The 57671-nt window shown below is 38.0% G+C and carries 58 protein-coding genes and 2 riboswitches (2 of these 60 only partly in view); of the genes, 11 read left to right on the top strand and 47 right to left on the bottom strand.

The window, feature by feature from the left end:
* From LG296_RS07695 to prsW, 3 genes are all read right to left on the bottom strand, one after another.
* Positions 1-544 carry the 5' portion of a PepSY1/2 domain-containing protein gene (locus LG296_RS07695; RefSeq protein ID WP_251400438.1) on the bottom strand. It extends 746 nt beyond the left edge of the window, so the window shows 544 of its 1290 coding nt (coding positions 1-544); its start codon is at positions 542-544; its stop codon lies off the left edge, out of view.
* A 12-nt stretch (positions 545-556) separates the two neighbouring features.
* Entirely contained in the window at positions 557-1324 is a 768-nt protein-coding gene (gene sleB, locus LG296_RS07690) for a spore cortex-lytic enzyme (RefSeq protein ID WP_404427978.1), read from the bottom strand.
* Between the two features lie 208 nt (positions 1325-1532).
* A complete protein-coding gene (gene prsW, locus LG296_RS07685; RefSeq protein WP_404427866.1) occupies positions 1533-2207 on the bottom strand; it encodes a glutamic-type intramembrane protease PrsW in 675 nt (224 codons plus the stop codon).
* An 84-nt stretch (positions 2208-2291) separates the two neighbouring features.
* On the opposite strand from prsW, the gene LG296_RS07680 reads away from it, so the two are divergent.
* Both LG296_RS07680 and LG296_RS07675 read left to right on the top strand, forming a co-directional pair.
* On the top strand, positions 2292-3260 hold the full coding sequence (locus LG296_RS07680) for an asparaginase (protein ID WP_404427865.1): 969 nt from the start codon (positions 2292-2294) through the stop codon (positions 3258-3260).
* Between the two features lie 760 nt (positions 3261-4020).
* On the top strand, positions 4021-4242 hold the full coding sequence (locus LG296_RS07675; protein ID WP_404427864.1) for a hypothetical protein: 222 nt from the start codon (positions 4021-4023) through the stop codon (positions 4240-4242).
* Between the two features lie 144 nt (positions 4243-4386).
* Here LG296_RS07675 and LG296_RS07670 read toward each other — a convergent pair whose 3' ends face one another.
* From LG296_RS07670 to LG296_RS07625, 10 genes are all read right to left on the bottom strand, one after another.
* Positions 4387-4494: a hypothetical protein gene (locus LG296_RS07670; protein ID WP_404427977.1), complete on the bottom strand. Its 108-nt coding sequence runs from the start codon at positions 4492-4494 to the stop codon at positions 4387-4389.
* Positions 4495-4759: 265 nt separating this feature from the next.
* The gene (locus LG296_RS07665) at positions 4760-6598 is read right to left on the bottom strand and encodes a XylR N-terminal domain-containing protein (RefSeq protein WP_404427862.1); all 1839 of its coding nucleotides are present in this window, start codon (positions 6596-6598) and stop codon (positions 4760-4762) included.
* A gap of 372 nt (positions 6599-6970) precedes the next feature.
* Positions 6971-8968, bottom strand: a complete 1998-nt coding sequence (locus LG296_RS07660; protein ID WP_404427976.1) for a TRAP transporter permease — start codon at positions 8966-8968, stop codon at positions 6971-6973.
* Positions 8969-8976: 8 nt separating this feature from the next.
* A complete protein-coding gene (locus LG296_RS07655) occupies positions 8977-9447 on the bottom strand; it encodes a DUF1850 domain-containing protein (RefSeq protein ID WP_107935351.1) in 471 nt (156 codons plus the stop codon).
* Positions 9434-10405, bottom strand: coding sequence for a TAXI family TRAP transporter solute-binding subunit (locus LG296_RS07650; protein WP_107935350.1), 972 nt, complete (start codon positions 10403-10405; stop codon positions 9434-9436). Before LG296_RS07650 ends, LG296_RS07655 begins: the two co-directional genes overlap by 14 nt.
* A gap of 216 nt (positions 10406-10621) precedes the next feature.
* Positions 10622-11587, bottom strand: coding sequence for a YpdA family putative bacillithiol disulfide reductase (locus tag LG296_RS07645; RefSeq protein WP_107935349.1), 966 nt, complete (start codon positions 11585-11587; stop codon positions 10622-10624).
* A gap of 113 nt (positions 11588-11700) precedes the next feature.
* Positions 11701-12480 (bottom strand): metallophosphoesterase, encoded by a 780-nt coding sequence (locus LG296_RS07640; RefSeq protein WP_404427861.1) that lies wholly within the window; start codon positions 12478-12480, stop codon positions 11701-11703.
* A gap of 231 nt (positions 12481-12711) precedes the next feature.
* Positions 12712-13350 (bottom strand): LysM peptidoglycan-binding domain-containing protein, encoded by a 639-nt coding sequence (locus LG296_RS07635; protein WP_404427859.1) that lies wholly within the window; start codon positions 13348-13350, stop codon positions 12712-12714.
* A gap of 158 nt (positions 13351-13508) precedes the next feature.
* The gene (locus LG296_RS07630; RefSeq protein WP_404427858.1) at positions 13509-14957 is read right to left on the bottom strand and encodes a RecQ family ATP-dependent DNA helicase; all 1449 of its coding nucleotides are present in this window, start codon (positions 14955-14957) and stop codon (positions 13509-13511) included.
* Complete coding sequence (locus LG296_RS07625; RefSeq protein WP_404427857.1) at positions 14944-15987, bottom strand: helix-turn-helix domain-containing protein; 1044 nt, start codon at positions 15985-15987, stop codon at positions 14944-14946. Before LG296_RS07625 ends, LG296_RS07630 begins: the two co-directional genes overlap by 14 nt.
* Before the next feature lie 105 nt (positions 15988-16092).
* Here LG296_RS07625 and LG296_RS07620 point away from each other — a divergent pair, with 105 nt between their 5' ends.
* The gene (locus tag LG296_RS07620; protein WP_107935345.1) at positions 16093-16341 is read left to right on the top strand and encodes a ferredoxin; all 249 of its coding nucleotides are present in this window, start codon (positions 16093-16095) and stop codon (positions 16339-16341) included.
* Between the two features lie 85 nt (positions 16342-16426).
* Here the strand turns inward: LG296_RS07620 and LG296_RS07615 are convergent, their stop codons facing one another.
* Positions 16427-17098, bottom strand: a complete 672-nt coding sequence (locus tag LG296_RS07615) for a DUF1129 family protein (protein ID WP_404427856.1) — start codon at positions 17096-17098, stop codon at positions 16427-16429.
* Positions 17070-17423, bottom strand: coding sequence for a PadR family transcriptional regulator (locus LG296_RS07610; protein ID WP_251400499.1), 354 nt, complete (start codon positions 17421-17423; stop codon positions 17070-17072). Before LG296_RS07610 ends, LG296_RS07615 begins: the two co-directional genes overlap by 29 nt.
* A 234-nt stretch (positions 17424-17657) precedes the next feature.
* On the opposite strand from LG296_RS07610, the gene LG296_RS07605 reads away from it, so the two are divergent.
* The gene (locus tag LG296_RS07605) at positions 17658-18434 is read left to right on the top strand and encodes an enoyl-ACP reductase (RefSeq protein ID WP_251400501.1); all 777 of its coding nucleotides are present in this window, start codon (positions 17658-17660) and stop codon (positions 18432-18434) included.
* Positions 18435-18690: 256 nt separating this feature from the next.
* Here the strand turns inward: LG296_RS07605 and LG296_RS07600 are convergent, their stop codons facing one another.
* The 16 genes from LG296_RS07600 to LG296_RS07525 form a co-directional block, all read right to left on the bottom strand.
* A complete protein-coding gene (locus LG296_RS07600) occupies positions 18691-19386 on the bottom strand; it encodes a redoxin domain-containing protein (RefSeq protein WP_404427854.1) in 696 nt (231 codons plus the stop codon).
* Between the two features lie 209 nt (positions 19387-19595).
* Entirely contained in the window at positions 19596-20930 is a 1335-nt protein-coding gene (glnA, locus tag LG296_RS07595) for a type I glutamate--ammonia ligase (protein ID WP_107935340.1), read from the bottom strand.
* A gap of 50 nt (positions 20931-20980) precedes the next feature.
* Positions 20981-21379: a MerR family transcriptional regulator gene (locus LG296_RS07590; protein ID WP_107935339.1), complete on the bottom strand. Its 399-nt coding sequence runs from the start codon at positions 21377-21379 to the stop codon at positions 20981-20983.
* A 656-nt stretch (positions 21380-22035) separates the two neighbouring features.
* Positions 22036-22239, bottom strand: a complete 204-nt coding sequence (locus LG296_RS07585) for a hypothetical protein (protein WP_404427853.1) — start codon at positions 22237-22239, stop codon at positions 22036-22038.
* Between the two features lie 407 nt (positions 22240-22646).
* On the bottom strand, positions 22647-23231 hold the full coding sequence (locus LG296_RS07580; protein ID WP_107935338.1) for an ECF transporter S component: 585 nt from the start codon (positions 23229-23231) through the stop codon (positions 22647-22649).
* Between the two features lie 273 nt (positions 23232-23504).
* Positions 23505-23678: riboswitch (FMN riboswitch) on the bottom strand.
* Between the two features lie 109 nt (positions 23679-23787).
* Positions 23788-25023, bottom strand: coding sequence for a hypothetical protein (locus LG296_RS07575; protein ID WP_404427852.1), 1236 nt, complete (start codon positions 25021-25023; stop codon positions 23788-23790).
* Positions 25020-25553, bottom strand: a complete 534-nt coding sequence (locus LG296_RS07570) for an RNA polymerase sigma factor SigX (protein ID WP_404427851.1) — start codon at positions 25551-25553, stop codon at positions 25020-25022. Before LG296_RS07570 ends, LG296_RS07575 begins: the two co-directional genes overlap by 4 nt.
* A gap of 224 nt (positions 25554-25777) precedes the next feature.
* On the bottom strand, positions 25778-27553 hold the full coding sequence (locus tag LG296_RS07565; protein ID WP_404427850.1) for an ATP-binding protein: 1776 nt from the start codon (positions 27551-27553) through the stop codon (positions 25778-25780).
* A complete protein-coding gene (locus LG296_RS07560; protein ID WP_107935334.1) occupies positions 27546-28262 on the bottom strand; it encodes a response regulator transcription factor in 717 nt (238 codons plus the stop codon). The genes LG296_RS07565 and LG296_RS07560 overlap by 8 nt, the downstream gene beginning before the upstream one ends.
* A 206-nt stretch (positions 28263-28468) precedes the next feature.
* Entirely contained in the window at positions 28469-29659 is a 1191-nt protein-coding gene (gene ccsB, locus LG296_RS07555; RefSeq protein WP_404427849.1) for a c-type cytochrome biogenesis protein CcsB, read from the bottom strand.
* Positions 29656-31314: a cytochrome c biogenesis protein ResB gene (locus tag LG296_RS07550; RefSeq protein WP_404427848.1), complete on the bottom strand. Its 1659-nt coding sequence runs from the start codon at positions 31312-31314 to the stop codon at positions 29656-29658. Before LG296_RS07550 ends, ccsB begins: the two co-directional genes overlap by 4 nt.
* Before the next feature lie 5 nt (positions 31315-31319).
* Entirely contained in the window at positions 31320-31865 is a 546-nt protein-coding gene (gene resA, locus LG296_RS07545) for a thiol-disulfide oxidoreductase ResA (RefSeq protein WP_107935331.1), read from the bottom strand.
* A 117-nt stretch (positions 31866-31982) separates the two neighbouring features.
* Positions 31983-32717: a pseudouridine synthase gene (locus LG296_RS07540; RefSeq protein ID WP_404427847.1), complete on the bottom strand. Its 735-nt coding sequence runs from the start codon at positions 32715-32717 to the stop codon at positions 31983-31985.
* A 256-nt stretch (positions 32718-32973) separates the two neighbouring features.
* Positions 32974-33927, bottom strand: a complete 954-nt coding sequence (locus tag LG296_RS07535; protein WP_107935383.1) for a D-alanyl-D-alanine carboxypeptidase family protein — start codon at positions 33925-33927, stop codon at positions 32974-32976.
* 118 nt (positions 33928-34045) lie between these two features.
* A complete protein-coding gene (gene scpB, locus LG296_RS07530) occupies positions 34046-34636 on the bottom strand; it encodes an SMC-Scp complex subunit ScpB (protein ID WP_235867649.1) in 591 nt (196 codons plus the stop codon).
* On the bottom strand, positions 34611-35384 hold the full coding sequence (locus tag LG296_RS07525; protein WP_404427846.1) for a segregation/condensation protein A: 774 nt from the start codon (positions 35382-35384) through the stop codon (positions 34611-34613). The genes scpB and LG296_RS07525 overlap by 26 nt, the downstream gene beginning before the upstream one ends.
* 101 nt (positions 35385-35485) lie before the next feature.
* Between LG296_RS07525 and LG296_RS07520 the strand changes: the two genes are divergently transcribed.
* On the top strand, positions 35486-36007 hold the full coding sequence (locus tag LG296_RS07520; RefSeq protein ID WP_404427844.1) for a DUF309 domain-containing protein: 522 nt from the start codon (positions 35486-35488) through the stop codon (positions 36005-36007).
* A gap of 23 nt (positions 36008-36030) precedes the next feature.
* Here LG296_RS07520 and LG296_RS07515 read toward each other — a convergent pair whose 3' ends face one another.
* The 13 genes from LG296_RS07515 to LG296_RS07455 form a co-directional block, all read right to left on the bottom strand.
* Positions 36031-36402, bottom strand: a complete 372-nt coding sequence (locus tag LG296_RS07515) for a GNAT family N-acetyltransferase (protein ID WP_404427975.1) — start codon at positions 36400-36402, stop codon at positions 36031-36033.
* Positions 36403-36631: 229 nt separating this feature from the next.
* Positions 36632-37948 (bottom strand): diaminopimelate decarboxylase, encoded by a 1317-nt coding sequence (gene lysA / locus LG296_RS07510; protein WP_404427842.1) that lies wholly within the window; start codon positions 37946-37948, stop codon positions 36632-36634.
* A 106-nt stretch (positions 37949-38054) separates the two neighbouring features.
* Positions 38055-39518: a spore germination protein gene (locus LG296_RS07505; RefSeq protein WP_404427841.1), complete on the bottom strand. Its 1464-nt coding sequence runs from the start codon at positions 39516-39518 to the stop codon at positions 38055-38057.
* Positions 39515-40306, bottom strand: coding sequence for a SigF/SigG family RNA polymerase sporulation sigma factor (locus LG296_RS07500; protein ID WP_251400523.1), 792 nt, complete (start codon positions 40304-40306; stop codon positions 39515-39517). Before LG296_RS07500 ends, LG296_RS07505 begins: the two co-directional genes overlap by 4 nt.
* A gap of 132 nt (positions 40307-40438) precedes the next feature.
* Complete coding sequence (gene spoIIAB, locus LG296_RS07495) at positions 40439-40882, bottom strand: anti-sigma F factor (protein WP_107935323.1); 444 nt, start codon at positions 40880-40882, stop codon at positions 40439-40441.
* Complete coding sequence (gene spoIIAA / locus LG296_RS07490; RefSeq protein WP_404427840.1) at positions 40875-41228, bottom strand: anti-sigma F factor antagonist; 354 nt, start codon at positions 41226-41228, stop codon at positions 40875-40877. Before spoIIAA ends, spoIIAB begins: the two co-directional genes overlap by 8 nt.
* A 1506-nt stretch (positions 41229-42734) precedes the next feature.
* On the bottom strand, positions 42735-44468 hold the full coding sequence (locus LG296_RS07485; protein WP_404427839.1) for a SulP family inorganic anion transporter: 1734 nt from the start codon (positions 44466-44468) through the stop codon (positions 42735-42737).
* Positions 44469-44634: 166 nt separating this feature from the next.
* On the bottom strand, positions 44635-45939 hold the full coding sequence (locus tag LG296_RS07480; protein WP_251400527.1) for a pyrimidine-nucleoside phosphorylase: 1305 nt from the start codon (positions 45937-45939) through the stop codon (positions 44635-44637).
* A gap of 13 nt (positions 45940-45952) precedes the next feature.
* Positions 45953-47131: a phosphopentomutase gene (gene deoB, locus LG296_RS07475; protein WP_404427838.1), complete on the bottom strand. Its 1179-nt coding sequence runs from the start codon at positions 47129-47131 to the stop codon at positions 45953-45955.
* A gap of 268 nt (positions 47132-47399) precedes the next feature.
* On the bottom strand, positions 47400-48302 hold the full coding sequence (gene xerD, locus LG296_RS07470; protein WP_404427974.1) for a site-specific tyrosine recombinase XerD: 903 nt from the start codon (positions 48300-48302) through the stop codon (positions 47400-47402).
* 337 nt (positions 48303-48639) lie between these two features.
* On the bottom strand, positions 48640-49092 hold the full coding sequence (locus LG296_RS07465) for a Fur family transcriptional regulator (RefSeq protein WP_107935317.1): 453 nt from the start codon (positions 49090-49092) through the stop codon (positions 48640-48642).
* Positions 49093-49248: 156 nt separating this feature from the next.
* Positions 49249-49767 (bottom strand): hypothetical protein, encoded by a 519-nt coding sequence (locus LG296_RS07460; protein WP_404427837.1) that lies wholly within the window; start codon positions 49765-49767, stop codon positions 49249-49251.
* Between the two features lie 149 nt (positions 49768-49916).
* Positions 49917-50456, bottom strand: coding sequence for an NUDIX hydrolase (locus LG296_RS07455; RefSeq protein ID WP_404427836.1), 540 nt, complete (start codon positions 50454-50456; stop codon positions 49917-49919).
* An 82-nt stretch (positions 50457-50538) separates the two neighbouring features.
* Between LG296_RS07455 and LG296_RS07450 the strand changes: the two genes are divergently transcribed.
* The 3 genes from LG296_RS07450 to LG296_RS07440 all read left to right on the top strand — a co-directional run bounded on the left by LG296_RS07450 (position 50539) and on the right by LG296_RS07440 (position 53907).
* Entirely contained in the window at positions 50539-51438 is a 900-nt protein-coding gene (locus LG296_RS07450; protein ID WP_404427835.1) for an aldo/keto reductase, read from the top strand.
* Complete coding sequence (locus LG296_RS07445; protein ID WP_404427834.1) at positions 51435-51941, top strand: VanZ family protein; 507 nt, start codon at positions 51435-51437, stop codon at positions 51939-51941. The genes LG296_RS07450 and LG296_RS07445 overlap by 4 nt, the downstream gene beginning before the upstream one ends.
* A 222-nt stretch (positions 51942-52163) precedes the next feature.
* A riboswitch (glycine riboswitch) is annotated at positions 52164-52243 on the top strand.
* Between the two features lie 323 nt (positions 52244-52566).
* Positions 52567-53907 (top strand): amino acid permease, encoded by a 1341-nt coding sequence (locus LG296_RS07440; protein WP_404427833.1) that lies wholly within the window; start codon positions 52567-52569, stop codon positions 53905-53907.
* Between the two features lie 50 nt (positions 53908-53957).
* Here LG296_RS07440 and LG296_RS07435 read toward each other — a convergent pair whose 3' ends face one another.
* The gene (locus tag LG296_RS07435; protein ID WP_404427832.1) at positions 53958-54233 is read right to left on the bottom strand and encodes a YqkE family protein; all 276 of its coding nucleotides are present in this window, start codon (positions 54231-54233) and stop codon (positions 53958-53960) included.
* A 321-nt stretch (positions 54234-54554) separates the two neighbouring features.
* Here LG296_RS07435 and LG296_RS07430 point away from each other — a divergent pair, with 321 nt between their 5' ends.
* The gene (locus LG296_RS07430) at positions 54555-55601 is read left to right on the top strand and encodes an alpha/beta hydrolase (RefSeq protein ID WP_404427831.1); all 1047 of its coding nucleotides are present in this window, start codon (positions 54555-54557) and stop codon (positions 55599-55601) included.
* A gap of 96 nt (positions 55602-55697) precedes the next feature.
* Here LG296_RS07430 and LG296_RS07425 read toward each other — a convergent pair whose 3' ends face one another.
* Both LG296_RS07425 and sirA read right to left on the bottom strand, forming a co-directional pair.
* Positions 55698-55919: a YneF family protein gene (locus tag LG296_RS07425; protein WP_107933120.1), complete on the bottom strand. Its 222-nt coding sequence runs from the start codon at positions 55917-55919 to the stop codon at positions 55698-55700.
* Positions 55920-56112: 193 nt separating this feature from the next.
* A complete protein-coding gene (sirA, locus tag LG296_RS07420) occupies positions 56113-56541 on the bottom strand; it encodes a sporulation inhibitor of replication protein SirA (protein ID WP_107933118.1) in 429 nt (142 codons plus the stop codon).
* Positions 56542-56847: 306 nt separating this feature from the next.
* On the opposite strand from sirA, the gene LG296_RS07415 reads away from it, so the two are divergent.
* Together LG296_RS07415 and LG296_RS07410 are read left to right on the top strand one after the other, a co-directional pair.
* Positions 56848-57204: an ABC transporter permease gene (locus LG296_RS07415; protein WP_107933116.1), complete on the top strand. Its 357-nt coding sequence runs from the start codon at positions 56848-56850 to the stop codon at positions 57202-57204.
* A 19-nt stretch (positions 57205-57223) separates the two neighbouring features.
* Positions 57224-57671 carry the 5' portion of a PspA/IM30 family protein gene (locus LG296_RS07410; RefSeq protein WP_251397678.1) on the top strand. The gene runs 194 nt beyond the window's last position, so the window shows 448 of its 642 coding nt (coding positions 1-448); it begins with the start codon at positions 57224-57226; its stop codon lies beyond the right edge, outside the window.

Here is a 57671-nt window from a genome sequence, read left to right as displayed (position 1 = left end):
TTTCACCATAGGATTTTAAATTTGCCGTAACATTTTTAAATTGAGACTCACTTGTTTCTTTTTCAGCAACAGAAGCCCATTCAGAAATGCTGGCATCATTCTGATAAAAATTCGCTGTTGCTACAGTCCATTCATCAGCTAAGGCTCGTAAATTCTGATTTACAACAGGCATGCGTTTTTGCCAAGATTCGTAGTCACCATTGTCTGCTGCATATTTTGCTTCTTCACCTATGTTCCCAACATATCGAAGCCATTCATTTGAAACTTCTCTACTTAGTGGAAGGCTACTAATAGTTGAACGAAATTCGTTACTAATACGCCAAATATTATCCAGTTCATTATTTAGTGCATTTTCATCTTGGAATAGTAAAGATTGTGAAACGGATTCCTGCAAGGTCGATAGTTTATCTGAAGCGTTTGTTAAGGAATTAGTATATTGTGCCTGAACGGTTTGTTGTAAATTCGTATTTTCTTTTCTCACTTCATAAGAATATAACCCTAGCGCTAACACGGCAATGGAAAGTAAATAGATAGCACTCTTCATATTGTCCCTCCTTTAGTAGCAGAATATATGTTCACCAATTTGCTTAATTTGCGGTCTTGACCAAATCCACTTACTCGTAGCAGTCTTTGGGTTGAAATAGTAAAGTGCATTTTCAGTTGGATCCCATCCATTCATGGCATCCAATACAGCCTCTTTTGCTCTCGCGTTAGGCGTTAACCAAATTTGCCCATCTGCTACGGCTGTAAATGCTCCAGGTTGGAAAATGATATCTGAAATCGTATTTGGGAATTCTGCCGATTCTAATCGATTTAAAATAACCGCAGCTACAGCCACTTGTCCCTCATAAGGTTCACCACGCGCTTCTCCATAAACAGCATTAGCCATTAATTGCAGATCTCGCTCAGAATATTTCACCGGAAGCTGAACATCACTACTTTCAGCTGTTCCAGCACCAGCACTTGTTTGTTGTGCCAATGGTTTCCCGCCATAATGAGTAAATCGATTTCCTTTTTCTATTTGTTCATAAACCCAATCTCTATGGTACTCACTTGCCTTTACTAGCTTATCCTTAGACTGACCTCCTGCAATACCGTCTACCCCAAGTCCATATTGTTCTTGGAAATTGCGCAGAGCCCAGTATGTTCCGTATCCAAAAACCCCATCAATTTTACCTTTATAAAACCCAACATACTGTAACCGAGCCTGTAACTCGATAACATCATCTCCAAATGCTCCGCGTTCAATTGTTTGACCCGAAAATGCTAATGGTTCATTTGGCTTTATAATTGTAAGTGTGCCAAATATTAAAATGATAGTCATAAAAATACTTCTTACCATTTATTTCACTCCTTTCTCATAGCATGTAAAAAAGATTCACTTTTATACGTTTTTACTCAGAAAAAACATATAAAGCTAAAAATGACAAAAACAAATTTTACTCAGCCAAGGCTCTATTGATTTACATAAACCCTATTTTTCCACACTAAAAAAGCCTCCATTTTCATAATAGGAATGAAAATAGAAGCTTTTAAATTTTATTTTGTTCAAACAAATGCTGTACGAGGTGTTGATGGGCTAATTTGACCTTTTTCAAAGCAAACCACCATAAGAACAACATAAACGGTGCTATTAAATAAACCCAATACCCTTGGAATGTTAAGATGGAATTGTAAGTGATATGTAATGACAAGGGTGCGAAGAAAGAAAGAACTAAGTATTCGATTTGCTTATCATTTTGCGCAAATTTACTTTTCCCATAATAATATCCCATAACAACGCCAAATAAGGCATGACTAGAAACCGGTAAAATTGCTCTGACAAATGCTGTATCAATCCCAAATGTAAGTAAATAAAGTACATTTTCGATTGTAGCAAAGCCGAGTGAAACACTGGCACCGTACAAAATCCCGTCATAAGGATCATCAAATTCAATATGCCTGAAAATAAGCGTAAAGATGACAAGCCATTTAAAAAATTCTTCTAACCCACTGGAAAATAATACATCTGCAAAAAATGGATTTGTAATGGCTTCCTCCTCTTTTACAACATACTGAATAAACATAATAGGAAAAGTGATTAATGTCCCAAAGAAGAAGGCCTGTAATAACGTTTTTCTCGGCTCTGTTGCCATTTGATTTCGTAAATAAAAATAGCTTAACAAAGCCAATCCGGGAGCTACGGCTGCGGATAACAATATTAACATGAGCTACACTCCTTCCATAAAACTTCATTAATGTTATTATAACATTAGTAGCAATAGAAAAGATGGTTAAGTGAGGTTTTTCCCATGAAGAAAAATATTTTATTAATTCATACTGGTGGTACAATTTCCATGAAAATGAATGAAACTGGAGCGGTACTTCCAAACGAAAAAAATCCCCTTTTAGGTGTGAGTGAACAACTAGACAAATATGCTAGCATTGTTGAAATGGAAGCATTTAATTATCCGTCTCCTCATATCACAACTAAGGAAATGCTCTATTTACGTAATGTATTAGTGCAATATGAAAAGGATCATTCTGTTGATGGTGTAGTTATTACTCATGGAACAGATACATTAGAAGAAACAGCCTATTTCTTAGATTTAACAACACAATTTGATTTTCCAATTGTGTTAACCGGTGCAATGAGATCCTCTAATGAGCTTGGGGCAGACGGTGTTTATAACTTAGTTGAAGCAGTTCGAGTGGCATGTAGTGATGAGGCAAGAGACAAAGGCGTTCTTGTGGTCATGAACGATGAAATCCATCAGGCATTCAACATTACCAAAACATCGACTTCGAGTGTCAATACATTCCAAAGTCCACAATACGGACCCATTGGATTAGTAACAAAGAAAATGGTCCATATTCACCAAGCGCCAGTGAATCGCCGCTATGTGGAGGTCAACTCCATCGAAAAACGCGTAGCACTTTTAAAAGTATATGCGGGAATGGAAAGAGACTTGCTGGAAGCCATATTAACTTTAGGCTATGACGGTGTTGTGCTAGAGGGCTTAGGTCAAGGAAACGTACCACCTGATGTTGCCGGGGGAATCCAAAAATTATTGGATGCTAATATCCCAGTTATTTTAGTATCCCGCTGCTTTAACGGAATTGCAGAAGGTATTTACGGCTATGAAGGCGGAGGAAAAAGCCTTGAAAGCATGGGCGTAATCTTTGCAAACGGCATCAACGGCCAAAAAGCCCGCTTAAAGCTATTAATCGGCCTAAACCAAGAAAACACGCCGATTGACTTAAAGGAATATTTTAATTAAATAGCTTTAGTGAATAAAGGTTCTTCGTCTTTTGATGGAGAACTTTTTTTGCTGGGCTGGTGGGGTGCATGAGATCGCTTGTCAGTTACCGGTTTTGGGGATTCAGTTGCTTTTGGGGTAATGAGTTGTCTTGTCTCTTCCCGTTCTTGAGGATTCAGTTGCTTTTGGGGAACTGAGACGTAATGTCTCTTCCTGTTTTGGATGATTCTGCTGCTTTTGGGGAACTGAGACAACTTGTCTCTTCCTGTTTTGGATGATTCTGCTGCTTTTGGGGAACTGAGACCACTTGTCTCTTCCCGCACTTAAGTATCCCGCTTCTTTTGGGGCACTGACACCGATTCTCGCTTCCCGCACTTAAGTATCCCGCTTCTTTTGGGGCGCTGACACCGATTCTCGCTTCCCGCACTTAAGTATTCCGCTTCTTTTGGGGCACTGACACCGATTCTCGCTTCCCGCACTTAAGTATCCCGCTGCTTTTGGGGCGCTGACACCGATTGTCTCTTCCCGTTCTTGAGGATTTCGCTGCTTTTGGGGAACTGACACTGCTTCTCTCTTCCCGTTCTTAATGATTCCGCTGCTTTTGGGGCACTGACACTGCTTGTCTCTCCCGCACTTGATGATTCCGCTTCTTTTGGGGCGCTGACACCGATTCTCGCTCCCACTTTCAGTAATGCTCCATCTTTTGCAGCAAAGAGATTTATCATATCTTTGGTTTTATTTTACAAATCATTTTGTTACCCTTAAATAAGGGGGGATTGGCATGAAATTAACTAGAATATTACTTCCAATATTAGTTGTAGCTCTATCGCTATACAGTATAATTACAATGAACTATAGATTTAGTTCCGTTGGGCAGTTATTACTGGGCATATTTTTCTTTATTACGGGCTACGACGATATCAAAAATAAGAAAACTGGCTGGGGCGGTTATTTTATCGGAGGAGGACTATTGATCATCATTATGAGCATAATTTCCTTATAAAGCTGAAAAGCAGCTACCCCACATTGTGAGTAGCTACTTCAAATACTGTTATGATTTTAATGTTGACTCCGGCTGAGTTAAAGCGTGTTTTGCTGCGTTTTCTCCGGCAATTTTGCCGAAAACCGAGCCCGCCATCAAGCCAGCTCACCCGGGGTAATTTTTGTAGAATAAACCTCCCACTACTTCACCTGCAGCGTAAAGACCTTGAAATCCTTCGTATAATATACTTTGCACTTGTGCGTTTTCGTTGATTTTGACCCCACCTTAAGTAAAGGTAATTCCACATGTGACCGCTTAATACAAATTTATAGATTTTTGTTAGGAAATGTAAGGTGAAAAACCCTTCAAGAATGAAGTCGTTTTTCGATAAATTTTATTGGTTTTTAAATTTACCGTGAAAGCGTTTCACCTAAAGTGCAGTAATAAAAAAGGGCATTTTATCTGGCAAAAGCTCACCCGATAAAATACCCTTATTTTCAATAATTTTTTACACATTCTTATAACTAACGCACTTTCGCTACGATACATCAATATCTCCTAAAATCTTAAGTGCATCTAGCATTAATAATAATTCATAAGCAGCAATAGGATTTCGCAATTCCTTATTTAATAGCTTTTCAATCTTTGAGATTCGGTACATCAAACCACTCATTGATAAAGAAAGATCGCTAATGGATTGCTGTAAATTCCCGCCATTCATCAAAAACACATACATCGTTTTTAATAATTCGTCTCTCTTCACTTCTTTTAACTGTAATATTGGCTGTAATTCCTTTTGTGCTTTACGACGAATTGTAGACATATTTTTAGAATTAATAAGTGTCCCAATAATATTTGCATTTTCAAAGAATACAATCTGATCCTGATTGTTAATGCGTAGCACAATTTGCGATTCTTCTAAGCTCTCTGTAATATTGTCGATAGAATCACTTTCATTACTTATCCCAATACGGAAATTGACTAGTCTAAACTGATTATTTAAGTGACTCAGGATATTTTCTAGCTTAAAATTCAGCTCATTTACTTTCGGTAACAGCATGACAATTTGGCTTTCAAATTGAGTTATTAAAATTTGATAGCTTTGCATATCAAGATACCTTGTAATCGACTGAATTACCTGGTCATGAAATTCGATATTACTTGTATCACGATGGTCAGAAGAAAATTGTAAAGAAGCAATATAGTATTGTTCTTTTAAATCTATCCCCATATAATATCCACGATAAATAATATTCGACTTTGAAGAATATTGCTTTAGCAGTAATTGTTCTAAAAAGTAGCCCTTGATATTTTCTACACCTTTAATGCTTGCCTTTTCAGTTAAAAAATAAATTGCAGCTGAACTGGCAGCTCGTTGTAAAAACATTAGGTCCTTTTCAAGCTTGATAGATTTATCGGTATAAATAAAGGTCATATAGCCAATCGTTTGATTTTGCACAACAATTGGTGTAACTAAACGATTATGCAATTTCCCGCGGATGATAAAGGTTTTATCGTAGGCTGCGGATTGGATTTTCCCACTTCTTGTCCTCGAAATATAGCTTAAAAAATCTGCGTTTAAAGTGTCATAGGTTTCCTGCTCAATCCCTACATAAAGCCTTGCCTGAAAATTCAAATCCTCAATTGTAACCGGAATATCCAGTGTTTGTGATACTGTATTGATAACCTCTTCAATAGAATGACCCTCTGATAATTTTGTTGTCAAAGTATCATGGAAGGTAGAAACCTTTTCTATATAATTCTTTTGGTCAAGTAATTGTTCATAGGTATAATTCAATTCATCGATGAAGCTGCTTTCCTTATATAACTGTATTTCTTCAAGCATCTCGGGATCATCGTGCCACTCTTCCTCTAATCTCATTTCGTAGCAGCACTCATCATGCCCCATCGCACGACATTTAACTTCTTTTAGAAAAACTTTTCTCTTTGTAATCATTGAGGTAAAGCCGCTACCAAGTCCTGCTAGCGTATGGCAAACCGGATAATTAGAGAGCCCATGGTTTTTGAGATGCTCTTTTACTTCAAAGGAGTCAATCCATTTTCCAGTTGCAAAAATATAAACAACTTCTCCGTTTTCATCTGTCTCTAGGGTTCTTTCGGAAACCATCTTAGAAATTTGTCCTGTTTGTAGGTGTAGTAGACCGCCCTTACTTAGCATTTCCTCTAGTCCTGCTGGATTGCGTAAAACTTCTTTAGCATTAGCAACACCTAGATTCCAGCCATATCTTAATAGAAACGCTTTGGCTCTCTTCATCCCTAAATTACTTATTAGCTCTTTTCTCAATAATCCAAAGGTTGCGGAGGTCGTTGATATTATTTTGTCTTCATATTGATTAAATGTCTCTGAATGTACCATAGAATCCCCCTAATCTATACAAACCTTATGAAATATATATATTAACCTTAACGACATAATATGATAATTTACGAGAAAAAACCAGTTGTTTTAGAGAAATAATTACATTTTACAAAATATCTTCCTTGAAAATGACGAGACAACCTTCGAATAGGTTGCCTCTACGATTAAATCTCTTATCCAATCTCCATGCTCCCCCAGCAAGCTCTTTAAAATTTCCAAAACAATCTGTCTACTGAAGCTACATTTAATTATCGAGGAAAATATTCAACTTTACAGAAAAATCTCTATCCTCTATCAGCCATGTTTCTTTCCAAACAAAAAACCGTAAATAAAATCGAAACGAATCGACTTTACTTACAGCTTAAGAAACTATAAAGCTACTCTTTTTTTATTTTGAAAATAGTTCAGAGCAAAGATAGCTAAAACAAGAACTGTCCCTGCAATATCTGTAATTGGCTCTGGTATTAGCATCATTAATGAGCCAATTGCCAACACAATCCGAGTAATCATATTCATATGAGTTGAAAAATATCCTTCAATTGCTGCACCAATTCCGATAACACCAACAATGGATGTAAACGCAACTACAGCAATATCAAGTGGTGCTGCCATTGGTATATCAACTGCATTTAAAGGTAGACCTGTTGGATCGATTAATAATAATGCTGGTTCATAAACAAACAGATACGGTACGATAAACCCAGCAAGAGCTAATCTAAGTGATATAAAGCCAGTTTTCATCGGACTTCCACCAGAAAGACCTGCTCCAGCGAAGGATGCAAGTGCTACTGGCGGTGTAATGTTCGCAAAAATACCAAAGTAGAATACAAACATATGAGCAATTAAAATTGGAATACCAAATTCAGCTAAAGCTGGTGCTGCCATCGTAGCAGTAATAATATAAGCCGGAATCGATGGAAGACCCATTCCTAAAATGATAGATGCAATCATCGTTAAGAACAATGTTAAGAAAAGACTTCCTGCTCCAATTTCCATAATGGCAGAGGTTAAAGTTGAACCAAAGCTTGTTAGGTTAACAACACCAATTACAATTCCTACTACACCACAGGCAATAATTGTGGATAAAGATTGTCTCGCTCCATCCTCTAAAGCAAATATAATATCTTTTAGAGACATACGAGTTGATTTTCTTAAAGCTGCAACTATAACTGTTAATATAATTGTATAAAACGCAGAATAAGCAACTGGTACTCCTGAGCCAAGTAGCACTACTAGACCAATCAGCGGTAAGATTAAATGCCCGCCCTCTTTCATTACTTCCTTGACACGTGGAAGATCTGGCTTTGGAATTCCACTTAAATTACTTCGGCCAGCACGGAAATGGACCTGCATAATAACACCCATGAAATATAATAGCGCAGGTAAAATCGCCGCAAGAGCAATCGTTCCATAAGAAATCCCCGTCGTTTCTGCCATTATGAAGGCACTCGCACCCATAACTGGCGGTAAAATTTGTCCACCAATTGAAGCACTTGCTTCTACAGCACCGGCAAAGTTCTTCTCATAGCCAATTTTTTTCATAAGAGGAATTGTGAAAGCCCCTGTACCAACAACGTTAGCAACAGCTGAACCATTAATACTTCCCATAAATGCACTTGAAATAACAGCTACTTTTGCAGGACCACCTTGTTTATGTCCTGCCAATGCTAAAGCTAAATCATTGAAAAATTGCCCCATTCCAGATTTCGATAGAAAGGCACCAAATAAAATAAATAAGAATATAAATTGAACAGAAGCCCCTATTGCAGTAGAGAATAATCCTTCTGTTTTTAAGAATAATTGACCGAAGATGTCTCCAAGGTCAAATTGACGCGTCATCAGCATTCTTGGTAGCCACTCAGCATGACTGAAGAATGGATAAGATAAAAAAATTAGAGCTAAAATCGGTAATATAATTCCTGTAACCCGACGTGCAGTTTCTAATACTAAAAGTACCGTTAGAATAGCCATTACGATATCGGTTGTATTGGCAATACCACCACGTGTTGTCATAATGTCATTATATTCAACAAACAGATAACCACAGGAAACGATACTTAACGCAAACAAAATCCAATCATAAAATGGAATTTTCGAGCGATCCTGCTTTTTAAATGTGGGATAGATTAAATAAACTAATGCCATCCCAAATAATAAGTGAACTGCACGCTGCTGCAATGTAGGTAGTGGATGGAATGTTGTATACAAATGAAAAGCTGAAAATAAAATTGCTAGAATCGAAATAATCCACACAAGTGACTTGTTCTTTGGTTTTCTCACTTGGGAATCACTATCATATTTTTCTAAGACTTCTTGTACATTCACTGCATTTGCTTCTTCGATAATAGGTGTATCTTTTTCTTTAATTTGCAAGATTAGAAGCCTCCTTTAGCTAATTTCCAGATAGGCAGTTTTTCTATAAATATATGTACCATAGAGTAATCGTCCGTATACTTATACAACGGTATTTCTTGCTCATCTACAATAATTGTAGTTTTCACATTCGATGAAACAGTTAAATTTAATTCTTTAAAGAGCTGGTTAATTTGCATTTTCACAAAACCATCCTCAATGGAGACATCTTTTGATTGGCTTGGAACACCTGCACCAAATGTTTTAAAATGAGTTTCAGTTAGGAGCATTTGCTCACCGTTTTGTTGATAGGTTTCTATCCATTCCTCCTTCTCGACAGAATGGATCCAAGATAAATCAAAGTGATTACTTTTTAGATAGTAGGTCTTATCTTCAAATTCAAATGCAAAAACAGGAACCCTTATAAAAAAGAAGTTGAGGAGTATAAGTAACCCTATACTCCAAAACCACCATTTTTTCTTACTTTTGCTCATCGAAGTATTTCTTAGCTCCTGGGTGAAGTGGTGCAATTACACTTTCCTGCGCCCCTTCTAACGTAATTTCTTTGGCTGCCTGATGGGAATTTTCTAGTTTGTCTAAGTTATCAAAAATTGTTTTTGTTAGATTGTAGACATCCTCTTCACTCATATCCGTTCTTACAACTAAAGCATTTGGAACTGCTGCAGTCATAATCGGCTCTGCGTTTCCATACGTATTTGCTGGAATTTCATAAGAGATGAAGTATGGGAATTCTTTTGCAATTTCCTCAACATTACTTGCTTCTACTGAAACTAGTTCAATTCCAAGTGTTTCAGATAATTCCAATACCGAGGCATTTGGAAGTCCGCTTGTTAAGAATGCTGCATCAATTGTACCTGCTGATAGGCCACTTGCTGCTTCAGCGTATCCAAGGTAGTCCACTTGAATGTCATCATAAGTAATTCCATGACCTTCTAAAAGCTGGCGCGCATTTACCTCAACTCCAGAGTTTTGGTCCCCTACTGCTACACGTTTTCCTTTTAAATCTTCAATCGTTTTAATGCCTGAGCCTTCTTTAGTAATAATTTGAACAACGTTTGGATATAGCGTTGCAACTTGTGAAATGTTGTCTACAGGCTCAGTGAACGAAACCTCTCCTGCTAATGCTTGAGATAATGCATCACTCATTACGAAAGCCATTTCTATTTTCCCTTGGGATAATAAGTTAATATTTTCAACTGATGCTCCAGTAGTTTGCGTTCTAGAGTTAACATCGAATTCAGATGTATATGTATCTGCAAGTGTTGTACCTAAAATGTTATAAGGACCACTTGCCCCCCCAGTACCAATCGTTACGATGTTTGTGTCTAAGCCTTCCCCTGATTTTTCTGTTGAATTACCTGCATCATCTGAGCTACAGCCCGCTAAAAATGCTGCTAAAGCTAAAGATGAAAGTAGAGTAATTTTCTTCATAATATAACCCCCTATTATAGTTATCTCTTGTTACATCCACTAGATTTTTACTACCAGGAAAAACCAAAGATGCAACTTTATTCATTATATAAAATTTTCAGAAATATAAAAATGCTTTTGTAATTATTTTAAATTTTCTGATTTCTTTAGCTGCACTTTTTTAATGAAAAAAGCAGTTCAGATTCTATTTTTCTGAACTGCTTAAGATGAAATTTCTTATTTTTTTGAACTAATATGATTTGCTATAAATCCGCCATGGAATCTGCCATTTTCAATAAAAATCTCATTGGCATTATTACCTGCTGCTAAAACACCAGCTATAAAGAGATTTTCTATATTCGTTTCCATTGTTTCTGGATTATACTGCGGTCTTCCTGTTTCGTCATCAATGGTTACACCCATCGCTCGCACAAACTGATGGTCAGGATGATAGCCTGTCATCGCAAAAACAAAATCATTTGGTATGACCTTTTCTTCCCCATCCACCGATAAAACTACTTCATTTTCACGAATTTCTTTTACAATTGTATTAAAATGCATTGTAATCTCTTCATTTCGTACAAGAGCAGCAAATTCAGGTAAAATCCATGGTTTAACCGATGGAGAATAGTCACTACCACGGTAGGCCACAGTAATACGAGCCTTTGCTTTATGTAATTCCAAAGCCGCGTCCACGCTTGAGTTTTTACCACCGATAACTAATACATCCGTATCAAAGAAGGGATGTGCTTCTTTAAAATAATGATGGACCTTTGGTAAATCCTCACCAGGAATATCCATATAGTTTGGTTGATCGTAATAACCAGTTGCCAATACCACATAATGGGTTTCATATACCTCTTTATCCGTTGTAACTGTAAAATTTCCATTTGACTCTTTGACTACAGAGTTTACCTTCTCAAATCGGTTCACTTGAACATTCTTCATTTTGACAACTTCACGATAATACACAAGCGCTTGATTTCTACGTGGTTTACGTTCTTCTATTAGAAATGGAACATCTCCAATGGCTAAATTTTCACTTGAACTAAAGAAGGTTTGATGTGTTGGATAGTTATAAATCGCATTAACTATATTCCCCTTCTCAATAACAATTGGCTTCAAACCGATATTTGCTAGTTCAATCGCAGCTGATAATCCACAGGGACCTCCCCCTACTATAATCGCATCAACATTTTGCATTCTTTACATCTCCTTTAGAAAATTCCACTTTTCATTTACAACAAAAAGTGCTTCATTTTCTTAACTGCTCCCAAATTTTATGAGCAGTTTAAAAACCTATTCTTAGTATACTGCTATTTTTTATTTGATTTCGCATTTCTTTTAAAATGTAGATTGACAACATGACATTGCGGCTTTGCTCCAAGCCTTAGAGGAAGCATGGTAGTTCCATAGCCATTACTGATGAGTGTAGCGACTGCTTCTCGCATCGAAAATGACCCAAGAGGATGTATCCCATACGGCCCAAAACGAATTTGACCACCATGTAAATGACCGCCCATCATTAGATCAGTATGGTATTTGCTACGAACCGTTGGAAAAACCTCTGGATTATGGGAGATAAAAACAACATTATCACCCTTTCGACAGCTTTCAAATGCCCATTCATAATGGACATTACTTGAGGAAGTATCATCAATAGCACTTAGCCAGCAACGATTGCTTAACGTAGGAAGTAAAACAGCATCATTCTCTATGATAGTTACGTTGGTTTCTTTAAAAATTTCACGTAATCTAGTCTCACCAACCTCGCGATCATTATTTCCCCAGACAAAATAAACAGGTCCTAATTTTTGCAGTACCTGAACATTGTCATAAATCCGCTCAATTGGAGTCCTCTTATCACAAAAATCACCACCAATAATGACTGCATCCATTTTGGCATTTATATTTTCAATCATACCTTCATTTATTTTTCTTAAATGGACGTCTGAAATGAAAAATAAAGTCGCTTGCTCCCTTTCCCCATCCAAGGGGACATCATGGTAAAGGACATTATTTTCCGAAGCCTGCTTGAGCATAAAAAGGAAAAATATAAGGACAAGAATAATTACCACGACGAACAGCTCAAACATGTTAACTCACCCTTTCTCAAGGAATTACTTAATACTTAAATGAATCCTAGTATTTTTATCTCTAGGACTGCATTAATAAAACACGGAATATTTCTACACAATATTTTACCATATTCCTTACATAAAACGTCTTACAGGGATCTTCACCCTGCATTTCAATAAGAAAAAAAAGACTATAGGAACGGTTTACACCTTCCAATAGTCTACTCTAGAATTTATTTTTTGCTCATGCTACGGAATGATCAGGGTTTGTCCAACAGAAATGCTGTTTGAAGATAAATTATTTGCTTCTATAATTTTATCAACACCACTTGCATCATCATAATACTTTAATGCGATTCGGAATAAGTTCTCGTTCGCTTGCACTGTGTGCGTTTTACTACTAGCTACTTGTTCTTGCTGCTTTTGCTGTTCTTGCTGCTTTGCAAGCTTTTCTTCTTCAAGTCTTGCTTGCTCTGCTTTTTTTGCAGCTTCAATTTCAGCTTGCTTTGCTTCTTCGTCTTGACTATCTGTGCTTACTTTGTTGACTTCTGTAGGTTCACTATCAATTTCTTCTATTTTAGGTTCTACCTTTTGTTTACCGCTAGAAGAGACCGTATTATTCGTTTGTACCTCTACTAAAGAACCATTCTCTGCCATCTCTGCTGTTTCAATAACCTCAGGATGATAGAAGAAAGATACGTAGATTAATAACGAAAAAGGAATACCTAGTAGTACAAATAATAGAATATTTAATAACGGATTTTTTCTGTTTTTCTTTTTCTTTTTACCTACTTGACGTGAGCGTGACATTCTAGAGCTTTGCTGTTCTTCTAATTCAATTGATTGACGATGCTCTTCAATTTTCTCTCTGTAATCTTCATTACTCATGAGTACCACCTCCAACACTATCTTTCTCTAATTATGACGAAATTTCTCTAAAAAGTAAATGATAGTGTTGGAAATTTTAAGAGATTTATGTCGATAATTTAATAAATCCTGCAGAATATGGAAAACTAGGACAATCGCTATAGAATTATTTTTAAAAGTTATGAGGATCCTATCAGCAGCTGCTCAATTCTTCTTTTCCAGTTTAGTTCTATAGAAGGTGCATCTATTATTTCACGCACTCGTATGATATTTTCATACTGTAGACCACAGCACTGGCAACAATCTTCTGGTCTATTTTCTAAGGTTTGACCAAAATAATGGACCAGTTGTTCTCTCATGCACGTATTTGTTTCGATTAAATCCATCACTTCTTCAACAGCTCTCATCTTCTCATATTTCATGGAGGATAATCGCTGCTTTACCTCAGCTGGCTGAAGCTGATTCATCCAATAATCCAATACACGAAAAGCCGTTTCCGAAATTTCACCATTATGAATCATCGAGGTAGGTAGCTCGTTTCTGCCCCTGTAGCTTATATAGCTATCAACATGTGCATCCACTGGGTAATCATCAATACCAACAAATTTCGCAAGTTCCTCGTCACCCTCTGCATACAGCAAAATCGCAAGGGAATCCTTGCCATCTCTTCCTGCACGACCAATTTCCTGCATGTAATTGGCCATATTAGAAGGAAGTGATTCATGGATTACCTGCCGTACATTTTGCTTATGAACACCCATCCCAAAAGCATTCGTCGCTACAATCCAATCAAGAGATCCATCTATAAACTGCTGCTGAATAAATTGTCTATCTAACGGATCCATTCCACCATGGTATGCTGCAGTTGTAACGCCAGACTGAAGTAATCGTTGGCTGAGGCTTTCTGTTTTTGATCGAGACTGTGTGTAAATAATGCCAGGTCCTGCTGTTTTTGTTACGTGATCAAGTATCCACTCAATTTTGTCTTCTCTTCCTTGAAACAGCATTTTACCCAAGTGAATATTCGGTCGATCAACAGAGTGAATAAATTTATATGGGCTGTTCATATTCAAATAGACTTCGATATCCCCAAGTACCTTTTGTGTCGCCGTTGCAGATAATGCCATGATTGGTGGTCGATTTGGTTTTCCAAGTACCTGGCCAATACGCAAATAATCGGGTCTAAAATCAAAGCCCCATTGGGAAATACAATGGGCTTCATCGACTACAATTAAAGAAAGCTCCATTGAATTCAACTTTTGCTGAACCTGCTCCTGTAGAAGCATTTCAGGAGAAATAAATATAAAGCGATAGTTATGTAAGTTTTGAATGGTCGCTCTTTTTTGCATTGGATTTAAAAAAGAATTAAGTGCAACAACACGCTTCTCTTTAAATTGCTTCATTTGATCTACTTGGTCCTGCATCAACGATAGAAGCGGCGAAACAATGAGCACCGGCTTATCAAAGATATATCCTGGGAGCTGATAACAAAGAGATTTCCCCATACCAGTTGGAAGTAAGGCAATGACATCTTGTCCATCAAGCACCTTTTCAATTACTTCCCTTTGCCCTGGACGAAAAGTCGAATAACCGAAATATTTATTTAAGATATCCTCAAGCTTCAACACGTTCACCTCTTGCTAGTACAAGTCTCAGTTGAAAATAGGAAAGCTGTGGAACGACCTCATGTAATATCTTTAGCTTTCGAGTATTATAATCCTCAACTGCTGCTAAAACAGCTTGTACATCCTCATTTGAAACGAATTGTTCAACGTCAAACCGTGGGTCGTTCATAGCCAATTCCACCATATGATCTTCAATCGTACTCATTTTCAAGCCACGCTTCCTGCTAATCTGCTCCATTGAATGGCCGTTATAAAAGAGTTCTGCAGTTTGAAATGCCGATCCAGTTAAAGGATTTTTAACTCGAATATTTTCCACCATTTGAAGCAATAACGGAAATTCCTCATCTCGTAGAAAAATCTCATTTAACCAACTATGTAATGAAGCGATATAAATTAATTGCAAATCCATTTCCTTCAGATTTACTTCAAAGCTAATTTGTTGCCATGTGAAGCCTGCAGCATTATAGCCTGACAGTCGGTAAATAAGTATATTCTTTGCACGATCTTCTAAAGCTATGTGCTCTAGACTATTAAGAATTTCCTTTAATAATTTTTGCTGTAATTGCCCATCCTGATAATGATTTGTTTTTAAAAACATTCTCACCCATTGCTGAATCTGCTCATCCTTTTGATACGGAATAAAGGACATTTCACCTGCTAAATGATGAGATAATGACTGAACAACGAGTGATAATCGAGCAAAAAAGACATGTTCATTTCCTCGGTAATGCCAGCCATCAAATACAAGCTTTTGCGGTTTTTTTAAATGCTCATAGGCTTTTTCAGTTAACTCGTAAAACCCGTCCTCTTTAACAAGGATGAATTGCTCATTTACAAAAGCTGACAATTCCTCATCATACTTTTTTCTTGATAATTTTGGCAAAATCCCAAAATAGCTATGTAATTGGTAAATCCCAACATCCTGCACAGTTTGACCTGATCGTTTCCCTCTGAGAAGATGAAACGGTGCTGAGATGGTGCGTTCTTGATTAAATTTGTGGAATATTTGTAAAAGAATTTGTTGGAATAACAAAATCAACCCTCCATTTCGAACTATTAGGTTGAAAAGTAATTTAAACAGATTTAGAATAGAAAAGAAGCTTTAATTGGAAGCGCACGTGAAAAAGGAGAGAAAAACATGCCAAAATTTACAATTGTAGATAAAGATACATGTATTGCTTGTGGCGCTTGTGGTGCTGCAGCCCCAGATATTTATGATTATGATGATGAAGGTATTGCCTTCGTTATTATTGATGATAACATGGGTACAGCCGAAGTACCAGAAGATTTACTAGAAGACATGCAGGATGCATTTGAAGGCTGCCCAACTGATTCTATTAAAGTAGCAGATGAATCATTCGAAGGCGACGCTTTAAAATATGAATAATTAAAAGAGGTTGGCACTTGCCCAACCTCTTTTTTTTGAAAGTAATTAATAGTGTTAAAGAATCCTCGAAACCTTCAGCAGAGTTTTACTTCGATTCTCTTGATTTCTTAAATAAATACGCGGCAAGTAAAAAGAAACAGCCTAAACCGAATGGTAATATATAGGAAACTGTAAAGCTTGGTCCAAACGGCTCTAACATCACATTTGCGCCAATCCCCCCGATGAAAAATAAAACGAATAGTATTACAAGGAGCCAGTTAATCTCGTTTTTCTTGCTTTTATCCTTGAAGGCAGTGCTTTTAAGAAATCCAAATACAAAGAACATTAAAGTAGTAATACTACCGATTAATAAAAAACCTGAAAGTAGAAGCGTACCTAAGTAAACCGTTTGCTCTTCTTGGCTAATTAAAGGAGGGATTCCTGTAATTACTAAGTACCAGCCGAATAGCATAAACCCTATTTCGAGTATGAAATCTAGGTTTGATTTTAATGACTCCTTTGGCAATGTTTCGATAATTTCTTCTGCTAGTTCTTTTGGCGTTTTACCGAAAACATCCTCAGCACTCTTCCCTTCTCTTTGTGCCTCAAGTAAATGATCCAACATTTCTAGTAAAACTTCTTCTGTTGCCCGTTCACTTTTTAATGCATTTGTCCGAATATACACAAGCAGATTCTGGTAATACTCACTATTTTCTGAGGTTAAATTTTTACGTTTTTCATTATTATGTTCAATCAGTTCTTTGACCGTTAATTGCATCCTCATCACCTCTTAATATTTTTGTAATTGGGGAGCTCAGTAAATCCCATTCATTCCGGATTAAATCCAAGTTTTCCTTCCCCTCCTTTGTCAGAGAGTAATACTTTCTATTGGGTCCACTATCAGATGGTCGCATTGTCCCAATAATCCATTCGCTCTTTTGTAAACGTAATAAAACCGGGTAAATCGTTCCCTCACTTATATCTTTCAAGCCATATTGCTGTAATTTCTGGGATAATTCATATCCATAGATTTCTTCTTTTTCAATAATAGCCAACACACATCCATCTAAAATTCCCTTTAATAGCTGGCTTCGAATAGACAAACTGCTCACCTCACTATTTTTAAATTGTCTATTAAGCTCAATATGTAATTGTGGAGCTATCTTGTAATATCAACTAGCTACCTTCAGTATATTGTAATGCATAATAGCAGTCAACTACTTTGCATTGCAAGTTACTATTCTCTTATTGATTTTCTTGGAATGAAATGTTAATATTTAAATTAGTAGTTGGTACTAATAACTGATGTAAATTTATTTAGCAAAGGGGATCATCGGATGGATTTATTACAATTGAAGGACAAAAATATCGTTGTAATGGGCGTTGCCAATGAGCGTAGCATTGCATGGGGAATTGCTAAAAGACTTCTAGAAGTTGGGGCAAATGTGATTTTCACTTATCGAAAAGAACGTTCTAAAGGGAAAATTGAAAAAGTACTAGAAAACTATACAGACTATAATACTGCAGTTATCGAATGTGATGTTAATAGTGATGAAAGCATCACAAAAGCATTTGCACAAATCGGCGAACAATTTGGCACAGTTCACGGAATCGTTCACTCTGTTGCTTTTGCCCATGCAGAAGACTTAAAAAATCGCTTTGTAGAAACAACTCGTGAAGGCTATGCATTTGCACAGGACACAAGCGCCTATTCTTTAGTCGCAGTAGCAAATGCTGCCCGTCCATTCATGACAGAAGGTAGCTCAATCGTAACAATGAGTTACTTAGGCGGACAACGTGTTCTTGACGGATACAATGTCATGGGCGTTGCAAAAGCAGCACTCGAAGCCGCAATGCGTTACCTGGCAGCAGACCTTGGTGCAGAAGGAATTCGCGTTAACGCCATCTCAGCAGGTGCCATCCGCACATTAGCTGCAAAAGGTGTCCCAAGCTTCAACACAATCCTTCACAAAATTGAAGAAGAATCACCATTAAAACGCAACACAAACCAAGAAGAAGTAGCCGATATGACCCTAGTCATGTTAAGCGCCCTATCACGCGGCGTAACAGGCGAAACAATCTTCGTAGACTCTGGCTACAACATTATCGGATAAAAAAATGTGGACTAGCAATTTTGCACAATGCAGATTGCTAGTCCTTTTTTGATTGGCATGGGTGGGGCTGGGGTTGGTTGTGTTGGTATGATCGCTCTGGTGGATTTGTGGTCACATAGATGCGTTGATGATCACTGGATTGGCTTGTGATTACATAGATGCTTTTATGATCACATAAAAGGATTTGTAATCACATAAACACTTTTCGGATCACATGACCTCAAAATCAATTATTCGAGTCCTCTTCCCCAAGCTATTATGAGCTTAGCAATTTCGAGACTAGCATTTCCTCGGTTACAGGTCCCAATATTTGCTCGATAATCATTCCCTCTTCGTTAATAATCACACTGGTTGGAATGGATAGAACCTCGTAGTTGATTGACACATCTCCCTTTTCGTCTAGCAAAATAGGGAAACTGATGCTGTATTCATGTGCAAACTGTTTTACATGCTCTACCTTCAATTCCTGATCAGTAACATTAACCGCGAGAATTTCTATATTCTCATTATGGGCATGCTCTTCATAGAATTTTTGAATTGTCGGCATTTCCTTCACACAGGGAGGACACCAGGTTGTCCAAAAATTAATAAAAACCTTTTTCCCTTTTAAATCAGACAGCATAACCTTTTCGCCGTTTAGTGTTTTTAATTCAAAATTTGGCGCTTTCTCATTGAGTGCTACTACCTCCGTTTCTTGTTCATGCTCGTAATCATGGCCATCAACCTGCTCGTGGAACTCCGACTCATCAATTGACCGGTACTCTAAAATCTGCTCATCTTCATCAATTAAAGGCTGCTGACTTACTGCTTGTTCAAGAGAAGTTGATAAATCTTCATCAAACACTACATCCAGTTGTCTTTTATTATTTGAAAAAAAATGGGCCGAAATCGTATAAATTAGCGCAACTAAAACAATTAACGCAAAACAAATATTTACTATTTTTCTTGGCATACCATCCACCTAACTTTCAAACTCATTCTTCTACAAGTATATGAACGAAACCTAGTAAAATGAGCGATTATCTAATTTATCTTGCACTAATTAGATAATTCCAACCGCCTTTCTTTGGTGGGAAATTCAATAAGCTTGCACTATAAAAGTATCTTGAACCATAATAAAAACCGCCTCAATAATGAGACGGCTTCATTAACCCTTAAAGATTAGTACATTTTTAAATATTGATCACGTTCCCATGGGTGAACAGCTGTTCTGAACATATCGTATTCAATTTCTTTTGCTTCTTTATAGTTAGCGTAGATGTGTTCTCCAAGAGCACCTTTAATTACTTCATCTTTCTCTAACTCTGCTAAAGCTTCAAGTAATGAACCTGGTAAGCTGCTAATTCCGTTTTCTTCAAGCTCTGCAGCGTTCATCACATAAATGTTGCGATCCACTGGAGCTGGAGGAGTTAAACTGTTACGGATACCATCTAAACCAGCTTCTAATAGAGCAGCCATTGCTAAGTATGGGTTAGCCGCTGGATCTACAGAACGAACTTCAACACGTGTTGAAAGACCACGAGATGCTGGAATACGAATTAATGGTGAACGGTTACGAGCTGACCAAGCGATGTAACATGGCGCTTCATATCCCGGTACTAAACGTTTATAAGAGTTTACAACTGGGTTTGTTACAGCAGTGAACGCTTTCGCATGCTTCATAATACCAGCCATGAATTGACGAGCTGTTTCAGAAAGCTCTAAGTCAGCTTCTGGATCCCAGAATGCATTTTTATCGCCACTGAATAATGATAAGTTAGAGTGCATACCTGAACCGTTAACACCGAATAATGGTTTTGGCATGAATGTTGCATGTAAACCATGTTTACGAGCAATTGTTTTAACAACTAGCTTGAACGTTTGGATGTTGTCGCATGCTTCAACAGCGTTTGCATATTTGAAGTCGATTTCATGTTGACCAGGAGCAACCTCATGGTGAGAAGCTTCGATTTCAAAGCCCATTTCCTCAAGCTCTAACACGATATCACGACGGCAGTTTTCGCCAAGGTCAGTTGGTGCTAAGTCAAAGTAACCACCATCATCATTTAATTCTAATGTTGGTTCACCTTTTTCATCTAATTTGAATAAGAAGAATTCTGGCTCAGGCCCTAAGTTAAAGCTTGTGAAGCCTAACTCTTCCATGTTAGCTAATACACGTTTTAAGTTTGCACGTGGATCACCAGCGAACGGTGTTCCATCTGGGTTTGTGATGTCACAGATAAGTCGAGCTACTTTGCCTTTTTCAGCAGTCCAAGGGAAAATTACGAATGTATCTAAATCTGGTTTTAAATACATATCTGATTCTTCAATACGCACGAAACCTTCGATTGACGATCCATCAAACATCATTTTATCATCAAGGGCTTTATCTAATTGGCTTAATGGAATTTCTACGTTTTTAATAGTACCTAGAATGTCAGTAAATTGTAGACGAATATATTTTACGCCTTCATCTTTCACGATTTGTCTAATGTCTTCTTTTGTGTACTTAACCAATTAATCCACTCTCCTAATATTTAAAATTATTAAAAAATTTAAAATATAATTTACTCACCCTTCGCTTGGAAGAAGCGAGATAAATCTCCTTGCCTTAATGATGCTTTTTGCATAATCTGGGCTTGCTGCATTTCTTCACGTAATATCGCGCGAAGCTCTGAATCTGAAATTGCCATTTTGTTAGAAGATTTCACATTGTTGTTATTTTTTCTCATATCGAACACTTTTTTAATTCCTGCCATGTTGATACCCTGGTCAAGAAGTTCGCGAATTTCTAACAATGCATCTACATCGTCAAGTGAGAACATTCTACGATTGCCCTCTGATCTAGCAGGTTCAATTAGTTTATGTTCCTCGTAATATCGAATTTGTCTCGCAGTCAACTCCGTTAATTGCATTACCATGCTAATAGGGAGTAACGGCATAGCTCTTCGAAACTCTCGACTCATCGACATCTCCTCCCTTTCATACGTTTATTCTAAACTATGTTAATTATAATAGCAATACGATGTTAGAAAAAATAACATACAAAAATTAGATTTTATTAATCTAATTTTTAGATAATAGGAAAAGCTTACTGGCTGTAAGGATTTGTTGAATTTTGAGCTAGTTATAGGAAGATACACTGGATAGTCTTTTTGCCTAATCGCAGTTCACAAGGAGCTTTCATTTTGTGTGAGATATTGATATTTATATTGGAAAAGGCATGACATGGGAGCGTTTTTTCTAGAATTTTAATGTTTTAGATGGGTTATGTGGCATCTTTTGTTCTTTCGGGGGATTGCTTGCATTGCTACCTTTCGAAGCTTGGGCCAGCTTGAATTGTCGCAATAACTCTCGCTTTTCTACCTTTCGAAGCTTGGTCACTCTTGAATCGTCGCAATAACTCGGGCTTTACCACCTTCCGAAGCTCGGTCTTTCTTGAATTGTCGCAATAACTCGGGCTTTACCACCTTCCGAAGCTCGGTCACTCTTGCGACGTCGCAATAACTCTCGCTTTTCTACCTTCCAAAGCTCGGTCTCTCTTTATTCGTCTCAATAACTCGGGCTTTGCTCCTTTTCGAAGCTCGGTCACTCTTGAATCGTCTCAATAACTCGGGCTTTTCTACCTTTCGAGGCTTGCTTCCTCTTGGATTGTCGCAATACCCCCAATCTCACTACCATCCGAAGCCTGTTCCCGCTTGCACGTCGCAATACTATCTCTTTTGTTACCTTCTAAAGCAAGTTTAAGCTTGAAGAAGTTTACCACCTCCTCAACGAACACCATAATCAAGTACCAGCATCCAACAAACGACCGCCAAACTTCCACCTTGCTTTTTGGGGCACTAACAGCTCTCCTCTTTTACCGACATTCCTCCGATCACCCTTTTCAGAGCACTGACAGCTCTCCTCTTTTACCGATATTCCTCCGATCATTCTTTTCAGGGCACTGACACCTCTCCTCTTTTACCGATAACCCTCCGATCACCCTTTTCAGGGCACTGACATCACTCCTCTTTTACCGATAACCCTCCAATCATTCTTTTCGGGGCACTGACACCTCTCCTCTTTTACCGATATTCCTCCGAATTTGCTTTTCGTGGCACTGATCCCCCCTCTCTTACCGAGAATCCATCTCTACACACTTCAATCCCCAATCAACCTTCTTCACCATAACAAAAAAGCCGCCCATCAAGTCAATGTTAATTGACTTAACGAACAGCTTTCGTACTACTTTTATTTTATAAGGAAATATTGTGCTCTTTGGTTTTCGATCCATACTTTCATTGTACGGAATAGTAGGATAACGATGACCATGAGCATAATACCTTTTACGATATTGAACGGAAGGATACCTAACACAATTGTTTCTTTCATGTCGAATGTGCCCCATCCAAGGAAGTAAGAATACATTGGTAAGAAGGCAATATAGTTCAATAGGCTCATGCCTACTGACATAATGATTGTACCGGCCACTAAACCAAAGCTTAAGCCTTTGATTGTTGGGAACTTTTTATAAATGTAATAGACTGGTAGAATAAATAAAAGTCCTGTTGCAAAATTTGCCATATGCCCTACCGGAACTCCTGTTGGCGTGCCCGAGAAAATCCAGTCTAGAATGTTTTTAAATAGTTCTACCAGGATGCCAGCTAATGGACCCATTGTAATGGCAGCAATTAATGCAGGTACATCACTGAAGTCGATTTGCAGGAATGTTGGGAACCACGGTAATGGAAAATTCAGTAGCATTAAAATGAACGAGATGCTACTTAACATTGCGATTGTTACGAAAGAACGTAATTTAAGCTTTTGATTAAACATAATCAATCTCTCCTCTTTGCTGATTCAACTAAGCTAGAAGAAAGGACAGCCATTTTGTATTCCATTATTCTTTCCAATGAACAAATAAAATCCCTTACGCAAAAAATGCATAAGGGAGAAAATAGGCACATTGAAAATAAGAAAATTTGTACGTTAAATCAAGTATCCAAGTTCAAAAAATTAGATACTCAAATAGCAGTAAAGTAATGCATTTTTTCGCATTAGCAATACTATAACGCACAGCTTCCTTCGAATAACGAAAAGAGACCGTACCTTCACCTTCTCCCATCCAGACTATACTGTCGGCTTTGGAATCACACCAAATCCTGCTCAAAATCAAGCTCGCGGGCTGAAGAAGCTTTTGTGCAATATCCTCCAAGTGAATGGTCAGAAATCGCAGCTTCTATTACCGCCGGTCGGGAATTACACCCTGCCCCGAAGATGAATCAATATTTAATTTGATATTACAGTCTCATTATATCTCGACTTTGAGATGTTGTAAAGATGAAAAAGTTAGCTAATTCCTACTCAATTACTAAACTTTTTTCGTTATTTATTATTTAAACACAGTCCAAAACGAGATTTCATTTGCTCCTAGAGGCTTTGGAAGTGGTGCAGAAAAATCAAATCCTTGCCACTGGGTTTGAGCAATATTCTTAAATTGTACGGCCATATCAAAATTCGCTGCTGTTAGCAAAATTCCTTCAATCATTTGCATCGCTTCAGCCTGCTCAAAACCATCCAAATCGACCTCTTCTTTAAATTGAACGGTTGCCGTTTGCCCTTCAACAGTTACTTCATAATCTACATTAGGTAAAATGACAGACTGATAAATGTCATTCGTTTCTTCCTTCATTGATATAAGAGCATCCTCTATTGTTGTAAAGGCTTCTCTATTATTAGGAGCTAAATACGATGTGCCATCAGCCTGTGTATATCGATAGTAATTATATTGGGTGGTTTCACCATTCAATGCAATTGGTGCTGCTGGCTCCCCTACTTCGCTAAATATAAAGGCCGAGCCTTCTTCATCCATCATCGTTACTTCTTCATAGCTGTTACTAAATGTATCGACCAACGAAGAAAAATAAGTTGTCAGAGAGGCAGAAGCCATATCATAGATTTGATCGTTTGGTAATGTGTGAACGACTTGATCTCCTAATTCAGAAATTGTTCCAACATATGGATGATAATCAGTAAAACCGATCGCACTTTCGTTAAATAGTGGTGCATAATGGTTGTAAATCTCGACCCCTGTTGGCGTTACATCACCAAAATCCTTTTGTATTCTGTCATTTGGAATTAGTACAGTTATTGGCAAACTATCTGCAGCGTCACTTGATAACCCTAATTTAAATACCGTATGCCCATCAAGCTCTTCAGGGTATACAGCTGTACGATTGTCCCCATTTTCTGAAGTAAATATAGTCATGCCTGCACTAGAATCTTCAGCAGTCGATTCTGAGCTTTTCATCTCTCGCTCCATATCCATCGATTCACTATTCTCTACTTGTGCACTTTCTTCAGCTGAATCGAAAGAAGAATTTTCATTCAAAAACGAAGGAATGATAATAGCCAGTAATAGAACAGCAGCAATTGAAACAGCTATAGGCATCCATTTGACCTTTTTACTCGTGTCTTTTTGAGTGTTTGTACTTAAAGGCTCATCATCAAGTTGACCGTCTTCTTTTAGACGATTTAACACGTCTTCTTTTGACCGCTGATCATGAATCTTTGGTACTTTACTTAGCATGTCTTCTATATTCTTGTCTTCCCACTTATCATGACTCATTGATTTGCCTCCTTTTGTTCTGTCGTATTTGTTAATATTTCACGTAGCCTATGGATAGCTCGATGCTGAGTAGTTTTAACCTTACCCTCTGTCCAGCTTAGAACTTGAGCTGTTTCGGCAATCGATAATTCTTGAAAATAGCGCATAATAATGACCATTTTTTGATCACCTGTACATTTCTCTAAAGCATCTAATAAATCACGCATGTCATCATTGAGCTCAGTTAAAACTTCTGGTGATTTTGTTGGTGAGACAAGCTGATCAGTCTCCCAGTTAAAAGCGTCAAATGCATGTGAGGAACGTACCGCATTTTTTCTGAAATAATCGATTGCTACATTTTTGGCAATGGCAAATAGCCATGTCTTCTCTGAGCTTCTTCCCTGAAATCGCTCATAGGATTTTAAAACTCTCACATAAACCTCATGCGATAAATCTTCAGCAACCGTTCGATTTTTAACCATATAAATTAAAAATTGGAAGACATCCTGATGGTATGAATCATATAAACGATGGAAAATGGATTCATTCAATCCAAGCCACCCCCGTTCTTATTAGATTTGTCGTATTTTAAGTAAAAAAGTTTCAGTTAAATAAAAAGCTTCCCAGTCTTTAACATGTAAGTATCTCATTGAAAATATACCCTACTCTATACAAAAAGGTATCCCTAAAGTTTTATTCACATACTTTAGAGATACCCGAAACTACAGCTAATAGCTACAAAATTTGCAAAATTTCATTCAACAAATTACTGACTTTATAATGGTAAGTAGAACGTAAAGGTTGTGCCTTGTCCTACTACACTATCGACACGAATATTCCCTTTATGAGCTTCTACAATATTTTTTGCAATAGCAAGTCCTAGTCCAGTACCACCCTTAGAACGAGTCCGTGCTTTGTCAGCCTTATAGAATCGTTCAAAAACATATGGTAAATCCTCTAGAGGAATCCCTTCCCCCGTATCGGCTACTTGGATTTTGGCATAAGAAAGCTCCTGCTCAACAGAGACTTTTACACTGCCTTCAGTTGGCGTATGACGGATTGCGTTGTCTATCAAATTAGTAAGGACTTGTTCAATTCGGTCTTCATCCATACTAATTTGGACATTTTCATCAAGATCTCCTTTAAATTGCAGCTGTACTCTCTTTTCTCTTGCTACCTGAGAGAACTTTTGAGTAATTCGCTCCACAACATGAACAATCTCAACCTCGTCCTTATAAAGAGTCGTATGTCCATTTTCCATGCGCGCTAAATCAAGTAAATCATTTACAAGGCGTCCCATACGCTGGGATTCATCATAGATAATACGGGTGATTTCATTGCGCTCATCCTCACCAGATACGACATCATCTATTAACGCTTCCGAATACCCCTGCAGCATCGCAATCGGCGTTCGAAGCTCGTGCGATACATTGGCAATAAAATCAGAACGTAATTTTTCTAAACGGATACGCTCGGTCATATCTCGAATCACAGCTATAGCACCACGAATGGATTGTTCACTATTTTTTAACGGGCTAATTGTAATACGGTAATAAGAGCCGTCGATTTCGATATCTTCCTCTAATTTATCCTCAAAGCTTAGAACATGCTCTAGCATTTCATAGATTTCCTGCGGCATTGGGTAATCCGTTTCACTTTTCTTTTGGATAAACCATTTTTGAAGCAATTTTTCTGCCGGTGGATTGCTAAGAAGAATCGTTTTATCACGGTTAAAGGTAATTACACTGTCTGTCATAGATGTTAACACACTAGCTAATTGCTCTTTTTCTTGATTGATCACCTCTAAATGATGCTTGAGTTGACGCCCCATTTGGTTAAAGGCGACTGCTAATTGACCAATTTCATCATTTTGCGTTGTTGGCAAGGTTTCATCGAATTTACCTTTTGCTAGCTCGAAGGCGTGCTCACGCATTTTACGAAGTGGCCACGTTATTCGAGAAGAAAGGAAAAATGCGAAAAACGTTGTTAATACAAAGGCGATAAACGCTGATAGAAAAACAATTTTCGTAGTTTCCTGAGATGTTTTATGAAGCGCACTTGGATTTTGATAAATAAAGATTGCTCCATGCACTGTTTCATCACTCTTCAAGGGATAGCTCAACACAATATAAGTTTCCATCTTGCCTTCCTCTAATTGAGAAGGTAAAATCATCCGATCCAAAATTGGCTCAGTTGATTCGAAGATTTCATTAAAATTTTTGTTTTTTAATATGCTATTTTGGATTTGGATGCTATTAAGTCCCGTTTGAAAGGTAGAAACAACTTCTTTTTCCTGGGAAGCGATGAATGCATTTGTGTCATCCGTTATCATTTCATTGATAATCTCGTCAGTTAACTGCTCTAGATCGTAATTATCAACGATACTTGCGATAGTTGAGGCTGTTTGCCTTAAGGAAATATCAGCTTGCTCCTGATGATAGTCTTCTAGAAACTCCAGCATTAAAACAGTAAAGACGAACAATACAAACGAAACGAGAAGCAATATGGTTAACCATAGCTTCCCGACAATACTGCTCCATATTCTATTCATTTACAACCTCAAATTTATAGCCTACGCCCCAAACAGTGACAATCATTTTAGCAGCATCCTCTGACACACGGTTTAGCTTCTCACGTAAACGTTTAACATGAGTATCAACTGTACGTAAGTCTCCGAAGAAATCGTAATGCCATACTTCTTTTAGTAATTGCTCACGGTCAAATACCTTATCTGGTGCTTTCGCTAAGAAGTATAATAACTCATACTCTTTTGGCGTTAAGTTCACTTCTATTCCATCTGCCGACACTCTATGTGCATCATGGTCGATCGTTAGATGCGGGAATACCACTAGATCTTTAGATGTAGTAGGGGTTGTAACAGGTGAAAATGCTGAAGATCGTCGTAAAATCGCTTTCAGACGTAAAATCACTTCTCTAGGACTAAACGGTTTCACTATATAATCATCTGCACCAAGCTCAAACCCTTGTACACGGTTTGCTTCCTCGCCCTTAGCAGTTAATAAAATAATTGGTGTTGTTTTTTCTAAACGAAGCTCCTCACAGACTTGCAAGCCATCTTTTTCTGGCATCATAATATCCAAAAGTATACAATGATAATCTTTTTCTAACGCCATTGTGAGAGCCATTTCCCCATTCTCAGCTTCATCTACGATATACCCTTCACGTTCAAGGTACATTCTTAATAAGCGGCGAATACGATCCTCATCATCTACTACTAACACAGAAATATTTTCAGACATAGGTTTTACCCCTCTCATTCTTTCTCTTTCCTATTGTACAATTTCATGTCGAAAATTTAAAGAATATAATAGAAATCTTAACTTGACACTACCAATTTAGATTTATGGAAGAAAGCTTTGCTGATCGCTAAGTATCTCAGTAAAAAGCCAGATCCTCCTAAAAAGAAAGTTCTCCCCATTTCTGAGAAGAACTTTCGACATTTCCTTTATGCTGCGTAAGAGTGTAAACCAGCAATTACTAAGTTTACAACGATTAAGTTAAAGAGAATAATTGCAAAGCCAATAACCGCAAGCCATGCAGATTTTTTCCCTTCCCATCCTTTTGATAGACGCAAATGCAGGTAAGCAGCATAGAATAGCCATGTAATCAGAGCCCAAACCTCTTTTGGATCCCAGCCCCAATAACGTCCCCATGCTTCCTGTGCCCAAATCATTGCAAAGACTAGTGCTCCTAAAGTAAAGACAGGGAAACCGATCAATACTGAACGATAGCCAACTTCGTCTAATAGGTTTAAATTAACTTTTTGCACTAAAGGATGTAGCATATCAAGAATACTTTTGCGTGTAACTAATCGAACCAATATATAGATTACTGAACCAATGATGAAAGCCCAGAATACTGTAGTTAATTTTTTCGCATTAATAACAGCTGGCATTTCAAAAATCGGCTCCATTGCATTGTCTGTTAACAACGTAGAGTCATTCATACCAAATACAGCTGGCATATAGTACGTAATTTCTTTTTCACTATCCTGTGTATCAATATAAGTAAAGTCTGCTTCATAGCCAATACCCTTGAAAATTACCGTTGCAAGAATAAATCCTACTACTAAAACACCGAAGTAAAGTACTGCTTCCATCCAGAAACGACTTTTAGATTTCTTCTTCGGATCAACGGCTTTTAATAGATAGACTAATCCCGCCACAGCACTTATGGCTAAAATCGATTGTCCCATTGCTGCTGTAATAACGTGAACCGTTAACCAATAGCTTTGAAGTGAAGGAACAAGAGGATCCACACTCGTTGGGAACATCGCAGCATAACCGATTATTAAGATGGCAACCGGTAATGCCACAAGACCAAGTGCTGTTAAACGATACATATAGTAAATTAAAATAAATGCCGCAATGATGAACATACCAAACGCTGTAGTAAACTCAAACATATTACTTACAGGTGCATGTCCTTTATAAATCCAGCGGGTAATGAAGTAACCTAGATGTGCCAATAACCCAATAATCGTAACGATTATGGCTAATCTTCCCCATTTATCTGCACGATTTACCGCACCATCAGGTTTATTACTTTTAATAGCACCGCCAAATAGTAATGTCCCTACCAAATAGGCGATAAATGCTACAAATAGTAGGTTCCCACTTAAACTAATTAAACTCATAAGGTGCTGTCACCTTCCTTTTCTTTTTCTTCGTCTTCCCCATCGTCAGACTGATCGATATATTGAGGCAGATGTGCAGATTCAGTTAGTGAATCTAAATCTTTCTTTATACCAAACCAGTTTTTGTTTGTATGTGCTGCTAGACGAATTGTCCCATCCTCTAGCTGCTCTACCCAAATACGACGGTGATTCCAATAAGAACCGATTGCTACTCCAATCATAAAGATTGCTCCACCAATTGCAAGCATTGGTATTGAGCTGTCCTTATGAACTGTTAAACCAGACATATTTCTTGTTTCAACACTTTGGAATTCCATTTTGTGAGCATTATCACCATTAGGTTCGATTGTTTGCTGAATCGCTACAAAGCTTACTTCACCCTCTGGTTTTTCTGGTGTTGTCATTTTAAAGATAAATGCTGGATTATTAGGAGTTGGCGTTGCCGTTTGTGGCTCCCCATCCTCAAAGCCTGAGAAGTCAGGGTAATAGCCTAATAATTGAACCTTAGTTTGTTCGTCAATTACATACTCATCTTGAGGATTAGTTAAGTCTACACTTACAGCACCTAAAGATTCCCCTGATTCCTTATTTGTCAGTTCAAAATTCATTGTTTTAATTTCATTTAAACGGAAGTCCATTTGATAGAAGGAATAACCATCATGCTGAAGTGGATGATTTACTCGAATTTCGTATTCCTTCACTAATTCTAAGTTATCCGCCTTACCTGCAACTGAATCTTCAGTTTGTTTATATAACTTTGCGTTAGTTTGATAGTTTTTTGCAACAACATTCACACCTTGTAGCTCTTGGTTTTCTGTTGTCTCATTATCATGTAATTCTAATATGAATTTTTCATTCTCTATAAAATAGCCTTCCATACCAGGAACTGCACGCATTTCACCTTCACGTACCCACATTGACTCATCTACATAGAATCCAGGAACAAGTCGAAGCATTACTGCAGCTAGGAAGGTAATTAAACCAACATGATTTATGTATGGGCCATAACGAGAAAAGCGACCACGCTCAGCAAGTAGGGCATTGCCATCACGTCGAACCTTGTATTTTAGCTTTTTCATATTTTCTTCAACGATGTACAACGTTTTAGCTGAATCGCCGTCAGTAATAGCACCTTCAGAAATGATTCGCTGACGCTTCATAAAGCTGGCATGTCGTTTTACACGCTGATTTTTTAGAGATTTGTGTAACGGGATTCCTCGGTCAATACTAGCCACGATAATCGAGATCGCGAGCATCCCCACTAGGATTTGGAACCACCAAGAACTATAGACATCTGAAAGTCCGAGCTCATAGTATAGCTTCCCTAAAGAACCGTAATTTTGCTCATAATACTCAGCTTTTTGAGCCTCTGTTGAAACACTGATATAAAACTCCTGCGGAAAAATCGTCCCGATTGATGCTGCAACTAGATTAATGATAATTAGGGTAATACCTACTTTTACACTTGAAAAGAAGTTCCAGATTTTATCAACAATCGACTTATTGCGCGTTTTTGAACGGATGGCAGCACCATCGTATTTCATATCAAGAATTTTACTCGTTTTTGCTTCTTCTGTTAGTGGTCGACCACACTTTCCACAAAGCTTGGTACCTGCTGGATTTTCATGACCACAAACACAAATAATTTTTTCCATATAAATTACTCCTGTTCTGGCTTAATTGATTCCATATATGAGGCGATTTGTGCTTCGCTCATTTCACCAGTAATAATTTTTTCAACTCTACCTTCAGGATTGATCAGGATTGTTGTAGGCAATGGATTGACATTGTATGCCGTCATCACCGCTTTAGTATTATCAATAACAGCAGGGAAGTGAACATCTAAGCTTTCAAGAAACTTTTTCACTTCAAATTCTGTTTGAGCAATATTAACCGTTAATACTTCAACGCCTTGCTCTTTGTAGCTTGCATATTGACGGGACATGGCTGGCATCTCTTTTTTACATGGTTCACACCAAGTTCCCCAGAAATTTAAGAAGACCCCCTTGCCCTCATAATCCGAAAGGCGATGTTTTAAACCGCTTTCATATAAATCCACTAGTTCAAAATCGGGTGCTTTGTCGCCAACCTGCAGCACTTTCACCTTGTCATTTGTCGCAGACGTATAGACTGCATATACAATTGCTGCTAAAAGAACAACGAGAATAACACCACGAGTTATTGAACGTTTCTTTTTTTTATCCATATGTCGTTTCCTCCCTGCGAAAACTATACAATCTTTTTTATTATAGCAAACTCAAAAAACGCATTTGCTATTGTTTTTGACTGAATTATGAACGTTTTCACGGACTGTCATTTTTACTTAATCAATTTTACCTGTATCAGATAGTACACGAAGTAATTTCACTTCATGCTTTGTCAACTCTCTGTATTCACCTGGTACCAAGCCACCTAGATCTAGAAAAGCAAAACGCTCACGCTTAAGTTTTACAACTGGTGTCCCAATTGCTTCAAACATGCGACGAACCTGGCGATTTCTACCCTCATGGATTGTAATCTCACAAATCGCTTTACCAGCTTGTTCATCAAAGGATGTCATACTCACCTTGGCTGGTGCTGTTTTTCCATCCTCTAATTTGATACCACGTTGCAGTTTTTTCAGACCATCAATTGTTGGTACACCTTTTACACGAGCGATATATGTTTTATCGATTTTGAATTTAGGATGTGTCATTTGATATGCAAATTCTCCATCATTCGTTAGCAGCAATAATCCAGACGTATCATAGTCCAAACGACCAACTGGGAAAATACGTTGATGTACATGTTTTTTAAAGAGATCCGTTACTGTTTTTCTGCCTTTGTCATCCGTAACAGCAGAGATGATACCTCTAGGTTTGTATAGTAGGAAGTATACTTTGTCCTCTTTTTCAAGCTTTACGCCATTTACTTCAATTGTGTCTGAATTCGATACTTTCGTACCTAGCTCCTTTACCACTTTTCCATTTACTTTTACTTTTCCTTCAACTATTAATTCTTCTGCTTTACGCCTTGAAGCTACACCAGCATAAGCTATTACTTTTTGTAATCTTTCCATTGTCTCCACCTCATTCATCCGTGTAAGCACATATAAGTCTGCCTCAAAATTATGTCATATTCTACCGCATTATTAAAGAAAAACAGCTTATTCCAAAAGTTGTTTAACTATTTTGAAAGGAGATGGAAATCCCCTAGCTCGATTGTATTTAATCCGGTCTATTTCATTTTTCGACATTTTTCTCTAAGTATGCAAAAAATAAGACTGCTCTCACGCAGTCCTAAATACTAACAGCAGTTCAATCGTACTTCATTTTTTATTTCACATTTACTCTTGCAGCATAAATACTTTCATCATTTAACATAACATGCCAAATACCAAATTGCCCTTGTTTTCTTGACAAATGAAGCACATTTCGAACTTCTTTCGCTTCTTGCTTATTAAGAAGAATGGAAATTGGCTGTGCTAGCTCTACAGATTTCTCTTCTGTTGCTTGATATTTTCCTTTGTCTGCAACAGTGACATACTCATAGTTATCAAAAATTTTATTTGCAAGTCCTTTATGTACTTGCCAATCATTTGATTCACTCAAGGTAACGACAATTACCTTTTTGTTATCCTGTTCAAAATAGGTTGCTAATGTTCTGCCAGCAACTTTTGTGAAGCCCGTCTTCCCTGATACCGCACCAACCTGCTGGCGTAATAAACGGTGTTTGTTTTGCCAAGTAACTCCTTTTGACGGCTCTTTATAGTTAATTGTTGAAGAAACCTTTTTAAAGGTTTCGTTTTGCAGGGCAATCCTTAGCATTTGTGCTGTATCGTAGGCTGAAGAAAGATGAATATCATTATGCAAACCAGATGGATTAGTGAAATCTGTATTATTTAAACCGTATAAATCCGCTTTTTCATTCATCAAATCAACAAATCCTTCAAGTGAGCCTCCTGCATGCTCTGCTAAAGCATAAGCAGCATCATTACCTGATCTAAGCATTAACCCGTAAAGTAACGATTCTACTTTGATTTTCTCACCTGGCTCCAAATAGATAGATGAGCCCTCGCTTAAGGCTGCTCTTTGAGTGATCTCCACTTCATCATCCAGCTTACTATTTTCAATCGCAATAAGAGCTGTCCAAATTTTCGTCAAGCTAGCAATCGGCATTCGAGTATGGGGACTGCTTCCTTCTAATAATCTTCCTGTTTCTGCATCAATTACAGCATAGGAAGCACTTGCTGCTTGAGTTACAGAGAAAAATACAACCATCATACACATAAACGCAAAAAAGACTTTTGCAATTTTCTTCAACAAGCCACTCCTTTTTTAAAATCAAGATACATTTTTCGTCCAATCATCTTATGCTCCGTTGAAGGCATTTGATGAATGAGGATAGTTATTCTTGAGAATTGAACGCTTCTTGGAACTTGGTCATAAATAGATCTGATTCTTCATTTTCATCGACTGCATTTCCTTCTGGTAATGGAGGAAGCTCCGTTAAATCCTTTAGACCGAAATAATTCAGGAATTCCTTGGTTGTTCCGTAAAGAATTGCACGACCTGTCCCTTCTGCTCTGCCGACTTCTTGTACAAGAGCACGAGAGACGAGGGTTTGAATCGGTCTTTCACTTTTCACACCACGTAAATCCTCAATTTCAGTTCTCGTGATGGGCTGCTTGTACGCAATAATTGCTAAAACCTCTAGCGATGCTGTTGAAAGAACCTGGCTATTTGGGTTTTCAACTAGCTTTTTAATGGTATCGGCCATTTCTGGTTTTGTTGTCAGTTGGTATGTACCAGCTAATGTTTTTAAGGTTACACCGCGTTCCTCTGCTTCACTATAGTTTGTTTCAAGCTCACTTAATGCTGCTTCAATTTCCATCAGATCGACGTCTAATAATTGAGAGAGTTGTTTGGCAGTCATGCCCTCATCCCCTACTACGAAAAGTAGAGCCTCAATTTTACTCATCAAACTGTTCAAGTTCATCGCCAAGATCCTCCTTTTGTAAAGTCACTGTTAAGTCTTCGAAGTTATTTTCCTGCTCTACAAAAACGACATGGCGCTTCATTAGCTCGAGTAATGATAAAAAAGTTACAATCATTGTAGATTTATCTTCATATGGGAATAGATCAGAAAATTTAGATTTACCACCATTTAGTTTTAAGGAATCAATAACTGCAATCATTTGGGCTTTTACCGAAATTTCTTGCCTTGCCACTCTTGTTGATAATGGTTTTTTCAATTGTTTACGACGCAGCAGCTTTTGAAAAGCACTTAGCATATCGTATACATTGACATTCATATCAAAGAGCGCAAGCTGTTCATCTGGAACAAAGCCTGTTAGATCGCTTGGTGTGCGCGTAAATACTTGAGCACGATTTTCTTCTAGCTCCTTAAATTCTACGGCTGCTTCTTTATATTTTTTATATTCGATTAGTTTGGATACAAGCTCCTCACGTGGGTCAGGTCCATCTACCTCAAATTCCGCATCTTCCATTTCACCTTCATGTATTGGAAGAAGCATGCGGCTTTTAATGGCCAGTAGTGTTGCTGCCATCACCAAATATTCACTTGCTTCGTTTAACTCAAGTTCTTTCATAGTGTGTATATGATCAATATATTGTGCAGTTAGCTCTGCCATTGGAATATCATATATATCAATTTCCAAACGATGAATTAAGTGCAATAATAAATCAAGAGGTCCTGTAAAGGCATCTAATTTTACTTCATACATGTGTCAACCACCTGACGTTTGTTCGTTTTCTTTTATATATAAGAGTATGTGTACCTTATGTATTTTAAATCAAAAATTAGTAATAAGGAAAGAGGATTGTTATGCATCCATTGCTTCACCCATTATATGTAGATTTTTGTACATATTTTAATGGCAATCAAGATTATTTTGAGTGTCACGAAGTTTTAGAGGAATATTGGAAAATGTGTGCTCCTGGCGAAAAAGATCACCCACTGGTAGGATATGTCCAACTTGCAACTGGCATGTATCATTGGCGCCGAAACAATACAGCTGGTGCTATGAAAATATTAAATAAGGCAAAGAAAAATTTCACACAGAATCAAGCATCTCCTTTTTTTGAGTTCATTGAGTTCGAAGAATTATGTAATAACTGTGAAATCAGCTTGAAAGCTATTGAGAACGGTGAACCCTTTGAAGCATTTCAGCTTATGATAACAAACGAAGCTCTTGCTTCACTGGTACAAAAACAAATACTAGAGCTGCCACCATTACCCAAAGACTTTCTCCTTCATAAACATATGCTACGAGATCGTTCAGATATTCTTGAAGCACGCAATAATCGAAAACTTGCTTTATCACAAAAAAGATTGAACAAAAAGTAATGAAAAAGAAGAAGAGGCTGACGCTATTTAGAATCGTCAACCTCTTCTACTATTGGTAAACATTTTTCTATAAAAGTTTTTGTATCTTCACTTGCATTGATCTCTTTAAATTGCCCTGTATTTAATAATGCCTTTAGCATCGTGATTGCTACACCCTCGCCTCTATAGGAGGGGACAACTGTAATATGTTGAATTGTAGCAACTGAATTCTCTTCAATTATCCCCACAATGCCGATATATTCTTCATCTTTTTTCCATAAAAATAAATGCCAATTGTCTTTTTCTTCATAAGAATGAATTGTTTCCATTAAATGCTTTACGTCCTTCTCGGAAGGCATGAACGAAAGCAAGCCCATTGCTATTTTTTCAAAAGATTTTTTATAGCGTATTAACATGAATAACATTCCCTCGTTTTCTATCAGTACAACATCTTTAAATATACTACATGATTTGAAGAAAGGAATCAACTTTATTACCATTTATTAACAAATATATAAGATTCTATACTTTTTTATTCGACTGATGGTTTAGGAATTAAGAGAAAAATATAAATCAACGCCCAAATAATACTAATAGCGATTAAGATTCCAAGAAGCCACCACTTTGATATCTTCATAAACTAGCTCACCCTCTTTTTAGAGATAGCGGGAGATCGTTTTGAATGATATTTTCGTAGCTTTCTCTATTAATAGCCAATTGATGTTGACCCTCTTCTACAAACACAACAGCTGGTCTAGGGATTCGGTTATAATTTGAAGCCATTGAATACCCATATGCACCCGTACAGAAGATGGCTAAAATATCACCAGGCTCTGTATTTTGTAATAAGGCGTCAACAATTAATTTATCACCAGATTCACATAGTTTTCCTGCAACTGTATAAGTATTCGTTTTTTCTTCATTTGCTTTATTAGCGACAACCGCCTCATATTTTGCATCATAAAGTGCAGGACGGATATTATCACTCATGCCGCCATCCACTGCTATGTATTCGCGTATATTCGGAACAGTTTTTTGTGAACCAACTGTATATAGAGATGTCCCGGCATCCCCTACAAGGGAGCGTCCTGGTTCAATCCAAATTTCCGGCATCGTTAGGTTTAACTTACCAGCAAAGGCTTGTACTCTTTCAATCATCTCTTTTACATAATCCTGCGGTTCAAGAGGCTTGTCCTCTTCCGTATATCGAATTCCGAATCCGCCACCTAAGTTTAAAACTGTACAATGGAAATCAAATTCTTGCTTCCACTCACTGATTTTTTTCATTAACTTTTCGGCAGCTAGACTAAATCCATCTGTTTCAAAAATTTGAGAACCGATATGGCAATGCAACCCTAGAACATTTAGATACTCATGATCCTTCACTTTTAGAAATGCCTCGTCAGCTTGACCATTGTTTAGGTCAAACCCGAATTTTGAATCTGCCTGTCCTGTTGTTATAAAGTCATGTGTATGGGCTTCAACACCTGGTGTCACACGAAGTAAAATTCTCATTGGCTGCTGTTTAGCCTCTGAAATTTCTTTTAACTTCTCTATTTCATAAAAATTATCAACAACGATGCATCCAACATTTGAATCAAATGCTAGCTCTAATTCAAAATAGGACTTGTTATTTCCATGGAAGTGTATTCTCTCAGATGGGAAACCTGCCTGAATAGCTGTATATAACTCTCCACCAGAAACTACGTCTAGCGATAGATTTTCTTCTTTAGCAAGCTGGTAAATTGCTATACATGAAAAAGCCTTTGATGCATAGGCTACTTCTGCCTTCACACCTAAATTTTGAAATGTTTCGATAAATCCACGTGCACGGTCTCTGATTAGCTGTAAATCATAAACGAAAAGTGGAGTGCCATACTCTTTTGCAAGCGTTACTGTATCCACTCCACCGATCGTTAAGTGACCATTTTCATCTACTTTTTGTGTACCAAATAAATGCATGTCGCTTCTCCCTTCGTTGCGAGCGAAATGAGGAGAATATCCTCATTTTCACTTATTTTCCTTATGATGAACTTTATCATAGGTAGAATTTTAACGCAACGACACTTTATGCACGTTTTCGATGCTTTGATCCAACAATATACGGTCTTAATGCATCATCTGCCATTGGGAAACGAATAAATATACGCGCAAATGCTTTAGGGAAGAATGGCACAAGTGGCCACATGTACGGCACAGTCATAGGCTTAAGTGCACATAGGTAGGAGAATATAATCCATCCGGCTATAAAGAACCCGCTCGGTCCCGCTGCTACTGTCGCCAGTAGGATGAAGAATTGGAAATACTTCACTGCAGTACTTAGCTCGAAGGTTGGAATAGCGAAAGAGAAAATCGCTGTTACAGCAGTATAGAGGACAACTTCCGGAGAGAAAACTCCAACATCAATTGCGATTTGCCCAATAATAATCCCGGCAACTAACCCCATGGCGGTCGATAGTGGCGTCGGTGTATGGATGGCTGCTATTCGCAGGTATTCTAATCCTAGATGGGCTATAATGATTTGTAAAAATAGCGGAATTTCTGACTCCTCTTTCGAACCTATAAAGTCGAGTGCCTCAGGTAAATATTGCTCATGGGTAGCTAGCAAATACCAAATCGGCAACAACGTTAAACTGAAAAATGCTGCAAAATATCTTAAGAATCGGAAGGTCGTCCCAATCAATGGCGCCTGGCGATACTCTTCAGCATGCTGCAGTAAATGGAACATGGAAATCGGCATAAGCATTACAGAAGGTGACGTATCCACAACTATGGCAATATGCCCCTCAAGTAAATGCGCCGCAACAATATCCGGCCGCTCCGTGTAACGAACAAATGGTAGTGGATGGAACTTCTGCTTGAAAAGCCATTCCTCCAAGGATTTATCCGCCATGGTCAGCCCGTCATGCTTTATTTCCTTTAGCCTCTTGTTCAGCCAGTCTAAATGCTTCGGATTCACGATATCCTTCATATAGGTTATCGCTATGTCCGTTTGACCAAGAGTGGAAACTTTGTGCAGCTCGAAACGTAATTGAGGAGAACGTATTCGACGACGAATTAACGCAGTGTTTAACATAATGTTTTCTGCAAAGCCATCACGCGATCCTCGAATTACTTTTTCGTTATCGGGCTCATCCGGCTGGCGACCAGGATAGCTTCTTAACTCCATTAAATAGCCATAGCCATTCTCTGTAATGAAGCCAACCTGACCACTTAGTACACCTAAGATAAATTCATCTTTATCCTTTGGCTCCGATTTCCCATAAAAATTAAAATGGTCATCAAAATACTGAGCCTCATGCTTCTTCTCAATATCAGGCTGATTTTCTTGCGCATACGTATGAGTGAAGAGAGGCGTCAGCTGAACCGTAAGTGTAGCACCATCTACAAGCCCACTAATATAAACACAAAGTACTGGTAAAGTCCTTACATGAAGGTCTTTAATACAAACATCAAAGGATTCGTCTTTTCCAAACTTGCTATACAAAAAATCCTTTGCTTCATCAATTGATGAAAAAACTTGATTACTCATTTACTCACCGTCTTTTTAGTAGTTCGTGATGAATTGGTTTCCATCCAAGATTTAAGTTGCGCCAAAATCTTCTTTTCTAACCGCGAAACTTGAACTTGAGATATCCCTAACCTTTCTGCAATATCGGTTTGAGTTAAATCTAAGTAATACCGTAAATAAATGATGGACTGCTCTCGCTTGTCCAGCTTAGTCAGAACTTCCTTCAATGGAATATACTGAAAAGGAAGCTCCGATTTTTCGTCCTTCATTTGATCCATTAACGTTATGGAATCGCCTTCACTTTCGAATAACTGTTCATGCAAGGAAGCCGGATCACGCATTGCATCTGTAGCTACAAGCACTTCATCCTGGGATACCCCTAACATATCAGCCAGCTCAGAAATAGAAGGTGGCTTTTCATTGGTCTTTAAATATTCATCTGTTGCATGTCGAATTTTATAGTTAAGCTCGCGTATCGATCTGCTCACCTTCACCATGCCATCATCTCTTAAAAAGCGTTGGATTTCTCCAATAATCATCGGAACAGCATAGGTTGAAAATTTCACATCATAGGATAGATCAAATTTATCAACAGATTTCATCAATCCGATACAACCAATTTGAAACAAATCTTCAAGCTCTACTCCACGAGAAGCAAAACGTTGAACAATCGACCAAACGAGCCGAGTATTGCCTTCAATCATTTGTTTTCTTGCTTCTACATCACCCGTTTGCGCTTTTTCAATCAGCCCACGCATTTCTTCTTGTGTCAACAAAACATTATTGGACGGCTGTTCGATTGTCCTCATCCCCCTAACTTCTATCAAATACCACCGTATTTGCGTCCACATAAAATTGATAGTTTCTTTCCAATTGTCAAAAACCAATAAGCTGTTATACACCATTTAAGTGACGACTATCTGCTTAGATAAAAAGCTACTCTATGAGATTTGAGGCATCTTTACTGAATAAAATTTTTTTGAAAAGGTAATCACAGTTCCGACATTCGGCTCTGATTCCACCTGTAGATTGTCTGCAAAGCTCTCCATAATCGTAAAGCCCATTCCAGAACGCTCCATTTCTGCCTTAGATGTAAATAAAGGCTCCATTGCTTTTTTTACATCAAAAATCCCTTTTCCGTTATCCTTCACAGCGACAGATACTAAATCTCCATCTCTCACTGCATGAACAGTAACGATTCCTTTACCATCTTCGTCATACCCATGAATAATTGCATTGGATACAGCTTCTGAAACGATTGTTTTAAATTCTGAAAGCTCGTCAATGGTTGGGTCAAGTTGAGCAACAAAACTAGTAATTGCCATTCTCGCCAGACTTTCATTATCACTAACTGCTACAAATGAAAGCGTCATTTCGTTATCCATTCACAATCCCCCTTGCGTGTAAAATTGCATCTGCTTCTGTATCCTCCATCATGAAAGAGGCTAAACCTGAAAATTGAAAGATTTTTTTCATTGTATTTGACGGATTTAAGATAATGGTTTGTCCATTAACAGCACTTAACTCTCGCATACGTCCTAAAATCAAACCGATTCCTGAACTATCCATAAAGTTCAGTCTTTCTAGATTCCAAATAATCGTAGTCAAATTCCCTTGCATTATCGTTTTCGATATATGTGCGCGAATTTTTTCCGTTTCGTGGTGATCCAGTTCACCAAAGAGCCTGATGACTGCAATATCATTTAAGTGCATATTAATTTCATAGTTCATTTTGATAATTCGCCTCCTCTTTAGTTAGCATTATTCCACATTTTCTCGTCATATCCTTTATTCCTGACAAGACTAGAAGAATTTCGCTGAAACTAGTGAAAATACGACAAATTAATAAGCAGAATCAGGAGATATTTGGCCAAATTCCTTCACACCAGATCGCCTTGGAATCGAGTGTTGAATTTTGTGTTGAATTCAGTGTTGAATTCCTTTAGGTTCCTTCAAGTTCATACTCGGTTTAGTCCATTCTTTTAGATGCAAATGGAGGCTTCTCTCGCAAGCTCTCAGTGGTATTCCAAGTGTTGCAATATGCTAAAAAATTAGTAACCGGGCAAATCGATTAGGTTGTTCTACACGATCAGCCAAAGCTGCTTCAATTCAAATAAGAAAGCTAAACTTTTCATGACTTAAAAAAGCATTGCTTTACCAAAATTAAGTATGGTAAAAAAAGTTTTATTTTAAACGTAAAAAATGGCTGCAACACCAACTTTTGTCACAGCCATTTTTCTATCGGTTATTTGAAGTAATGAATATAGGAGTGATTCACTGCAGCGACACAAATTTTCTACAGTAGAAAATCACAGGAATCTATTAATAGTAGAATAAAAATTCACACAAATAGCATTCTGGGCAGGATTAAGAAGAAATATTCAGGGGTACGCGAGAAATTTTCTGGATTTGTAATGGTTCGGGTTCGGGTTCGGGTGCTGGTTCGGGTTATGAATGCCACTTCTCTTGCTCTTTCGTGTGAATGTGGCTTTCATTCCCACTATGAATGCCACTTCTCTTGTTCTCTCCTGTAAAAGTGGCTTTCATTCCCACTATGAATGCCACTTCTCTTGTTCTCTCCTGTGAAAGTGGCTTTCATTCCCACTATGAATGCCACTTCTCTTGCTCTCTCATGTCAAAGTGGCTTTCATTCCTCTTATGAATGCCACTTCTCTTGCTCTTTCCTGTGAATGTGGCTTTCATTCCTCTTGTGAAAGACACTTTTCAATGTAACTCCTACTAAAATGTCTTTCATCGCTCTTATGAGAGACATTTTTCAACGTAACTTTTAATAAAGTGGCTTTCATTCCTCTTGTGAAAGACACTTTTCAATGTACCTCCTTCTAAATTGTCTGTCATCCCTCTTATGAAAGACATTTTTCAACGTAACTTTTAATAAAGTGGCGTTCATTCCTCTTGTGAAAGACACTTTTCAATATAACTCCTACTAAAATGTCTTTCATCGCTCTTATGAGAGACATTTTTCAACGTAACTTTTAATAAAGTGGCGTTCATTCCTCTTATGAAAGACACTTTTCAATGTAACTCCTTCTAAATTATCTGTCATCGCTCTTATGAGAGACATTTTTCAACGTAACTTTTAATAAAGTGGCTTTCATTCCCACCGTGAACGCCGCTTTCCTCCCCGCAATTTGTTTTCACCAAATTTAAGAATTCCTTCAACAACAAAAAAGCGCACCCCTTAGCTTGTTTTATCCACAAGCTAGGGGGTGCACTCTATCCTATTTTCATTCCAGTACCAATCTTAGCCCCACTCAGCTCAGCACATTCCCTGAACGCAAAATGCTTGCAGCCGATACAGGCCTCACGATCTAGGCAGCTGATGGAACGATTGATGGCTTCACCAGTGTGGGAGTAGAAATTTGCATTCCCTATTTCTTCGGTTAGTCCGCTTTGATCCAATATTTTCTTTAAGCCAGGCTGGACGCCTGTAACTAATACCTTGCAGCCTCGACCTTTGAAATCTCGTAAAATATTTCGGAAGTATTCCTCGCCCGTCGTATCGAGGAAAGGAACTTTGCCTAATCGTAATATTAAAACTTTGGGCTTTGCATGGATTGTTGATAGAATGGATTGCTCGAATGTTTGTGCTGCTCCAAAGAATAGCGGTCCTTCTACTGTGAAGATACTCACCTGTGGACAATCATGGTTAGAGTTTACGACTTGAGAATTTACTTTCCCTTCACTATCTGGAAGCACTTTCGACACAGCTAGCATTTCGCTCATTCGTTTAGCAAACAAAACAATCGCCAGTATGAGCCCAGCTGCAACCGCCACTGTTAAACTGGTGAAAACCGTTAATAGAAACGTTGTTGCTAATACTAATGAATCTCCTGATTTCATTTTCAGGATATGAGCAAAATGCTTTCGTTCGCTCATATTCCAAGCGACTATCATCAAGACCGGCGCCAATGCTGCAAGTGGAATATGTACAGCAAACGGTGCTAAAACGAGTAAAGTTAGCAAAACAAAAACACCGTGAATAATGCCGGACATTGGTGAGACTGCACCTGATTTAATATTCGTTGCTGTTCTTGCAATGGCACCTGTAGCAGGAATTCCCCCAAAAAGTGGTGTGACGATATTGGCAATCCCTTGCCCTATCAGTTCTTTATTGCTATTATGCTTACTATTTGTCATACCATCAGCAACAACTGCTGACAGAAGAGATTCTATTCCTCCGAGCATGGCGATGACAAATGCAGGTCCCAGTAGCATCATAATTTTATCTAACGTGAGTTCTGGAATACCAAACTCCGGCAATTGATTTGGTATGGCCCCATATGTCGAGCCAATTGTTGCGACATGCCCGCTTAAGAAAAGAGCTGTTACAGCAGATGAAACAACGATACCAACTAGTGCACCTGGTACCTTTGGCAGTGCTTTAGGTGTCACAAGCATAACTACAAAACAAATCGCTGCAACCAATATGCTATAGCCATTAATCGTATAGAGGTGGCCGCCAATTTCTTTCATATTATCTATAAATCTTTCATGCTGCTCAATTTCTCTCAAGCCTAGGAAATTAGCAATTTGACCTGTAAAAATAATCACGGCTATTCCGGCAGTAAAGCCGATTGTTACTGGTCTAGGAATGTATTTTATGAGGGCGCCTAATTTAAACAGCCCCATTAAAACGAGCATGATTCCTGCCATTAACCCGGCAAGCAACAAATTCTCGTACCCATAAGAAATAACAATGCCTAAAAGAATCGGTACAAACGCACCAGTCGGACCACCTATTTGGTATTTTGACCCACCTAATAAAGAAATTAAAATTCCAGCGATTATTGCGGTATAGATACCGTATTCGGGTTTCACTCCTGATGCAATTGCAAAAGACATTGCTAGAGGAACAGCCACTATTCCGACAATCGTTCCGGATAATAAGTCCTTTTTAAAATGGTTAAGCGAATACCCTTCAAATCTTCCAGTTCCAAGCTTACTCATTTTATCCCTTCTTCAATTAAAATTTCCGAACACATTTAACAATAAATTAGTACGAACGACCCCTATTTTAACATAAGTAATGATTAATGGATATGAACGATTTTCACAAAAAAAGCCAGCAGCACATTTTTATGCTACCAGCTTTATTAGGAATAGAATTTACCGATTAATTAGTAATGACTTGTTTAATTAATGTTGGAGCTTCTACTTTTTCTTTTGATACTAAAATATGTTGATATAGTTTTGCTTTTACTTCTGAAATGTCTTCAGAATTTGAGTGAATTGTTACAAGAGACTCGCCTTCTTCAACTTTGTCCCCAACTTTTTTCTGAAGGACAAGTCCAACAGATAAGTCAATTGTTGATTCCTTCGTTGCACGACCAGCTCCTAAAAGCATCGCCGCCACACCAACATCATCAGCTTCAATCTTAGCAATATAGCCAGATTCAAGTGCAGGCAGTTCAATTTGATATTTTGCTTTAGGTAATAAAGACGGGTTATCTACAACGGACGCGTCTCCACCCTGGGCCGCGATGAATTTCTTAAATACTTCAAGTGCCTGGCCGTTTGCAATCACTTCTTGAAGTTGTTTACGAGCCTCTTCAATTGTTGCTGCTTTACCACCTAAAACCACCATTTGAGAGCCTAGTGTATAACATAGCTCCATTAAATCCTCAGGACCTTGACCATTTAACGTGTCGATTGCTTCTTGAACCTCAAGAGCGTTCCCGATTGCAAAGCCTAGTGGCTGACTCATATCAGAGATAATCGCCATTGTATTACGGCCAACATTGTTACCGATTTGAACCATTGCATCAGCAAGGCTTTGTGCATCCTCAAAGGTTTTCATGAAGGCACCATCGCCAGTTTTAACATCAAGAACGATTGCATCAGCACCAGCAGCGATTTTCTTAGACATAATCGAGCTTGCGATTAATGGAATACTTGGGACCGTTCCAGTTACATCACGTAAAGCATATAGCTTTTTGTCGGCTGGAGTTAGGTTTCCACTTTGACCAATAACAGCTGTTCCGATGTCATTAACCTGCTTCATAAATTGATCAGTTGTTAGTTCTACATGGAAGCCTTGAATTGCTTCTAATTTATCGATTGTTCCACCTGTATGACCAAGGCCACGCCCGCTCATTTTCGCAACTGGAACACCACAAGCTGCAACCATTGCTGCTAAAGAAAGTGTAGTTGTATCACCTACACCGCCTGTCGAGTGCTTATCTACTTTAATTCCTTCGATACCAGATAAATCGATTTGATCTCCTGATTCAACCATAGCCATAGTTAAATCAGCTCTTTCACGATCATTCATATCCTGGAAATAAATAGCCATCATTAAGCTACTTACTTGATAATCAGGAATTGAACCTTCTGTATAGCCTTGAATGAAGAAACGAATCTCTTCAGTTGTTAACTCTTCACCATTTCGTTTTTTCTCAATAATATCGACCATTCTCATGTGAATGTGCCCCCTACTTTAAATTTGATAAGAAACTTGTGCCAAATTGAGGTGCTTCGACTTTAAAGTTTTCAGCAATTGTAGCTGCGATATCTGCAAACGTTTGGCGTAATGGCAGCTCGCTACCTTTTTCAAATCTTGGAGAATATACAATTAACGGCACATATTCACGTGTATGATCTGTTCCTGGGAAAGTCGGATCGTTCCCATGGTCTGCTGTAATAATTAAAAGATCCTCTTCATTTAAAGCCGTTAGCACTTCAGGTAAACGACGGTCAAACTCTTCCAGCGCTTCCCCGTAGCCAATTGGATCACGGCGGTGTCCAAAGTTTGCATCAAAATCAACAAGATTTAAAAAGCTGATACCATGGAAATCACGTCGAACGACTTCTGCAAATTTGTCCATTCCGTCTGTGTTATCCTTTGTACGGATACTTTCAGTTACCCCTTCACCGTTGAAGATATCTGAAATTTTCCCGATAGCAATCACATCAAGATTTGCATCCTGTAATTCGTTCATTGTTGTACGTTCAAATGGTTTTAGTGCATAGTCATGACGATTTGAAGTACGTGTGAAGTTCCCTGGAGTTCCAACGAATGGTCGAGCAATTACACGGCCAACTAAAAATTCAGGGTCAAGTGTTAGCTCACGAGCAATCTCACAGATTTTATAAAGCTCATCTAAAGGAACGATTTCCTCATGAGCAGCAATTTGTAGTACTGGGTCAGCAGATGTATAAACGATAATTGCACCTGTTTCCATATGCTCTGGACCTAGCTCATCAATAATACCCGTTCCACTTGCAGGGATATTCCCGATTACTTTACGTCCAGTTTTTTCTTCTAATTTTCGAATAAGCTCAGCAGGGAATCCTTCTGGGTAAACTTTAAACGGTTTGTCAATGTTTAAGCCCATGATTTCCCAGTGTCCTGTCATTGTATCTTTCCCGACAGAAGCTTCCTGCATCATACCGTAGTACGCTTTTGGCTCAGTCACTTTTTCAATACCCTTAATTTCACGAATATTTGAAAGGCCAAGATCCCCAAGATTTGGCATTGTTAGCCCTTTCATTTCTTCAGCGATATGTCCTAGAGTATCAGCACCCACATCCCCAAATTTTTGAGCATCAGGGGCTTCGCCAATCCCAACTGAGTCCATTACAACAACATGTATTTTTTTAAACGGTTTCATAATATATGTCCTCCTCTTTCAACTAACTCCGGAGAAAATGAGCAGTTTTACGCCTACACATTATTCCCCTATAAGTTCAGGTCAACACGTGTTCATTGTACAAAGCTACCAACAAATTCGTTTTGCTGATAGCTTTGGTTTCTTTTACATTTCTTGAATGAAATTTCCACACCTTATATATTAAACAAAGGTCAGACATCTTACAAATATATTTTTCTTTCGTTTTGATAAAGTTGCAAATTCAGATGAGGAAAATAGTTAGGCTACCCTATGCTCTGGGATGAAATTGCTTATAAACCTCTGAAAGTCTTGATTTACTAATATGTGTATAAATTTGTGTAGTTGAAATATCTGCATGACCAAGCATTTCCTGTACCGCTCGCAAATCCGCCCCATTCTCGATTAAATGTGTCGCAAAGCTATGACGTAATGTATGAGGCGTAATTTCTTTTTGTATATTTGCTTTTGTAGCATGCTCTTTTAATAATTTCCAACAACCCTGTCTTGTTAAACGTTTTCCTCGTTGATTTATAAAAAATGCATCGGTTTTTGGATAATTGCCCTGTAATTTTGAGCGGGCATTTTGCAAATAGGCATCAATAGCAGAAATGGCACTCTTCCCAAGAGGCACAATTCGCTCTTTACCACCCTTTCCGAATACACGAACAAAGCCCATTGTCAGGTGAACATCCTCTAAATTTAAGCCAATAAGCTCGCTAATACGCATTCCTGACCCATAAAGCAGCTCCAGCATTGCTACATCCCGAACACCCTGTGGCTTACTTCGATTTGGCGCTCCAATTAACATATCAATTTCTTCTATTGATAATATCTTTGGCAGCTTTTGTTCAATTTGCGGCATTTCCAAATGAATCGTCGGATCCGTTTCTGTTAGTTTTTCCCGCAGCAAAAATTGGTGGAAAGAACGAATAGACGAAATATGTCGTGCAATCGTTCTTGCCGAAATCCCTTGAGTTCTTAATGCCTCAAGGCGTAGTAATATATGTGTCCGTTCGATTTGCTTTAAATTTGATAGCTGTACTTCTTTATGTAAATACTCCACATAGCCTTCAAGATCTCGGCGATAAGACGATAACGTATTCGCTGACAGCTGTCGCTCCACCTGTAAAAAATGTAAATAATCCAAAATTGCTTCCTTCGCATCCCGCAAAAAAATCACCTATCCTTCTACCTCTAACTATAGATATATTTCCAAAACTCCACAAGCAATCAATAGCCCGTGAATTGTATGAGAATTGTATGAGAATTGTATGAGAATTGTATGTGTGCCCGGTCCCTAGTGTATTCTGAATTGTTCTTGAATTGTTTGTGTACCTGGCACTCGGACTATTCTGAATTGTTCTTGATTTGTGTGTGTACCTGGCACCCGGACTATTGTGAATTGTTTTTGAGTTGTGTGTGTACCTGGTACACACACAACTCCCCCAACCCCGCACAAAATTAAAAGGATGTACATTCGCGCTTAATACGAATTGTACATCCTTTAATTATTGATCTTCTTGTTTATCATGACATCTGTGGCAGATACCATGGAATGTTAAACGGTGGTCCTTGATAATAAAGTTCCAGCGTTTTTCAACAATGCCTTCAACATCTTCAAGCAAATCTTCTTGAATTTCGTCTACTGCCCCACATTCAATACAGACAAGGTGATGATGGAAGTGCTTTGCGCCTTCTTGTCGAAGGTCATAACGGGATACCCCATCGCCAAAATTAATTTTATCGACAATTTTCAATTCAGTTAATAATTCTAAAGTTCGATAAACTGTTGCGAGCCCGATTTCTGGTGCTTTGTCTTTTACTAATAAATAGACATCCTCAGCACTCAAATGGTCTTCTTCATGTTCTAATAGCACTGCAACTGTCGCTTCACGCTGTGGCGTCAGTTTATAGCCAGCACTATGCAATTGCTTTTTTATACGATCAATACGGCTTTCCATACGACGCCCTCCTAAACTCATTCTATTATAACAAATGAGTAAAAGCTATTACAAGAGAGGGATGAATTATTCATGCAAACAAACGAAACGAGCATTTTCGTGCACTATTTACCGCCAGTTCGGTACGAATCTACTAAAATTTGTTTATAAGACTTGTCAAAGTTTAGGTAGAATATATGAGATTGACACAATTTCACCTACACAAATGACGGATAGTGTTATCAAAACTGTAACAAATAGTCTCTGTGAAAAGACATATTTCTTGTTTGGGCCTACTTTTTTAGCTGCGTAAACGGAGCAAAGCATAAAGAGCAGGAAGCAATAAATCAATTGAAACGGAAACCACCAAATACTATACACTAGCAGCGACTCCTGCTGTGTTAATAGAAACACTGAGCTAAATCCAAAGAATGTAATTTTTACGCCAACAACTAATTTTGCTAGGACATATAAATAGGGATGAGTTGCAAAAAATAACACCAGCACCATCCAAGCAATAAGCGGTACAATCGTTCCCCAAATCGATATATCTGTTATATCAAGTACTCTTGGATCAATAAAGCTTATTAATTTCATGGACTTGTCCAATGGAAACACTTGAAAACAGATGACACCACTGACAAAGCTGATTGCTAGAATGATAGCGTATTGGATAAATAAGACCGAACGAAACATAAGCATTCTCCTTTCGTTGTTACAGCTTATGCTCGTTCTCTATCATTATTACTCTTTAAATAGTTTAGATTTTTAATGGAATCTATCATATTTTCTAACCAAACTTTTATACTTCTTTTATGTCTTTTATTTACAAAAAATCACTACTTCTACTGATTTGCTTTCATCCATAGGACAGCAAAAGCTGTTTTTGCATCAAAAATACCTTGCTCTTTCACCATTTCCTCTGCTTCTTCTACCGTTACTTCTAATAGTTCCACAAATTCATCCTCATCAAGCTCTGCTTTTGCCTCTATTTTATATAAATCTTGGGCAACAAACAAATGAATCACTTCGTCCGCAAAGCCAGGCGACGTTGCAAAGGTTTGTAAATACGTTAGACTATGACAGCCATAGCCTGTTTCTTCCTCTAATTCTCGTCTTGCTGTATGCTCTGGGGCCTCCCCTGGCTCTAACTTACCAGCTGGAATCTCAATAATCGATCTCTCAAGCGCTTTACGATATTGCTCCACCAGTACGAGTTTACCTTCAGCTGTAATCGCAATAATGGCAACTGCTCCAGGATGGTTTACAATCTCCCTTTTTGATTCCTTTCCATTTGGCAATAAAACATCATCGACCTTCAATGAAATAACCTTACCTGCATAGATTGGAGTTGAATGTAGTGATTTTTCCTCAAATTTCTTCATTTCAAATGCCCTCGCTTGTCGTATTTATTGTTTTCATTGTACCATTAGTGAAGAATTTCTTTGAAGGAAAGAGGGTTATGTAATGAAAAAAAGAACGCTTGGAAACAGTGATATTGAAATTTCAGAAATCAGTTTAGGCTGCATGTCCCTTCCAACTTCATTAGCTGACGCAAAACCAATTGTAGAAACAGCCCTTGAATCAGGGGTTAACTATTTCGATACTGCAGACCTTTACGACAAAGGGATAAACGAAGAAATTGTTGGAGAGCTTTTAAAATCTCACCGTCACGATATCGTGCTTGCAACGAAAGTCGGAAACCGCTGGAATACTGGCGAAGATGGCTGGCATTGGGATCCATCCCCTGCACATATTGAAAACGCCGTGAAAATGAGCTTAAAGCGTCTGAAAACGGATTATATTGATGTCTATCAACTGCATGGTGGAACTATTGATGACCCTTGGGATGAAATTATTTCAACCTTTGAGCAGCTGAAAAAAGAAGGCTATATTAGACAATACGGCATCTCCTCTATTCGTCCAAACGTGTTTAGATCCTTCCTAGAACGCAGCCATGGTATATCCAATATGATGCAATATAGCATTTTAGATCGCCGCGCAGAAGAATGGTTTGACGAAATTTCAGAAACGAATGCATCGGTTGTGACTCGAGGCTCCATTGCAAAGGGTTTATTGACAAATGAGTGGCAAAAACGACTAGAAAACTCAAATGGCTATCAAACCTACTCTAAGGAAGAATTACAAAAGACATTAACAGAATTGCAGGATGCTTACGAGGATATTCACGCACTTAGCATCGCTTACAATTTAAGCCACCCAGCTATCGCATCAACTGTAATTGGAGCTAGCTCAAAGCAGCAATTCCTGGATAATCTGAGGGCCTACGAAAATTCACAAACAATCAAAGACTTTTCACCAATTGACCAAATTACTAAGAAAGAAGTTTATTCTGAGCACCGATGAAAAAATATCTCTTCATAATTATTGCCGTATTAATTTTATTATTTTGTGTATCAAGTATGACCTACGAACAGCAAACAATCGTACCAACCTTACAGGAAACGTTAGGCAACCAGCCTTTCTATAATCTATTGAGCAAGATTGAAGTAACTTATTGGGGGAAAACCATTTCAGTTGAAACTCGTGGCTATTACTATTTCATCGAATTCCTAGTTCGAAAAGGACTACATTTTGTCGGCTATGGCTGTATTGCCATTCTATTTTATTTAATGTATCGCAAGTTCAAAGTGCAATTTTCAGTAATTTGCGCGCTCCTGTCTACATTTATAGTTGCTTCACTTGACGAATTCCGACAAACCTTTATCGCTGGAAGAACAGGTATTTTCGACGATGTAATTCTGGATACTGCCGGGGCAATTACGTTTCTCATTGTCTTTAAGATTGGATATGTCCTCTATCAAAAAATAAAAAGTCCCTCATTAAGAGCTAATAGTGCGAGCGATTAGAGAATGTAACATTTCTATGTTATGTTCTCTTTTTTGTTCAATATCATTATTTTGTCATTTTTCTTAACAATCTTATTTTTGTTAAACTACTAGACCGTCTTTACTTTTTTGATATAATGACACATATCAGCAGGTTGCTGATCGCTCTACTAGGACGTTTCATATATAGAGTTCAGTAGAGATAAATTTAATAGCGGTGATTGCTATGGGATGACTATAGCAGGAGCAATTTCTGGAGAGATCGCATTATTTTGCGACGCCGAAGGGTTCACAATCTCAGGCAAAAGGACAGAAAAGGTAACAACATAGAAACAGGATTATTCTTATTTGTAGAATAATGCTTTTTACTATTTTCTTTTTGTTATTTTTTTAATGTCATGAGATGGGAGAACTATTTTCCTATCTCATTTTTTATTTTTCAGCTATTGTTTTAAATGATTTTGAAGCTTGTTTAGGGATTTGACGGATATTTTGAAAAAGCTGGCGGATTTCGGCCACATCTTGGCGGATAATTCACAAAAGCTGGCGGATAATTCTCCGATGATCTACATATGTAATATTCCCCTCCCTACTCGCATGCTTCGAAACCAAAGGCATTACCGCTCACTTTATAGGGGGCAAAAAAATGGAAGAACAGCAAGAACTAAAAAGAGATTTAAAAAACCGCCACGTACAGCTAATCGCAATCGGTGGCACAATCGGAACTGGCCTATTTTTAGGCTCCGGGAAAGCAATTGAAAAAGCTGGCCCATCCATCCTTCTCGTGTACTTAATCATCGGGATATCACTCTTCTTTGTCATGCGAGCCTTAGGAGAATTACTGCTTTCAAATGCTGGCTATCAATCATTTACCGACTTTGCAGGAGTGTACGTTGGACCATGGGCTGGCTATATTACAGGGTGGACATACTGGTTTTGCTGGATAATGACAGCCATGGCTGACATTATCGCAGTTGGCTTATACGTAAGATACTGGTTTGACATCCCGCAATGGGTTCCAGCAATCATTTGTTTAATCATCCTATTAGGCTTGAATTTACTAACTGTAAAGCTATTTGGAGAATTAGAGTTTTGGTTTTCATTGATTAAAGTCATTACAATCATAGCACTTATCGTAATCGGAATTATCCTATTAGTTATCGGCTTCAAAACTGACACAGGAACCGTTTCCGTAAGTAATCTATGGGAGCATGGCGGCTTCTTCCCGAACGGATTTACCGGATTTTTATTTGCATTCCAAATGGTTGTGTTCTCCTTTGTTGGGGTTGAGTTAGTCGGTGTTTCAGCTGCCGAAACTGCAAACCCTAAAAAGAATATTCCATCTGCGATCAATAAAATCCCAATTCGGATCTTACTGTTTTACGTAGGGGCTATCTTTATCATCCTATGTATCAAGCCATGGACTGAGCTAAGCGCCACTAGCAGCCCATTTGTTCAGATTTTCGCTCTTGTCGGAATTCCTATTGCTGCAGCCCTTATTAACTTTGTTGTGTTAACTTCAGCCGCATCTGCCGGAAACAGTGGCTTATTCTCAACAAGCCGCATTCTATTTAACTTAAGCAATAATAAGCAAGCCGCAAAACCATTAGGAAAATTAAATAAAAACGCAGTCCCGTCAAATGCACTTTTCCTATCTTCTATTGTTGTATCAATCGGTGCCCTTTTAAGCTATGCGATTCCTGACTCAGCTTTTAGCATTGTAACGACAGTTAGTGCGATTTGCTTCATTTGGGTGTGGAGCATAATTCTGATTTCACATATTCGCTACAAAAAAATTCGCCCAGATTTACACAGAAACTCGATTTTCAAGGCGCCACTCACACCTTTTATCAACTATGCCGTGTTAACGCTATTTGTTGGAGTACTTATAATCATGTTTATTGCAGAAGAAACAAGAACAGCACTACTCTTTACACCAGCGTGGTTTATCGTTCTTATCATTACGTACTCAATAAGAAAGAAGTAAATAAAAAAGCAGCACTCATTCGTTCAAATAAAATGAGTGCTGCTTTTCCTTTAAAACTTCGAGCCCTGATCGCCGTACTTATCTAAAAGCTCTTCAAAGCTCATATTTTTCTCTCTTTGTTTACGCTCGAACACTAGTCTTGCTTGGCGTTCCTCTTCCTTTGCCTGCTCTTTCTCAACTAAGCTTTTTTTCGCTTCTTTAAGCTTTGCTAGAACATCGTCATTTAGTTGGTCCTGTAAAGTTAAACCATCATCAGTTTTCGCAGCCTGATTTTGTCTTTGACCGCCCTGGCTCTGATTTTGACCTTGCTTTCTCTTTTTCCCCATTTATATTCACCTTCTTACAATTTTCAAATTCCATTCTATAGTTTACCATGATTCCTCAATAATTCGCATTCACAAGCAATCTACCAACATCACTTATCCAAGTCACAAACATGAACCCTTCGAATGATACTTGCGTAATATAATAATAATCATCCTCATTTTCATAATGCTGTCTGTCCTTGCTTCATTTCGTAAATTAATCAAAGGTTTGGCAAATCATCCCTTATCTTTATTAAAAACTTAGTTATAGTGATACAATTATAATATTGGTGAATAGTGTCAGCCGAATGTTAGATACTAATGAAGAATCGAGGTGTTTTTATGAAACGAAAAAAATTTTTATGGGCTTCAAGTATTGTTACATCCATACTTTCTACAGGTGCTGCGATCTTCGGATATGTTGTGACCAATCAACTTATGTACATTAAAAAGAAAGATGTTGATTTTGTCTATGATCGTGAATTAAAAGCACAACGTTTTGACGAAAAATGGTTTAACAAATGCCCAAAGGAAGAACTAAGTATTGACTCTCCCAACGGCTATCCGATAAAAGGAATCTTTCTAAAACCACTAGAAACAAAAAATACAATCATCATCTGTCACGGTGTTACCGAGAACAAAATCAGTATGGTCAAATATGCACGAATGTTCGAAAGACTTGGCTACAACACCTTCGTTTTCGACCACAGACGACACGGAGACTCCGGTGGAAAAACAACAAGCTATGGCTACTACGAAAAATTTGATGTCGCAGCTGTCGTACAAACCGTAAAATCTATCGTTGGCGAAGGTGCAATAATCGGCATCCAAGGCGAATCAATGGGTGCAGCTAGCATGATCCTTTACGCAGGACTCATAGAAGATGGCGCAGACTTTTACATCGCAGACTGCGGATTCTCCAATTTCTCAGAGCTCATCTCACAAATCCTGATGAAAACAACCTATCTGCGAACCAAAATTCCAATTCACCTAGCCAACCTCTTCCTTCGCTTGCGTGATGGCTACACATTCAAAAGCGTCACACCAAAGGAAGCAATCAAGAACATCACCTCCCCTGTACTCTTCGTCCATAGCATGGGAGACGACTTCATTCTACCTTACATGACAGAAGAAATGTACGAAGAAAAAGAAGGCCCGAAAATGATCAAGCTCTTCGAAAAAGGCGGTCATGCCGAATCCTTCAACGAAAACCCTGGCGAATACGAAAAAACTGTCCGACAATTTTTAGAAACCTATGTTATGAAAAAACCAAGCGAAACGGTTGAAACAACGCTAGAAGAAATAATTGCCGCAACAAGTGAAATTCCACTGGACGAAATCAAACCGCAAACAAACAAGATGCCGCTCGACGAAAAAGAAATCTCCTAACAAAAGAGACCGTCTCAAAAAACTTGAGACGGTCTCTTTTGGCACATAAAAAGCAAAACAACAGTTTTACATACGTAAACTGTTGTTAGATTACAATTATTTATCTTGTAATTTATTCATTTGTGACATCATTTGACGCACTTGTTTTTCGGACGGTTTACGTCCCATTTGAGCCATCATCACACGAATCATTTGTTCGTTGATCGGTGGGTTTTCTTTTAAGTATTTCATCATATATTGACGAGCTAGATAGAAGCCTAATGCTGCTCCCCCTGCTAATGCTACGATGATAAGTACAATTGCAAGCCATAAACTCATTTGTGCCTACCTCCTCCACTATCCTTGTTACCACGAATCCTATCTTATATATGCCTTTGATAGAGGAAAAACCCTCTCAAAAACAACACAAAGATAAACTCTCCATGAAGGATTATACACTAATAACTACATTGTTACTAGCTATTCAGTAGTTTTTTTCAAGTAGTATAGGCAATTTCACATGAAAATATCTCTAGTAGGAAGCATGCTTAATAGGCTTCAACCATCCACATTCGGAATCCTCTGCATTAAATGCAATGAAAGAATCATTCATTTGACTAAGGCTATGGAACAAATCCAAATCTAACATTCGCGAGCCCTCACAAATTGCTTCTATATGATGCGTACATACTTTTATTTTCAAACCACCTTTAAATTGATGCTCAAACCTCATATATTCATCCACCCATTGGATAGTTGGAAAACTTTTCTTTAAATGATCATAAAGTACGCCTTGCACCATTCTTCCTTCAATTGGTTCACAGAGATAGCTTAGCTGCTTGCTAACAGAGGACTCGAGAGCTCGCTCTTTTGTCGATACCATTTCAAGAAGCTGTCTTTCTCTTCCAAATACAAATGATTGGTACTGTTTTTTAATATGAAAAATTGAATAGATTCTCATCTTTCGTCCTCCTCTCTATAAACACATTATAAAAGAAAGATTTCGAATTTTTTGTCAAAAGGTGTCCGAACTCTATTACTTTTTTTGTCAAAATAGAGTGAAACGTACAATTCGTTCACTTTTCCTAGATGCCCTCAGCCTAGAGACCTAGTGCAAAATGCAATTCGAGGCCGTTTTAAGAAATTAGTTGCAAGTGTAACATAAAGCTATAAGAAAACACGATACGCTCAAGGCTGAGCAATATCGATGTCTTTTAATACTGATACCCAAACTAAAGGATCAGTAACACGAAAGGAGCTAGAAACAATGAAAAAATTTTTCTTCTTAGTTGTCGGTGCAATCGCAGCAATTGTTGCCCTTAGCATGTTAGGACCATTAGTAGGATTCGGCTTCTCTGCACTGCTTGTCTACCTAGGCATGCACTATTATGTGAAGACAAATTCTAAATTTGGAAAAGTATTTTGGGTGGCGCTTGGTTTAATCGGAATTTTCACAGCCATCTCAAATATCCCAGCACTAGTGGGGCTTGCTGCAATCTTCACAGTCTATGTTCTTTATAAAAAGTGGAACAATGAAGAGGTTTCATTTAGCAAATCAAAAGCTATCAAAGAAGACGATCCATTCACAAACTTTGAAATGGAATGGGCAAAGCTAACAAAATAAAATTTAAGGAGAGATTTAAATGGTAGGTTTACTAAAAAGATTTCGTTACACTTTAGAGGCAGATTTACACCAATTATTCGATAAAAAAGAAAGCAAAAATCCACTTGCAATGTTAAATCAATACATTCGCGAAGCAGAAAAACAAACAGAGCAAACTGGGAAATTATTAGCTCGCCAAGCACAGCTAAAAGAACAGCTTCAAAGTGAATTAAAAGAAACAACTGTAATGCTAGAAAAAAGAACGAAGCAATTACAGCTAGCAGAGCAAGCAAATGAAGTAGATTTAGTAGGCTTCGCTTCTTTAGAGGTTGAAACTTACAAAACTCGTCAAGCGACTTTGTTCAACTCTATCGAGCAGTGCAACAAGGAATTTGTTGAGCTTGAGCAAAAGTTCGAAACAATGAAGCACAAGATTAAAGATATGAAGGTTCGCCAGCTTCAACTAATGGGCAAGGAAAATGTCACTC

The sequence above is a fragment of the Ureibacillus chungkukjangi genome (assembly GCF_044795995.1).
In the GTDB taxonomy this organism is placed as follows: domain Bacteria; phylum Bacillota; class Bacilli; order Bacillales_A; family Planococcaceae; genus Ureibacillus; species Ureibacillus chungkukjangi.
The sequence above is the reverse complement of the archived record's forward strand: the minus strand, read 5'-3'. Positions and strand labels throughout refer to the sequence as shown.

Coding starts and splice junctions, on each gene's coding strand:
- LG296_RS07480 (WP_251400527.1), bottom strand. CDS start 45,939: ATGAGAATGGTCGATATTATTGAGAAAAAACGAAATGGTGAAGAGTTA.
- LG296_RS07665 (WP_404427862.1), bottom strand. CDS start 6,598: ATGGTACATTCAGAGACATTTAATCAATATGAAGACAAAATAATATCA.
- resA (WP_107935331.1), bottom strand. CDS start 31,865: ATGGATAAAAAAAAGAAACGTTCAATAACTCGTGGTGTTATTCTCGTT.
- scpB (WP_235867649.1), bottom strand. CDS start 34,636: ATGAACTTGAACAGTTTGATGAGTAAAATTGAGGCTCTACTTTTCGTA.
- LG296_RS07560 (WP_107935334.1), bottom strand. CDS start 28,262: ATGTCTGAAAATATTTCTGTGTTAGTAGTAGATGATGAGGATCGTATT.
- LG296_RS07485 (WP_404427839.1), bottom strand. CDS start 44,468: ATGAGTAAGCTTGGAACTGGAAGATTTGAAGGGTATTCGCTTAACCAT.
- LG296_RS07415 (WP_107933116.1), top strand. CDS start 56,848: ATGAAAAAATTTTTCTTCTTAGTTGTCGGTGCAATCGCAGCAATTGTT.
- LG296_RS07450 (WP_404427835.1), top strand. CDS start 50,539: ATGAAAAAAAGAACGCTTGGAAACAGTGATATTGAAATTTCAGAAATC.
- spoIIAA (WP_404427840.1), bottom strand. CDS start 41,228: ATGAACTATGAAATTAATATGCACTTAAATGATATTGCAGTCATCAGG.
- LG296_RS07525 (WP_404427846.1), bottom strand. CDS start 35,384: ATGTATGAAGTAAAATTAGATGCCTTTACAGGACCTCTTGATTTATTA.
- LG296_RS07655 (WP_107935351.1), bottom strand. CDS start 9,447: ATGAGCAAAAGTAAGAAAAAATGGTGGTTTTGGAGTATAGGGTTACTT.
- LG296_RS07465 (WP_107935317.1), bottom strand. CDS start 49,092: ATGGAAAGCCGTATTGATCGTATAAAAAAGCAATTGCATAGTGCTGGC.
- LG296_RS07535 (WP_107935383.1), bottom strand. CDS start 33,927: ATGTGTATGATGGTTGTATTTTTCTCTGTAACTCAAGCAGCAAGTGCT.
- LG296_RS07430 (WP_404427831.1), top strand. CDS start 54,555: ATGAAACGAAAAAAATTTTTATGGGCTTCAAGTATTGTTACATCCATA.
- LG296_RS07600 (WP_404427854.1), bottom strand. CDS start 19,386: ATGCCAAGAAAAATAGTAAATATTTGTTTTGCGTTAATTGTTTTAGTT.
- LG296_RS07520 (WP_404427844.1), top strand. CDS start 35,486: ATGCATCCATTGCTTCACCCATTATATGTAGATTTTTGTACATATTTT.
- LG296_RS07425 (WP_107933120.1), bottom strand. CDS start 55,919: ATGAGTTTATGGCTTGCAATTGTACTTATCATCGTAGCATTAGCAGGG.
- LG296_RS07460 (WP_404427837.1), bottom strand. CDS start 49,767: ATGTTTCGTTCGGTCTTATTTATCCAATACGCTATCATTCTAGCAATC.
- LG296_RS07590 (WP_107935339.1), bottom strand. CDS start 21,379: ATGAGTCGAGAGTTTCGAAGAGCTATGCCGTTACTCCCTATTAGCATG.
- LG296_RS07680 (WP_404427865.1), top strand. CDS start 2,292: ATGAAGAAAAATATTTTATTAATTCATACTGGTGGTACAATTTCCATG.
- LG296_RS07605 (WP_251400501.1), top strand. CDS start 17,658: ATGGATTTATTACAATTGAAGGACAAAAATATCGTTGTAATGGGCGTT.
- LG296_RS07650 (WP_107935350.1), bottom strand. CDS start 10,405: ATGAAGAAAATTACTCTACTTTCATCTTTAGCTTTAGCAGCATTTTTA.
- LG296_RS07565 (WP_404427850.1), bottom strand. CDS start 27,553: ATGAATAGAATATGGAGCAGTATTGTCGGGAAGCTATGGTTAACCATA.
- LG296_RS07445 (WP_404427834.1), top strand. CDS start 51,435: ATGAAAAAATATCTCTTCATAATTATTGCCGTATTAATTTTATTATTT.
- sirA (WP_107933118.1), bottom strand. CDS start 56,541: ATGAGAATCTATTCAATTTTTCATATTAAAAAACAGTACCAATCATTT.
- LG296_RS07435 (WP_404427832.1), bottom strand. CDS start 54,233: ATGGGGAAAAAGAGAAAGCAAGGTCAAAATCAGAGCCAGGGCGGTCAA.
- sleB (WP_404427978.1), bottom strand. CDS start 1,324: ATGACTATCATTTTAATATTTGGCACACTTACAATTATAAAGCCAAAT.
- ccsB (WP_404427849.1), bottom strand. CDS start 29,659: ATGAGTTTAATTAGTTTAAGTGGGAACCTACTATTTGTAGCATTTATC.
- LG296_RS07540 (WP_404427847.1), bottom strand. CDS start 32,717: ATGGAAAGATTACAAAAAGTAATAGCTTATGCTGGTGTAGCTTCAAGG.
- LG296_RS07515 (WP_404427975.1), bottom strand. CDS start 36,402: ATGTTAATACGCTATAAAAAATCTTTTGAAAAAATAGCAATGGGCTTG.
- LG296_RS07675 (WP_404427864.1), top strand. CDS start 4,021: ATGAAATTAACTAGAATATTACTTCCAATATTAGTTGTAGCTCTATCG.
- LG296_RS07455 (WP_404427836.1), bottom strand. CDS start 50,456: ATGAAGAAATTTGAGGAAAAATCACTACATTCAACTCCAATCTATGCA.
- lysA (WP_404427842.1), bottom strand. CDS start 37,948: ATGCATTTATTTGGTACACAAAAAGTAGATGAAAATGGTCACTTAACG.
- prsW (WP_404427866.1), bottom strand. CDS start 2,207: ATGTTAATATTGTTATCCGCAGCCGTAGCTCCCGGATTGGCTTTGTTA.
- LG296_RS07580 (WP_107935338.1), bottom strand. CDS start 23,231: ATGTTTAATCAAAAGCTTAAATTACGTTCTTTCGTAACAATCGCAATG.
- LG296_RS07635 (WP_404427859.1), bottom strand. CDS start 13,350: ATGAGTAATGAAGATTACAGAGAGAAAATTGAAGAGCATCGTCAATCA.
- LG296_RS07640 (WP_404427861.1), bottom strand. CDS start 12,480: ATGTTTGAGCTGTTCGTCGTGGTAATTATTCTTGTCCTTATATTTTTC.
- LG296_RS07575 (WP_404427852.1), bottom strand. CDS start 25,023: ATGAGTCATGATAAGTGGGAAGACAAGAATATAGAAGACATGCTAAGT.
- LG296_RS07500 (WP_251400523.1), bottom strand. CDS start 40,306: ATGAGGACAATCGAACAGCCGTCCAATAATGTTTTGTTGACACAAGAA.
- LG296_RS07550 (WP_404427848.1), bottom strand. CDS start 31,314: ATGGAAAAAATTATTTGTGTTTGTGGTCATGAAAATCCAGCAGGTACC.
- spoIIAB (WP_107935323.1), bottom strand. CDS start 40,882: ATGGATAACGAAATGACGCTTTCATTTGTAGCAGTTAGTGATAATGAA.
- LG296_RS07645 (WP_107935349.1), bottom strand. CDS start 11,587: ATGCAAAATGTTGATGCGATTATAGTAGGGGGAGGTCCCTGTGGATTA.
- deoB (WP_404427838.1), bottom strand. CDS start 47,131: ATGAAACCGTTTAAAAAAATACATGTTGTTGTAATGGACTCAGTTGGG.
- LG296_RS07615 (WP_404427856.1), bottom strand. CDS start 17,098: ATGCAATTAACGGTCAAAGAACTGATTGAACATAATAATGAAAAACGT.
- LG296_RS07505 (WP_404427841.1), bottom strand. CDS start 39,518: ATGAGTAATCAAGTTTTTTCATCAATTGATGAAGCAAAGGATTTTTTG.
- LG296_RS07440 (WP_404427833.1), top strand. CDS start 52,567: ATGGAAGAACAGCAAGAACTAAAAAGAGATTTAAAAAACCGCCACGTA.
- LG296_RS07620 (WP_107935345.1), top strand. CDS start 16,093: ATGCCAAAATTTACAATTGTAGATAAAGATACATGTATTGCTTGTGGC.